The organism is Salegentibacter sp. BDJ18, from assembly GCF_017579965.1.
GTDB lineage: Bacteria > Bacteroidota > Bacteroidia > Flavobacteriales > Flavobacteriaceae > Salegentibacter.
Window position 1 is genome coordinate 173,015 of the sequence record NZ_JAFLQX010000002.1, and the last position, 57,141, is coordinate 230,155.

Annotated in this window: 63 protein-coding genes (1 of these 63 running past the window's edge); 12 read left to right on the forward strand and 51 right to left on the reverse strand. The window is 37.4% G+C overall.

Going from position 1 to position 57,141, the window contains the following annotated elements; genetic code table 11:
* On the forward strand, positions 1–268 hold the 3' portion of the coding sequence (locus J0871_RS01450; RefSeq protein ID WP_208222889.1) for a hypothetical protein. The gene continues 158 nt to the left of window position 1, outside the view; only the last 268 of its 426 coding nucleotides appear in the window; the start codon falls outside the window, past its left edge; it ends in the stop codon at positions 266–268.
* Between the two features lie 6 nt (positions 269–274).
* On the opposite strand, the gene J0871_RS01455 is transcribed toward J0871_RS01450, so the two are convergent.
* On the reverse strand, positions 275–478 hold the full coding sequence (locus J0871_RS01455) for a hypothetical protein (protein ID WP_208222890.1): 204 nt from the start codon (positions 476–478) through the stop codon (positions 275–277).
* A gap of 69 nt (positions 479–547) precedes the next feature.
* Between J0871_RS01455 and J0871_RS01460 the strand changes: the two genes are divergently transcribed.
* Both J0871_RS01460 and J0871_RS01465 read left to right on the forward strand, forming a co-directional pair.
* On the forward strand, positions 548–1,993 hold the full coding sequence (locus tag J0871_RS01460; RefSeq protein WP_208222891.1) for an SDR family oxidoreductase: 1,446 nt from the start codon (positions 548–550) through the stop codon (positions 1,991–1,993).
* A 72-nt stretch (positions 1,994–2,065) separates the two neighbouring features.
* A complete protein-coding gene (locus tag J0871_RS01465; protein WP_208222892.1) occupies positions 2,066–3,556 on the forward strand; it encodes a BCCT family transporter in 1,491 nt (496 codons plus the stop codon).
* Positions 3,557–3,683: 127 nt separating this feature from the next.
* Here J0871_RS01465 and J0871_RS01470 read toward each other — a convergent pair whose 3' ends face one another.
* The 38 genes from J0871_RS01470 to rpsL all read right to left on the reverse strand — a co-directional run bounded on the left by J0871_RS01470 (position 3,684) and on the right by rpsL (position 27,844).
* The gene (locus tag J0871_RS01470; RefSeq protein ID WP_208222893.1) at positions 3,684–4,610 is read right to left on the reverse strand and encodes an arginine deiminase-related protein; all 927 of its coding nucleotides are present in this window, start codon (positions 4,608–4,610) and stop codon (positions 3,684–3,686) included.
* A gap of 4 nt (positions 4,611–4,614) precedes the next feature.
* Positions 4,615–5,562 (reverse strand): arginine deiminase family protein, encoded by a 948-nt coding sequence (locus J0871_RS01475; RefSeq protein ID WP_208222894.1) that lies wholly within the window; start codon positions 5,560–5,562, stop codon positions 4,615–4,617.
* 47 nt (positions 5,563–5,609) lie between these two features.
* The gene (locus tag J0871_RS01480; RefSeq protein ID WP_208222895.1) at positions 5,610–6,893 is read right to left on the reverse strand and encodes a citrate synthase; all 1,284 of its coding nucleotides are present in this window, start codon (positions 6,891–6,893) and stop codon (positions 5,610–5,612) included.
* Positions 6,894–7,093: 200 nt separating this feature from the next.
* Entirely contained in the window at positions 7,094–8,380 is a 1,287-nt protein-coding gene (eno, locus tag J0871_RS01485) for a phosphopyruvate hydratase (protein WP_208222896.1), read from the reverse strand.
* 348 nt (positions 8,381–8,728) lie between these two features.
* Positions 8,729–9,265, reverse strand: a complete 537-nt coding sequence (locus J0871_RS01490; protein ID WP_208222897.1) for a DUF3575 domain-containing protein — start codon at positions 9,263–9,265, stop codon at positions 8,729–8,731.
* 114 nt (positions 9,266–9,379) lie between these two features.
* Entirely contained in the window at positions 9,380–10,492 is a 1,113-nt protein-coding gene (gene carA, locus J0871_RS01495) for a glutamine-hydrolyzing carbamoyl-phosphate synthase small subunit (protein ID WP_208222898.1), read from the reverse strand.
* A gap of 166 nt (positions 10,493–10,658) precedes the next feature.
* Positions 10,659–11,168: a 50S ribosomal protein L17 gene (gene rplQ, locus J0871_RS01500; protein WP_075324935.1), complete on the reverse strand. Its 510-nt coding sequence runs from the start codon at positions 11,166–11,168 to the stop codon at positions 10,659–10,661.
* A gap of 69 nt (positions 11,169–11,237) precedes the next feature.
* Positions 11,238–12,230, reverse strand: coding sequence for a DNA-directed RNA polymerase subunit alpha (locus J0871_RS01505; protein WP_075324936.1), 993 nt, complete (start codon positions 12,228–12,230; stop codon positions 11,238–11,240).
* Positions 12,231–12,250: 20 nt separating this feature from the next.
* Positions 12,251–12,856, reverse strand: coding sequence for a 30S ribosomal protein S4 (rpsD, locus tag J0871_RS01510; RefSeq protein WP_075324937.1), 606 nt, complete (start codon positions 12,854–12,856; stop codon positions 12,251–12,253).
* Positions 12,857–12,943: 87 nt separating this feature from the next.
* A complete protein-coding gene (gene rpsK / locus J0871_RS01515) occupies positions 12,944–13,330 on the reverse strand; it encodes a 30S ribosomal protein S11 (RefSeq protein WP_037319270.1) in 387 nt (128 codons plus the stop codon).
* Positions 13,331–13,338: 8 nt separating this feature from the next.
* The gene (rpsM, locus tag J0871_RS01520) at positions 13,339–13,713 is read right to left on the reverse strand and encodes a 30S ribosomal protein S13 (protein WP_057482220.1); all 375 of its coding nucleotides are present in this window, start codon (positions 13,711–13,713) and stop codon (positions 13,339–13,341) included.
* Between the two features lie 2 nt (positions 13,714–13,715).
* Entirely contained in the window at positions 13,716–13,832 is a 117-nt protein-coding gene (gene ykgO / locus J0871_RS01525) for a type B 50S ribosomal protein L36 (protein ID WP_013305171.1), read from the reverse strand.
* 118 nt (positions 13,833–13,950) lie between these two features.
* Complete coding sequence (gene infA, locus J0871_RS01530; RefSeq protein ID WP_013073244.1) at positions 13,951–14,166, reverse strand: translation initiation factor IF-1; 216 nt, start codon at positions 14,164–14,166, stop codon at positions 13,951–13,953.
* A gap of 2 nt (positions 14,167–14,168) precedes the next feature.
* Positions 14,169–15,506 (reverse strand): preprotein translocase subunit SecY, encoded by a 1,338-nt coding sequence (secY, locus tag J0871_RS01535; RefSeq protein WP_208222899.1) that lies wholly within the window; start codon positions 15,504–15,506, stop codon positions 14,169–14,171.
* Between the two features lie 11 nt (positions 15,507–15,517).
* The gene (gene rplO / locus J0871_RS01540; protein WP_075324940.1) at positions 15,518–15,970 is read right to left on the reverse strand and encodes a 50S ribosomal protein L15; all 453 of its coding nucleotides are present in this window, start codon (positions 15,968–15,970) and stop codon (positions 15,518–15,520) included.
* Positions 15,971–15,979: 9 nt separating this feature from the next.
* Positions 15,980–16,162, reverse strand: a complete 183-nt coding sequence (rpmD, locus tag J0871_RS01545) for a 50S ribosomal protein L30 (RefSeq protein WP_075324941.1) — start codon at positions 16,160–16,162, stop codon at positions 15,980–15,982.
* A 13-nt stretch (positions 16,163–16,175) separates the two neighbouring features.
* Positions 16,176–16,700, reverse strand: coding sequence for a 30S ribosomal protein S5 (rpsE, locus tag J0871_RS01550; RefSeq protein WP_075324942.1), 525 nt, complete (start codon positions 16,698–16,700; stop codon positions 16,176–16,178).
* Positions 16,701–16,706: 6 nt separating this feature from the next.
* A complete protein-coding gene (gene rplR, locus J0871_RS01555) occupies positions 16,707–17,060 on the reverse strand; it encodes a 50S ribosomal protein L18 (RefSeq protein ID WP_075324943.1) in 354 nt (117 codons plus the stop codon).
* Between the two features lie 12 nt (positions 17,061–17,072).
* The gene (gene rplF, locus J0871_RS01560; protein WP_208222901.1) at positions 17,073–17,615 is read right to left on the reverse strand and encodes a 50S ribosomal protein L6; all 543 of its coding nucleotides are present in this window, start codon (positions 17,613–17,615) and stop codon (positions 17,073–17,075) included.
* Positions 17,616–17,634: 19 nt separating this feature from the next.
* Positions 17,635–18,033, reverse strand: a complete 399-nt coding sequence (rpsH, locus tag J0871_RS01565; RefSeq protein ID WP_075324945.1) for a 30S ribosomal protein S8 — start codon at positions 18,031–18,033, stop codon at positions 17,635–17,637.
* Between the two features lie 66 nt (positions 18,034–18,099).
* Entirely contained in the window at positions 18,100–18,369 is a 270-nt protein-coding gene (rpsN, locus tag J0871_RS01570) for a 30S ribosomal protein S14 (RefSeq protein ID WP_057482226.1), read from the reverse strand.
* 2 nt (positions 18,370–18,371) lie between these two features.
* Entirely contained in the window at positions 18,372–18,923 is a 552-nt protein-coding gene (gene rplE / locus J0871_RS01575) for a 50S ribosomal protein L5 (RefSeq protein ID WP_075324946.1), read from the reverse strand.
* Positions 18,924–18,925: 2 nt separating this feature from the next.
* Positions 18,926–19,237 (reverse strand): 50S ribosomal protein L24, encoded by a 312-nt coding sequence (gene rplX, locus J0871_RS01580; protein WP_075324947.1) that lies wholly within the window; start codon positions 19,235–19,237, stop codon positions 18,926–18,928.
* A gap of 12 nt (positions 19,238–19,249) precedes the next feature.
* Complete coding sequence (gene rplN, locus J0871_RS01585; protein WP_075324948.1) at positions 19,250–19,618, reverse strand: 50S ribosomal protein L14; 369 nt, start codon at positions 19,616–19,618, stop codon at positions 19,250–19,252.
* Positions 19,618–19,875, reverse strand: a complete 258-nt coding sequence (rpsQ, locus tag J0871_RS01590) for a 30S ribosomal protein S17 (RefSeq protein ID WP_037319236.1) — start codon at positions 19,873–19,875, stop codon at positions 19,618–19,620. Before rpsQ ends, rplN begins: the two co-directional genes overlap by 1 nt.
* Before the next feature lie 18 nt (positions 19,876–19,893).
* A complete protein-coding gene (gene rpmC, locus J0871_RS01595) occupies positions 19,894–20,085 on the reverse strand; it encodes a 50S ribosomal protein L29 (RefSeq protein ID WP_037319233.1) in 192 nt (63 codons plus the stop codon).
* Positions 20,086–20,097: 12 nt separating this feature from the next.
* Complete coding sequence (gene rplP, locus J0871_RS01600) at positions 20,098–20,517, reverse strand: 50S ribosomal protein L16 (protein WP_057482229.1); 420 nt, start codon at positions 20,515–20,517, stop codon at positions 20,098–20,100.
* 19 nt (positions 20,518–20,536) lie between these two features.
* Positions 20,537–21,256: a 30S ribosomal protein S3 gene (gene rpsC / locus J0871_RS01605; RefSeq protein WP_075324949.1), complete on the reverse strand. Its 720-nt coding sequence runs from the start codon at positions 21,254–21,256 to the stop codon at positions 20,537–20,539.
* Between the two features lie 7 nt (positions 21,257–21,263).
* Positions 21,264–21,671 carry a 50S ribosomal protein L22 gene (gene rplV / locus J0871_RS01610; protein WP_075324950.1) on the reverse strand — a complete coding sequence of 136 codons (408 nt, stop codon included), beginning with the start codon at positions 21,669–21,671 and terminating at the stop codon, positions 21,264–21,266.
* A gap of 8 nt (positions 21,672–21,679) precedes the next feature.
* The gene (gene rpsS, locus J0871_RS01615) at positions 21,680–21,958 is read right to left on the reverse strand and encodes a 30S ribosomal protein S19 (RefSeq protein ID WP_057482232.1); all 279 of its coding nucleotides are present in this window, start codon (positions 21,956–21,958) and stop codon (positions 21,680–21,682) included.
* 6 nt (positions 21,959–21,964) lie between these two features.
* On the reverse strand, positions 21,965–22,792 hold the full coding sequence (rplB, locus tag J0871_RS01620) for a 50S ribosomal protein L2 (protein ID WP_208222903.1): 828 nt from the start codon (positions 22,790–22,792) through the stop codon (positions 21,965–21,967).
* Between the two features lie 9 nt (positions 22,793–22,801).
* Positions 22,802–23,092: a 50S ribosomal protein L23 gene (gene rplW, locus J0871_RS01625; protein ID WP_075324952.1), complete on the reverse strand. Its 291-nt coding sequence runs from the start codon at positions 23,090–23,092 to the stop codon at positions 22,802–22,804.
* Between the two features lie 5 nt (positions 23,093–23,097).
* A complete protein-coding gene (rplD, locus tag J0871_RS01630; protein ID WP_208222905.1) occupies positions 23,098–23,727 on the reverse strand; it encodes a 50S ribosomal protein L4 in 630 nt (209 codons plus the stop codon).
* The gene (gene rplC / locus J0871_RS01635; protein ID WP_208222907.1) at positions 23,727–24,338 is read right to left on the reverse strand and encodes a 50S ribosomal protein L3; all 612 of its coding nucleotides are present in this window, start codon (positions 24,336–24,338) and stop codon (positions 23,727–23,729) included. Before rplC ends, rplD begins: the two co-directional genes overlap by 1 nt.
* 200 nt (positions 24,339–24,538) lie before the next feature.
* The gene (rpsJ, locus tag J0871_RS01640) at positions 24,539–24,844 is read right to left on the reverse strand and encodes a 30S ribosomal protein S10 (RefSeq protein WP_037319211.1); all 306 of its coding nucleotides are present in this window, start codon (positions 24,842–24,844) and stop codon (positions 24,539–24,541) included.
* A 10-nt stretch (positions 24,845–24,854) separates the two neighbouring features.
* Positions 24,855–26,963, reverse strand: coding sequence for an elongation factor G (gene fusA, locus J0871_RS01645; protein ID WP_208222909.1), 2,109 nt, complete (start codon positions 26,961–26,963; stop codon positions 24,855–24,857).
* Positions 26,964–26,969: 6 nt separating this feature from the next.
* Entirely contained in the window at positions 26,970–27,446 is a 477-nt protein-coding gene (gene rpsG / locus J0871_RS01650) for a 30S ribosomal protein S7 (RefSeq protein WP_070053719.1), read from the reverse strand.
* A 23-nt stretch (positions 27,447–27,469) separates the two neighbouring features.
* Entirely contained in the window at positions 27,470–27,844 is a 375-nt protein-coding gene (rpsL, locus tag J0871_RS01655; RefSeq protein WP_037319203.1) for a 30S ribosomal protein S12, read from the reverse strand.
* A 429-nt stretch (positions 27,845–28,273) separates the two neighbouring features.
* Between rpsL and J0871_RS01660 the strand changes: the two genes are divergently transcribed.
* The 3 genes from J0871_RS01660 to rlmB all read left to right on the forward strand — a co-directional run bounded on the left by J0871_RS01660 (position 28,274) and on the right by rlmB (position 33,845).
* Positions 28,274–31,573, forward strand: a complete 3,300-nt coding sequence (locus J0871_RS01660) for a SusC/RagA family TonB-linked outer membrane protein (RefSeq protein ID WP_208222911.1) — start codon at positions 28,274–28,276, stop codon at positions 31,571–31,573.
* A gap of 11 nt (positions 31,574–31,584) precedes the next feature.
* Positions 31,585–33,006 (forward strand): SusD/RagB family nutrient-binding outer membrane lipoprotein, encoded by a 1,422-nt coding sequence (locus J0871_RS01665; RefSeq protein WP_208222913.1) that lies wholly within the window; start codon positions 31,585–31,587, stop codon positions 33,004–33,006.
* Between the two features lie 98 nt (positions 33,007–33,104).
* On the forward strand, positions 33,105–33,845 hold the full coding sequence (rlmB, locus tag J0871_RS01670) for a 23S rRNA (guanosine(2251)-2'-O)-methyltransferase RlmB (RefSeq protein WP_208223165.1): 741 nt from the start codon (positions 33,105–33,107) through the stop codon (positions 33,843–33,845).
* Between the two features lie 22 nt (positions 33,846–33,867).
* Here rlmB and J0871_RS01675 read toward each other — a convergent pair whose 3' ends face one another.
* On the reverse strand, positions 33,868–34,692 hold the full coding sequence (locus J0871_RS01675) for a rhomboid family intramembrane serine protease (RefSeq protein WP_208222915.1): 825 nt from the start codon (positions 34,690–34,692) through the stop codon (positions 33,868–33,870).
* Positions 34,693–34,777: 85 nt separating this feature from the next.
* Here J0871_RS01675 and J0871_RS01680 point away from each other — a divergent pair, with 85 nt between their 5' ends.
* Positions 34,778–36,052 carry a replication-associated recombination protein A gene (locus tag J0871_RS01680; RefSeq protein ID WP_208222917.1) on the forward strand — a complete coding sequence of 425 codons (1,275 nt, stop codon included), beginning with the start codon at positions 34,778–34,780 and terminating at the stop codon, positions 36,050–36,052.
* Here the strand turns inward: J0871_RS01680 and J0871_RS01685 are convergent.
* The 8 genes from J0871_RS01685 to J0871_RS01720 all read right to left on the reverse strand — a co-directional run bounded on the left by J0871_RS01685 (position 36,046) and on the right by J0871_RS01720 (position 43,993).
* Positions 36,046–36,912 carry a hypothetical protein gene (locus J0871_RS01685; protein ID WP_208222919.1) on the reverse strand — a complete coding sequence of 289 codons (867 nt, stop codon included), beginning with the start codon at positions 36,910–36,912 and terminating at the stop codon, positions 36,046–36,048. The two genes, J0871_RS01680 and J0871_RS01685, sit on opposite strands and share 7 nt — an antisense overlap.
* A gap of 10 nt (positions 36,913–36,922) precedes the next feature.
* Complete coding sequence (locus tag J0871_RS01690) at positions 36,923–38,326, reverse strand: DUF5723 family protein (protein WP_243870363.1); 1,404 nt, start codon at positions 38,324–38,326, stop codon at positions 36,923–36,925.
* Positions 38,327–38,328: 2 nt separating this feature from the next.
* Positions 38,329–38,883 (reverse strand): hypothetical protein, encoded by a 555-nt coding sequence (locus J0871_RS01695; RefSeq protein ID WP_208222923.1) that lies wholly within the window; start codon positions 38,881–38,883, stop codon positions 38,329–38,331.
* A 47-nt stretch (positions 38,884–38,930) separates the two neighbouring features.
* Entirely contained in the window at positions 38,931–39,620 is a 690-nt protein-coding gene (locus J0871_RS01700; protein ID WP_208222925.1) for a YjjG family noncanonical pyrimidine nucleotidase, read from the reverse strand.
* The gene (locus tag J0871_RS01705; protein WP_208222927.1) at positions 39,607–40,896 is read right to left on the reverse strand and encodes a polysaccharide deacetylase family protein; all 1,290 of its coding nucleotides are present in this window, start codon (positions 40,894–40,896) and stop codon (positions 39,607–39,609) included. Before J0871_RS01705 ends, J0871_RS01700 begins: the two co-directional genes overlap by 14 nt.
* A gap of 9 nt (positions 40,897–40,905) precedes the next feature.
* Complete coding sequence (radC, locus tag J0871_RS01710) at positions 40,906–41,607, reverse strand: DNA repair protein RadC (RefSeq protein WP_208222929.1); 702 nt, start codon at positions 41,605–41,607, stop codon at positions 40,906–40,908.
* A 65-nt stretch (positions 41,608–41,672) separates the two neighbouring features.
* Positions 41,673–43,025 carry a Mur ligase family protein gene (locus J0871_RS01715; RefSeq protein WP_208222931.1) on the reverse strand — a complete coding sequence of 451 codons (1,353 nt, stop codon included), beginning with the start codon at positions 43,023–43,025 and terminating at the stop codon, positions 41,673–41,675.
* Between the two features lie 89 nt (positions 43,026–43,114).
* Positions 43,115–43,993 carry a tetratricopeptide repeat protein gene (locus J0871_RS01720; protein WP_208222933.1) on the reverse strand — a complete coding sequence of 293 codons (879 nt, stop codon included), beginning with the start codon at positions 43,991–43,993 and terminating at the stop codon, positions 43,115–43,117.
* Between the two features lie 205 nt (positions 43,994–44,198).
* Here J0871_RS01720 and J0871_RS01725 point away from each other — a divergent pair, with 205 nt between their 5' ends.
* Genes J0871_RS01725 through J0871_RS01735 form a run of 3 tightly spaced genes read left to right on the forward strand, consistent with a single transcriptional unit; the run spans position 44,199 to position 52,141 of the window.
* Positions 44,199–49,541: a gliding motility-associated C-terminal domain-containing protein gene (locus J0871_RS01725; protein WP_208222935.1), complete on the forward strand. Its 5,343-nt coding sequence runs from the start codon at positions 44,199–44,201 to the stop codon at positions 49,539–49,541.
* Positions 49,542–49,567: 26 nt separating this feature from the next.
* The gene (locus J0871_RS01730; RefSeq protein WP_208222937.1) at positions 49,568–50,509 is read left to right on the forward strand and encodes a type IX secretion system membrane protein PorP/SprF; all 942 of its coding nucleotides are present in this window, start codon (positions 49,568–49,570) and stop codon (positions 50,507–50,509) included.
* 12 nt (positions 50,510–50,521) lie between these two features.
* A complete protein-coding gene (locus tag J0871_RS01735) occupies positions 50,522–52,141 on the forward strand; it encodes an OmpA family protein (protein WP_208222939.1) in 1,620 nt (539 codons plus the stop codon).
* Between the two features lie 117 nt (positions 52,142–52,258).
* Here J0871_RS01735 and J0871_RS01740 read toward each other — a convergent pair whose 3' ends face one another.
* From J0871_RS01740 to J0871_RS01750, 3 genes are all read right to left on the reverse strand, one after another.
* A complete protein-coding gene (locus tag J0871_RS01740) occupies positions 52,259–52,780 on the reverse strand; it encodes a DUF4136 domain-containing protein (RefSeq protein ID WP_208222941.1) in 522 nt (173 codons plus the stop codon).
* 139 nt (positions 52,781–52,919) lie between these two features.
* Positions 52,920–53,927, reverse strand: a complete 1,008-nt coding sequence (gene obgE / locus J0871_RS01745; RefSeq protein WP_208222943.1) for a GTPase ObgE — start codon at positions 53,925–53,927, stop codon at positions 52,920–52,922.
* Positions 53,928–53,999: 72 nt separating this feature from the next.
* Positions 54,000–55,112: an adenylate kinase gene (locus J0871_RS01750; RefSeq protein ID WP_208222945.1), complete on the reverse strand. Its 1,113-nt coding sequence runs from the start codon at positions 55,110–55,112 to the stop codon at positions 54,000–54,002.
* A gap of 118 nt (positions 55,113–55,230) precedes the next feature.
* Between J0871_RS01750 and J0871_RS01755 the strand changes: the two genes are divergently transcribed.
* The gene (locus J0871_RS01755) at positions 55,231–56,388 is read left to right on the forward strand and encodes a 5-(carboxyamino)imidazole ribonucleotide synthase (RefSeq protein ID WP_208222947.1); all 1,158 of its coding nucleotides are present in this window, start codon (positions 55,231–55,233) and stop codon (positions 56,386–56,388) included.
* Positions 56,389–56,419: 31 nt separating this feature from the next.
* The gene (gene purE, locus J0871_RS01760; RefSeq protein WP_037319155.1) at positions 56,420–56,905 is read left to right on the forward strand and encodes a 5-(carboxyamino)imidazole ribonucleotide mutase; all 486 of its coding nucleotides are present in this window, start codon (positions 56,420–56,422) and stop codon (positions 56,903–56,905) included.
* The last annotated feature ends 236 nt before the right edge of the window (positions 56,906–57,141 follow it).

Sequence of the window (57,141 nt, forward strand, 5' to 3'; positions counted from 1 at the left end):
GGTTCTGGATAATAATGCCAATACCTGTAATGTTGAAATGCGGCCCAACGGAATTATCGTCATGTTTAGGTCTTTACTGGAAACCTACGCGCTGGTTATTCCTTATTATAAACTTCATCTTTATAAGGGCAAAGCTGAAGAATATTCTATCTATAAAGATCATTCTAAAATTAAGGTAAAGGCCGATACGCCTGCGATACATAAATATTTTAAAAAGATTTTGGATTATAAAGCCGATAATGCACTTACCCAAATAGGTGATCTTTAGGTTTGTTTAGCGTTTCCCAAAAGCGAGGCCACCTATAAGGGCTAAAATACCAAAACCTATCATAGCGTAAGATTGCGTATTATCGCCGTGAGCTTCAATTTGGAGAGGTCCGGCATCGAGAGCAAATTCTGGTGTAATTAGCCGGTATAACCCATAAGCAATCATTCCAATACCAATTACTAAAAGTACTATTTTCAGGACGTTATTCATTTTATAAAGTTTTACTAATCAAAATGAAAAGTACTAATTTAATTGGTACTTTAAGCTTAAAATCTTTCTATGAGAATTCTTCTAACAGGTGCTAACGGTTATATTGGGATGCGTATGCTCCCTGAACTTCTTGAAAAGGGGCACGAAGTAATTTGTGCGGTTAGAAATAAAAACCGCTTTACCTCTAACGAGGAATTACTGGAAAAAGTAGAGATCGTAGAACTCGATTTTCTAAAAGATGAAGAAGCTCCTGAAAAAATAAAAAATATAGATGTAGCCTATTATCTTATTCATTCTATGAGTGGTTCTACAGATAATTTTGACACCCAGGAATCCCAGGCCGCAGAAAATTTTAATAAAATTATGGCCGGCACCTCGGTGAAGCAGGTAATTTATTTAAGCGGAATTATAAATGAAGAAGAACTATCCAAACATTTAAAATCAAGAAAAAAAGTAGAAGAAATTCTCTATAAAGGAGATTTTAATCTTACCGTTTTACGGGCAGCAATTATTGTAGGTTCAGGTAGCTCTTCGTTTGAAATTATAAGAGATTTATGTGAAAAATTACCGGTAATGATCACCCCAAGCTGGGTAGAAACTAAATGCCAGCCAATTTCTATTCGGGATATTATTAAATTCCTAACCGGCGTTATTGGAAAAGAAGAATGCTATAATGAATCTTTTGATGTTGGCGGTCCGGATGTGCTCACTTACAAGGAAATGATGTTGAAATATGCCGAAGTTAGAAAACTTAAATTATGGATTTTAAGTGTTCCGGTGATGTCACCAAAATTATCGTCCTACTGGCTTTATTTTGTAACCTCAACCTCTTACAAACTTGCACAAAACCTGGTAGATAGTATGCGAGTTGAAGTAATTACCAACGACACTCGTTTACAGGAAATACTCAATATTGAACCAATATCCTATACCGAAGCTATTGAACTGGCCTTCTATAAAATTGAACAAAACCAGGTTATTTCCAGTTGGAAAGACTCGTTAAGCAGCGGCCGTTTTCGTAAAGAATTAAATAAATACATACAGGTACCAAAATATGGATGTCTCCAGGATAAACAAGCCGCCAAAGTGGAAAATCCCGAAGAAGTGCTGGAACGTATTTGGGCTATTGGCGGACTAAATGGTTGGTATTACGGAAATTGGTTATGGAAATTTCGTGGTTATATAGACAAACTTTTTGGCGGGGTGGGTTTACGCCGCGGAAGAACACACCCTAATAAAATTGCCTCAGGCGATTCTTTAGATTTTTGGCGTGTACTTTTAGCCGATAAAGAGGAAAAAAGACTCTTACTTTTTGCCGAAATGAAAGTTCCCGGCGAGGCCTGGTTAGAGTTTTGTATCGATAAAGAAAATGTGCTGCACCAAACCGCCACATTTAGGCCTAAAGGTATTTGGGGCCGATTATATTGGTATGCAATGTATCCCTTTCATTATTTTATTTTTGAAGGAATGCTGAATAAAATTGCCAAAGGCGAACCCAAAAAACAAATAGCCTGATTCTTTCTGAAATGTTTAAATTTGAAAAACTGCCTGTTGAAGAACTAATTATAACCTGAAAAGCAATAAATTTTGAAGCAACTTTTTCGAGCTTTTCTAAGAAATCCACTGCTTTATATCACTTCGGCTATTCTGTTTTTCCTTGCTCTTTTTATCTTTTTCTTTACTGAATTTTTCTATGAATTAATAGAAATCGGATCCCTTTGGGTGCGGGAGTATTTCGGTAGATTTTATCTATGGCTGGGATTGTTGTGCGTATTCTTCCTCATTTTTATCGCTTTTTCAAGATTTGGAAAAATAAGATTGGGAAATTCCCCGCCGGAATTTGACCGACTATCCTGGATCGCTATGTTATATAGTGCAGGAATGGGTGCCGGTATTTTACTAAGAGCAGTGCAGGAACCGGTGTTTATGTTTTTAAATTCGCCTATAGAAACAAGTTCTTCTTCTCAAGTAATCGCATTAGAATATACATTCTATCAATGGGGTTTTACTGCCTGGGCGTTCTATGGAATTTTCGCATTACTCATCGCCTACGCTCTTTTTGTAAGAAAATCTGATATTCTTTTAGGCAGCAGCTTACCCCAGCTCAAAACGATAAAATATTTGCCGCAAGGTATAAACCTGCTCACTATTCTAACTACGGTTTTTGGCCTGGTAGCTGCAATTGGTTTAGGAACCACTCAAATTGAAGGTGGCATTAGTCATCTTACTTCAACACCCGCCGGAACCTTATGGATTACAATTCTGCTGGTTTTTATAGTTTGTCTCCTGGCCTTTATTTCGGCTTTCGCCGGAATTAAAAAAGGGATTAAACGAATTTCAAACTGGAATATTTATGTAACCGTTATTTTGATGTTTTTGGTGTTTTTCCAGGTAGATATATTAAATGTTTTCAGTCAGTTTTTTGAATCATTTTATAGCTACATTATAGATTTTGTTCCGCTTAGTTTAGCTCTGGGGAAATACAATCCAGGAAAAGAATTTCTAACCGACTGGACTTATTATTACTGGGCGTTTTGGCTAGCCTGGGCACCTTTCACCGGAATTTTTATTGCCAGAATTTCAAAAGGTAGAAGTATCAGAGAAATGATTTGGGGAGTTTTGCTAATTCCTTCTCTGGGAAGTTTTTTCTGGTTTAGCGTCTTTGGTTCTGCTTCTTTTGATCTTATTGGAAATATGGAGAGCTACAACGGTGAATTTGATAATGTATTTACTTCTTTATTTCGTTTTTTCGAAGCCTTTCCTTTATCTAATTTCACAAATATTGTAACGATAATTTTACTGATTAGTTTTCTGGTAACCTCTGTAGATTCGGCTATCTATGTTCTCAGTATGTTTAGCGATAAAGGAAAAGAACACCCGAGGAAAAAATTCCGGTTAACCTGGGCGGTTTTGATCCTTCTTTTTTCCGAAGCAATTATTCTGCTGGGAAATATAAAACCTAATAGCGATGTACTCACCGCCATGCAGAAGTTTTTAATTATAAGTTCCCTGCCCTTTGCTTTTTTTACTGCTGCAATTATGATTTTGTTTCTCAGGGATCTGTATAAGAAGTTTTAATTTGCCCTATCGTCATCCTGAACTTGTTTCAGGATCTAAGTTGTTTATACTCTCCATCAAGTTAGAAGCTGAAATAAATTCAGCTTGACGAAAATCTTTAATTATTTTGTCTGAAAAATATGTCAAACTAAGCTTTCGGTAAGAAAACTTCAGCCATCATACAACGAGCGCTGCCGCCACCGCAGGTTTCAATCACATCAAGATCACTGCTTAAAATCTCGCAATGCTTTTCAATTTTACTAATTTGATCTGGATTAAGACTTTTATGAGCACGAGCACTCATTACCAAATATTTTTTATCAAATGCACCCTGAACCTGTAACATATTTCCTGCAAACTCGTGCATTTGAGCTTCAGTAATTGTGATTACTTCCTTGCCGTCATTTTTTAAATGTTTCAGTACATTTTTGCGCTCTTTTACATCGTCTATGGTATCCAGGCAAATTACCGCAAAGTTTTCCGCAAGGCACATCATTACATTAGTGTGATAAATAGCTTTTCTTTTACCTCCAACACTTTGATTAGCGTTGAAAATCACGGGTGTAAATTCAAAATCTTCGCAAAATTCTATCAAAAGATCTTCGTCTGCCCGGGGTGATAGAGCACAATAAGCTTTTTGGTTTTGTCTATCTAACAAAAGGCTGCCGGTACCTTCAAGAAATAAATCGTGTTCTTCAGCCGAAGTGTAATCTACTAATTGGGTAATCTTAAAACCATTTTCTTCCAATTTCGCAAAATACTCCATTCGGCGCTCTTTCCTCCGGTTTTCAGCAAACATAGGGTACAGAGCGATGTGTCCATTTTCGTGAAAAGAAACCCAATTATTAGGAAAAATAGAATCGGGAGTATCATCTTCCTGTTTATCATCTACCACAATTACATTTACTCCAACTTTTTTAAGTTTTGAAGCAAATTCATCAAATTCTGCCTGGGCGCGTTCATTTACATTATCGGCAGTAAGATCTTTTTGAAAATAGTTGTTTACCGCGGTTTGCTCGTTCATTCTAAACGCCACCGGGCGCACCATTAAAATTGTATCTGTAATTTGTCTCATAATTCTATTTTCTGATTAACGGTAAAGTTGAACAACGCAAAAGTCCTTCCTGCTTAGAAATCTCAGCATAAGGCACTTCTTCTACAGTAATGCCCTGCTCTCTTAACCAGGCATTTAATCTTGTAAAATTCTTTTCTGAAATTACGACATCTTCATCAATAGAAAATATATTAGAATTCATATAATACATTTCATCCCGGGAAATTTCAAAAACATTTTCTTTTCCAAAGAGATTTACCAGCCAGTTATACTCTTCTTCTTCCAAAAAACCATTTCTATGAATTATAGCCTTGCCTTTTCCCACTGGCTGAAAGCAGCAATCTAAATGCAAAGCATTATCACGAGGTTCAGTATTAGATTTTTTTAAGTTGAAAGAAACCACTTTTTTATGCGGAAATAATTCTTGTAAAGCTTCTACCGCCTGCACGTTGGTACGCGCCGTGATATAATCTTTATAATCTGCACCGCGGTAGGTGCCCACCAGGATATAATCTCCCAACGGCATAACATCACCACCTTCTATATGCGCTTCCTCCGGCAACTGAAGTATTTTTGAAGGGTCTATTTGCTTAATTACGTGACTAATAGCTTCAATTTCCTGTTCGCGATCTGGTAAAATATTTGATTTTATAAATTTATCTTCTATTACAAAAGCAATATCGCGGGTAAAAATCTGGTTATAATCTTTTATAACTTTTGGTCTAAAAACCTGCACTTTGTACTTCTCCAGTATTTTGGCAACGGCTTCCATTTCCTCTACCATATCCTCTTCTTTGGGATAGGAACCCATCCTGATGAATTCGGCTGATTTTGGGTCGTATGCCTCTTCAAGAGATGGAACGGGACCATTACTTTCTGCTGTACCTAAAACCACCGCTTTAAGGCGGGAAGTTTCATTATTGATATTCAATTTCACAAGTAAAATTTTCACCAAATATAGAAAAAGCTTCATACGATGATGAAGCTTTTTCCGAATTTATTAATATATGTATGATATTCTTATCTTTTCTCAACCTCTTTAAATTCACGCAGGTTTGCACCGGTGTAAATTTGGCGTGGACGGCCAATTGGTTCTTTCATTAACCTCATTTCTCTCCACTGGGCAATCCATCCCGGAAGTCTACCAAGTGCAAACATTACAGTAAACATTTCTACCGGAATTCCCAATGCACGGTAAATAATTCCTGAATAGAAATCTACGTTTGGATATAGTTTTCTATCTACAAAATATTGATCTTCTAAAGCTTCTTTTTCAAGACCTTTGGCGATATCCAAAACAGGATCGTCTACACCCAGTTGGGCAAGAACTTCATCGGCAGATTTCTTGATAATCTTAGCTCGTGGATCAAAGTTTTTATAAACACGGTGACCAAAGCCCATTAGACGGAAAGGATCTTCCTTATCTTTAGCTTTTGCCATAAATTTCTTGGTATCGCCACCATCTTCTTTAATTCTTTCCAGCATTTCTATCACCGCCTGGTTTGCACCACCGTGAAGTGGCCCCCAAAGGGCAGAAATTCCTGCTGAAATTGAAGCAAAAAGCCCTGCGTGAGAAGAACCTACCATTCTTACCGTAGAGGTAGAACAGTTTTGTTCATGATCTGCGTGCAGAATTAATAATTTATCTAAGGCATCAATAACCTCTTTGTCTACTTTGTAACTCTTTCCAGGTTTTTCGAACATCATTTTATGAAGGTTCTCCACATACCCAAGAGAGTCGTCACCGTAATTTAGCGGAAGACTATTTTTCTTTCTAAGTGTCCAGGCCGCAAGAACCGGGAATTTACCAAGAATTTTTACTATAGCCTTATACATATCTTCTTCAGAATCTACATTTACTGAAGAAGGGTTAAATGCAATAAGAGCACTGGTTAAAGATGAAAGAACGCCCATTGGGTGAGCCGATTTTGGAAAACCATCAAGGATCTTCTTCATTTCTTCATCTACCGTAGACTCCTCCTTAATATCGGCATAAAACTTATCTAATTGGGTTTTAGTTGGTAACTCCCCAAAAATAAGAAGGTAAGCCACTTCAAGAAAATCGGCTTTTTCTGCCAGGGCTTCTATAGAGTAGCCGCGGTATCTTAAAATACCTTCTTCACCGTTAAGAAAAGTAATGGCACTCTCACAACTTCCTGTATTTTTATAACCACGATCTAGGGTAATAACACCTGCTTCAGCTCGCAGTTTCTTAATATCTATTCCCAGTTCGTTTTCAGTTCCTTCTACAACGGGAAATTCGTATTTTTTCCCATCTATTTCAATCGTCGCAACTTTTGACATATCTTAATTTTATATACTTGATTCAACTATTTTTTCGAGAGTTGCTAATTTAAGAAATCTACTGTTAATTTTGCGTTAAGCAGCGATAAGATTTTCACTGAAACAAGGGATTTTGAAAGGTTTTTTGCTGAATTATCTCAAAAAAAAATCCCTTTTGAAATTTCTTCAAAAGGGATTTGATTTTTATTAGAATCCTGTAATTAGATTTTAAAAGCTTTGCGCTTTGGAAAATAAGCTACTTCACCAAGTTCTTCTTCAATTCTAATTAACTGGTTGTATTTTGCCATACGGTCACTTCTTGAAGCTGAACCGGTTTTAATTTGGCCGGTATTTAAAGCTACGGCAAGATCGGCAATAGTATTATCTTCTGTCTCTCCAGAGCGGTGAGACATTACTGAAGTAAAGCCGGCGTTGTGCGCCATATTTACTGCTGCAATAGTTTCAGTTAGCGTACCAATTTGGTTTACTTTAATAAGGATTGAATTTGCAATTCCTTCTTCAATTCCTCTTGAAAGTCTTTCAACATTAGTAACAAAAAGATCGTCACCAACCAACTGAACTTTATCTCCAATCTTATCGGTTAAGGCTTTCCAACCATCCCAGTCGTTTTCATCCATTCCATCTTCAATAGAAATAATAGGATATTTAGAAGAAAGTTCGGCAAGATATTCTGCCTGCTCTTCGCTAGATCTTATTTTTCCGCCTTCACCTTCAAATTTCTTATAGTCGTATTTTCCATTTTCATAGAATTCGGCTGCGGCACAATCCAGAGCGATCATCACTTCGTCGCCACCTTTGTAACCCGCATTTTCTATGGCCTTAAGAATAGTATCTAAAGCATCCTCTGTCCCGTCTAAAGTTGGAGCAAATCCACCTTCATCACCAACAGCAGTACTTAAACCACGATCGTGTAGCACTTTTTTAAGATGGTGGAAGATCTCAGTTCCCATTTTTAGAGCGTGAGAAAAGCTTTCGGCCTTTACAGGCATAATCATAAATTCCTGAAAAGCGATAGGAGCGTCACTATGTGAACCACCATTAATAATATTCATCATTGGTACCGGAAGCGTATTTGCACTCACACCCCCAATGTAGCGGTACAACGGCAAACCAAGTTCGTTTGCTGCAGCTTTAGCTACGGCAAGAGAAACCCCTAAAATAGCATTTGCTCCCAGTTTTGCTTTATTTGGCGTTCCGTCTATTTCAATCATCGCCTTATCAATTAGGTTTTGTTCAAAAACAGAATAACCCAATAATTCTTCAGCAATTACATCATTTACATTTTCTACGGCTTTGGTTACCCCTTTGCCCATATAATCATCGCCACCATCACGAAGTTCTACAGCTTCGTGCTCACCGGTAGAAGCTCCAGAAGGCACTGCTGCTCTTCCTAAAATTCCATTCTCGGTTAAAACATCTACTTCTACGGTTGGATTTCCTCTTGAGTCAAAAATCTGACGGGCGTGAATATTTATTATTACACTCATAATCTTTTTTAATTAGTTAATTGATTTGAATGCAAGATACAAATTGAAGCCTAAAAAATCGAGGGAAACAGGTAGTTTTAAAGCATTTATAACATTATGGAAACACGAAATGGTTTTCTAAAAGAAAGTGTTTAAAAGAATCTCAGGAAATAGTATGATTTTTTATGAATTTACCGAAAACCGAAATAGAATAGCATTTTATAAAATTCAGAAGATTTTTAAATGCTGAAATTATTTAAAAACATAATTTTAGTCATTTTCTGAAGCAAAAGGATTGTAATAAAATCTAAATCCCAAACCTATGGTAGAAGTTGAAGCTGACTGCATAAATGCATCTTCTGAAGAAAATTAGTTTGAAAGAAGCCATCCAAGTCTAATTCCTATGATTGGCGAAAAATAGGAATCACCCAATTCATCAAAACCATATCCAGCTCCTAAATTTAGGTCTAATTTAAAACCGCTGCCATAGTAACGTTGCAAACCCCAAACCGGTCCTACAACTCCAAAATAATCTGCGGTATATTCAATATTCCCAATAATTGGTTTTCCCGATTGGAGGTTACCACTTAGTGCTATATAATTGGCGCTATTATTTTTTACTGTTTTATTCTTTTCAATTCTATTTTTAAAATTATAATAATAACGATACTGAGCAGAAAAGACCGGGAAAATACCAAAAAAATCTCCCGATGAACCGGTACCAAAAGCAATACCTGAGCCCGCACGTAAATCCAGAGTTGTTGAATTTGAAACTCCGAATTCGTATTCTAAACCGGGAGTTAAGATGTTTACTGATAAAAGTCCGTCTTCAACCGAAGCCTGGTTTTGTGCGTTGCTGGATAAAAATGAAAATAAACAAAAGCTGAGTAGTAATAATTTTTTCATTGATGAATTTTTGATGATTTTGAGGTCGCAATTTAGAATAAATTCACTTTTAAGAAAAGAAAAGCCCAAAATCTTTAAATTTTGGGCTTTTTCTTCAGATTTTATAAAATATATTTAAGTTTTCACTCTCTTTATTCGATCCATAAACTCATCAAATAAATAGCTGGCATCGTGCGGCCCAGGACTTGCCTCTGGGTGATATTGTACCGAGAAACAGTTTTTATTTTTCATTGCGATTCCACCAACAGTATCATCGTTTAAGCAAATATGAGTGATTTCAACTTCTTTATTTGCTTCAGTTTCTGCTTTATCTACAGAGAAACCGTGGTTTTGAGAAGTGATTTCTCCTTTTCCGGTTTTAAGATTTTTCACAGGATGGTTTATTCCGCGGTGCCCGTGATGCATCTTATAGGTTTTTATACCATTGGCAATTGCGATAATCTGGTGACCCAAACAAATTCCAAAAAGTGGATGATCTTTTTCTATAATGGTTTTTGTAAGGTTGATAGCACTATTTAAAGGCGCAGGATCTCCGGGACCGTTTGAGAGAAAGTAGCCGTCAGGATTCCATTCTTTCATCTCCTCGTAAGTAGCATTGTAAGGAAAAACCTTTACGTACACATCCCGCTTCTCAAAATTGCGAAGAATATTCTTTTTAATACCTACATCTAAAGCGGCTATTTTATAAGTCGCATTTTCATTTCCGAAATAATACGGCTCTTTGGTAGAAACCTTAGAAGCTAGTTCCAAACCATTCATATCTGGTACCTCTGCAAGCTCTTTTTTAAGACCTTGAATATTATCTACATCGGTAGAAATAATTGCATTCATTGCACCATTTTCCCGAATATAAGTTACCAGGGCACGTGTATCTACATCTGAAATTGCGAAAAGATTACTGTCGTCTAAAAATTCCTGCAGGGAAGAATCGGCGGCCGGGCGGGAATGGGTGTAACTGAAGTTCTTACAGATAAGTCCGGATATCTTAGCTTTATCAGATTCACTTTCTTCGGCTAAAGTTCCATAATTCCCAATGTGGGCATTCGTAGTAACCATAAGCTGGCCATAATAAGAAGGATCTGTAAAGATTTCCTGGTAGCCTGTCATACCGGTGTTAAAACAAACTTCACCAACGGCTTTACCATCTTTGTCTCCAACAGCCTTACCGTGAAAGATAGTACCGTCTTCCAGTAAGATAATCGCTTTTTTTCGGGTTTGATATTTCATTTTGCTTTATTTGTTGTGTTGCGGGGATTTCCGCAGCTACGGAATTTTTTTTTACTCTTTAGATTTCCGCCTTCGCGGAAATGACTATTTCACTTTAATATATAAAAAAAGGATAAACCCTGAGAGTTTATCCTTTTTAAAAATTAGAACTTTAAAAGATTCATTTCTATTCCTCTTTTTTGTCTTCTTTATTTTCTGAAGATTTCTCTTCTGTTTTTCCTTCTGCCTTTGGAGCATTTGGAGTAGCTTCAGTAGATTTCTTTCTACCCGCTCTACGTGTAGATTTCTTCTTCTCTGTTTTACCAAGTTTATAAGTTTCGTTGTAATCAACTAACTCGATAAGGGCCATATCGGCATTATCTCCAAGACGGTTACCTAATTTAATTACCCTTGTGTATCCACCCGGGCGGTCACCAACTTTAGGTGCTACCTCACGAAACAATTCGGCTACAGCTTCTTTTTGACGAAGTTTACTGAATACCAATCTACGATTGTGAGTAGTATCTTCTTTAGACTTAGTTACCAACGGCTCTACAAAAACTTTTAAAGCTTTTGCTTTAGCTACGGTGGTATTGATTCTCTTGTGCTCTATAAGAGAGCAGGCCATATTGGCTAGCATAGACTTCCTGTGAGCGGTCTTTCTACCTAAATGGTTTGTTTTCTTTCCGTGTCTCATTGTTTTGTTCTTAATTCATTTTCCCAAAGCGCGATCTTTTGCCGGCTTTTATGGAAAACTACTTATATATTAGTCCTTATCTAATTTGTATTTTGAAAGGTCCATACCAAAGTTAAGTCCTTTGTTACTTACCAGTTCTTCAAGCTCTGTCAAAGATTTCTTTCCGAAGTTTCTAAACTTCATCAAGTCGTTCTTATTGTAAGAAACAAGGTCTCCCAGGGTATCAACTTCAGCCGCTTTTAAGCAATTTAAAGCTCTTACTGAAAGATCCATATCTACCAACTTAGTTTTAAGCAACTGTCTCATGTGAAGAGATTCTTCATCATAAGTTTCAGTTTGTGCTATCTCATCAGCTTCAAGCGTGATACGCTCGTCAGAGAATAACATAAAGTGGTGGATAAGTGTTTTTGCAGCTTCAGTAAGTGCATCTTTTGGATGTATAGAACCATCGCTTACGATTTCAAAAACCAATTTCTCATAATCGGTTTTTTGCTCTACACGATAGTTTTCAATGCTATACTTTACGTTCTTTATTGGTGTATAAATAGAATCTGTAAAAATAGTTCCAAGAGGTGCGTTGGCTTTTTTGTTTTCTTCGGCCGGAACATAACCTCTACCTTTTTCTATGGTCATTTCCATATTCAGGTTTACTTTCTTATCTGCAGTACAAATAACCTGATCTGGGTTTAGTACCTGAAAGCCTGAAATGAATTTTTGAAAGTGACCGGCAGTAATTTGTTCTTCTCCAGATACAGAAATGGTAACGGCTTCGTTATCTATTTCATCAATTTGCCTTTTGAACCTAACTTGTTTAAGATTCAGGATAATTTCTGTTACGTCTTCAACAACTCCAGGAATAGCGGAGAATTCGTGATCTACGCCTTCTATACGAATTGAAGTGATTGCATAACCTTCTAACGAAGATAAAAGCACTCTCCTTAAAGCGTTACCAACGGTTAATCCATAGCCGGGTTCCAAAGGGCGAAATTCAAATTTCCCTTCGAAATCGGTTGAATCAATCATTATAACTTTATCGGGCTTCTGAAAATTTAGTATTGCCATATTACGACTTCTGTGAATTATTATTTCGAATATAATTCGACGATGAATTGTTCATTTATGTTTTCCGGAATCTGAATACGTCCGGGTACTGAAACAAAAGTTCCTTGTTTTGTTTCGTTATTCCAGGTAATCCATTCGTAAACACTGCTATTGTTAGCTAGTGAATCCTGGATAGCCTGTAAAGATTTTGATTTTTCACGAACACTTACTACATCACCAGGTTTCAATTGGTAAGAAGGTATATTCACCAACTCACCATTTACCGTAATGTGCCTGTGAGATACAAATTGTCTTGCTGCGCTTCTAGTTGGGGCAATACCCATTCTATAAACTACGTTATCAAGACGTGATTCACAAAGTTGAAGTAGAACTTCACCAGTAATTCCCTGTGCTCTAGTAGCTTTTTTAAACATATTGCTAAACTGACGCTCAAGGATCCCGTAAGTATACTTTGCTTTTTGCTTTTCCATTAACTGGATAGCATATTCAGATTTTTTTCCACGACGACGGTTGTTCCCGTGTTGTCCTGGAGGGTAATTTCTTTTTTCAAAAGATTTATCGTCTCCAAAAATAGCTTCACCGAATTTACGGGCTATTTTAGTCTTTGGACCAGTATATCTTGCCATTAATTTAAATTTTAGAAGAAAGGGATTATGAATTAAGGTCTCTGTCCTTCGATAATCTTAACTCCTCTCTTATTATTATACTATTTATTAAACTCTACGTCTCTTAGGAGGACGACATCCGTTGTGTGGTAATGGAGTAACATCAATAATTTCTGTTACCTCAATCCCGTTGTTATGAAGCGAACGAATAGCAGATTCTCTACCATTCCCCGGCCCTTTAACGTAAACTTTAACTTTGCGCAAACCAGCTTCGTGAGCTACTTTAGACGCGTCTTCTGCAGCTAATTGGGCAGCATAAGGAGTATTCTTTTTAGAACCTCTAAAACCCATTTTTCCTGCAGATGACCAAGCAATAACGTCACCCTTTTTATTAGTAAGGGAAACAATAATGTTATTGAAAGAAGCCGTAACGTGCGCTTGCCCTACGGACTCAACGGTTACTTTACGCTTTTTTTGAACTGTCTTCTTTGCCATATTAATTACTATTTAGTTGCTTTCTTCTTGTTAGCAACTGTTTTTCTTCTACCTTTTCTGGTTCTTGAGTTATTTTTGGTTCTCTGCCCTCTAAGTGGTAAACCACTTCTGTGACGAATACCTCTATAGCATCCAATATCCATTAGACGCTTAATACTCATTTGAACTTCTGTACGTAATTCTCCTTCGATTGTAAATTCACCAACAGCTTCACGAATACGACCAATTTCTTCATCGTCCCAATCTGAAACTTTTTTGCTTTCATCTACTTTGGCCTGGCTAAGGATCTTTTGAGCCCTGCTTTTACCAATTCCGAAGATATAGGTCAATGCTATAACTCCTCGCTTTTGTTTAGGTATATCTACCCCTGCAATTCTTGCCATAATTAGCCTTGTCTTTGTTTAAATCTAGGATTCTTTTTGTTAATTACGTAAAGGCGCCCTTTTCTGCGAACTATCTTACAGTCGGCACTTCTTTTCTTTACTGATGCTCTAACTTTCATCTCTTTAGTTTTTTACAATTCACTGATTTTGAAATATGCTCAAAATCAGGATTTCAGCATTCATATTTTTTTCAGGTTGCAAAAGTACTGAAAATTTTACAAATAGCTCAAATTACTTTTAGTATCTGTATGTTATACGAGCCTTACTTAGATCGTAAGGGCTCATTTCCAGTTTTACTTTATCTCCAGGTAACAATTTAATGTAGTGCATACGCATCTTCCCAGAGATATGAGCTGTCACAACGTGACCATTTTCCAATTCTACACGAAACATTGCATTAGATAATGCTTCTATAATTGTTCCGTCTTGTTCTATTGCCGGTTGTTTTGCCATAATTAAGCTACTGCTTTTCTGTTTTTACCTGTTTTCATTAATCCGTCGTAATGTCTATTCAGCAAGTAAGAATTTACTTGTTGCATAGTATCTATTGCAACTCCAACCATAATTAAAAGCGAGGTTCCTCCAAAAAACAATGCCCATCCTTGTTGCACACCTAAGAGTTGCACCACAATCGCTGGGAACACAGCAATAAGCGCAAGGAAAATAGATCCTGGCAAGGTAATTTGAGACATAATTCTATCTAAAAACTCAGCGGTTTCAGTTCCGGGACGAATGCCGGGAATAAATCCTCCACTTCGTTTTAGATCATCAGCCATTTTATTGGTAGGTACAGTAATCGCGGTATAGAAGTAAGTGAACACAATAATTAATAGTGCAAAAACTACATTATACCAAAACCCAAATATATCGCTAAAGGCAGCGGTAACCCCTTGTGCAGCATCAGAATCTAATAATCCTGCTACAGCAGCCGGGATAAACATAATTGCCTGGGCAAATATAATTGGCATTACACCTGAAGCATTAAGCTTAAGTGGAATGTACTGTCTTGATCCAAATACGTTTTTCTCGTAACCTCCAGAGGCGGTTCTTCTGGCATATTGCACCGGGATTTGGCGCACTGCCATCACCAACATTACCGAAGCAAGAATAATAGCAAACCATATTACCAATTCAATAAGAATCATAATAAGGCCTCCATTAGATTCAAATACCCTGGAAGCGAATTCCTGAATAAATGCTTGTGGTAAGGTAGCAATAATACCTACCATAATTAATAGCGAAATACCATTACCAATACCTTTGTCGGTTATCTTTTCACCCAGCCACATTGCGAAAATGGTACCTGTAGTAAGAATTACTACTGCAGAAGCTACAAACGTAACAGTATCACCTAATAAAAAGGCTTGCTGCGGAAGTGTAGCAAAAAGGTTATAGATATAACCGGGTCCCTGTACTAATGTAATTGCAATAGTTAACCAACGGGTGATCTGATTGATCTTACGTCTACCACTTTCACCTTCTTTTTGCAGTTTTTGCAGGTAAGGTATAGCAATACCCATTAGCTGCACTACAATAGAAGCCGAGATATATGGCATAATTCCCAATGCAAATACAGAAGCATTAGAAAAAGCTCCACCTGTAAATGCGTTTAAGAGGCCCAAAAGACCCCCATCTGTTTGGGATGCCAGGTTAGATAGCTGCGAAGCATCTATCCCGGGAAGCACAACTTGCGCTCCAAAACGATAAACTAATAACAGACCGAGGGTTACTAAAATTCTATTTTTTAGCTCCTCGATCTTCCAAATATTTTTAATAGTATTGATGAATTTCATTTGGCTATCTATTATAAAGTAACAACTTCACCTCCAGCAGCTTCTATAGCTTCTTTAGCTGTGGCTGTAAATTTATGAACAGATATTTTCAACTTTGCCTTTAATTCACCTCTACCTAATATCTTTACTGGTTTGTTTTTACTCACAAGACCGTTTTCGATCAAAGTATCAACATCTACAGTATCTTTAATTTTACCTTCATCAACCAAACGCTGTAAGGTATCAAGGTTAACACCCTGGTATGCTACACGATTTCTGTTAGTGAAACCAAATTTTGGAACACGACGTTGAAGTGGCATCTGCCCTCCTTCAAAACCAATCTTCTTGGAGTAACCAGAACGAGATTTAGCCCCTTTGTGACCACGGGTGGCAGTACCACCTTTACCTGATCCTTCTCCACGGCCAACACGCTTGTTGTTACTCTTAACTGAACCTTTTGCAGGTTTTAAGTTATTTAATTCCATGTGAATTTATTATTTTGTTTCCTCAATGGAAACTAAATGTTTAACTTTATTTACCATACCAAGGATGTTTGGCGTATCGTTGTGCTCTACCGTCTGGCCAATTTTCTTAAGACCAAGAGACTCTAAAACCAGTTTCTGGTTTTTAGATCGGTTAATTGCACTCTTTACTTTTGTAACTTTTATCTTTCCCATCTTTCTCCTTGATTTATCCTTTAAAAACCTTCTCTAATGAAATACCACGTTGTTTAGCAACAGTATCTGCACTTCTTAATTGAAGTAGCGCATCAAAAGTAGCTTTTACCACGTTGTGCGGGTTTGAAGAACCCTGGTTTTTAGAAAGTACGTCGTGTACACCAACAGCTTCCAGTACGGCACGAATTGCACCACCGGCTATAATCCCGGTACCAGTTGCAGCAGGTAGCAAAAGAACTCTTGCACCACCATACTTACCTTTTTGCTCGTGAGGAAGGCTTCCTTTATGTAAAGGAATACGCACTAAATTCTTCTTTGCATCTTCCACAGCTTTAGAGATAGCATCGGCAACTTCTTTAGATTTACCTAAACCTTGCCCTACAACACCATTCTCATCTCCTACTACAACAATAGCAGAAAATCCAAAAGCTCTACCACCTTTGGTTACTTTGGTCACACGTTGTACTCCTACCAAACGGTCTTTTAATTCAAGTCCGCCCGGTTTTACATGTTCTACGTTTTTATAATCTTGATACATAATTTTCTAGAATTTTAGTCCTCCTTCTCGAGCACCTTCTGCTAATGATTTAACTCTTCCGTGATACAGGTAACCACCTCTGTCAAAAGAAATGGTTTCTACACCGGCTTTCAAAGCTTTTTCAGCAAGGGCTTTACCAACCAATTCTGCTTGTTTGGATTTATCACCTTCTACTGACACGCCTTTATCTCTTGAAGAGGCTGCAGCTAGTGTTTTTCCTTCTACGTCATCTATAATTTGAGCATAAATTTCTTTATTACTTCTAAATACAGATAATCTTGGACGGCTAGCGGTACCCGTAATTGACTTACGAACACGCTTTCTTATCTTATTTCGTCTATCTTGTTTTGAAACTGCCATATCTAAACTTTATTAAGCTGATTTACCTGCTTTTCTACGTAATTGTTCTCCAACATACTTAATACCTTTACCTTTATAAGGCTCTGGTGCTCTAAAGGAGCGTATTTTAGCAGCTACCTGGCCCACAAGTTGTTTATCGTAAGAAGTTAATTTCACGATTGGGTTTTTACCTTTCTCTGAAATTGCCTCTACTTTAACTTCCGGTGCCAAATCTATTACAATATTATGGGAAAACCCAACGGCTAAATCTAATTTTTGTCCCTGATTAGAAGCTCTATATCCAACTCCAACCAATTCTAAAGATTTTGTATATCCGTTAGTTACTCCTTCAATCATATTGTTTATCAAAGCACGATAAAGACCGTGTTTTGCTTTCTGATCACTTTTCTCTGAAAAACGTTCAAAAGTAATTACGCCATCTTCAATTTTCACATCAATGTCGCTAACTTCCTGCTTAAGTTCTCCTAATTTTCCTTTTACCGTTACAACGCCATCTTTAAGGTCTACATTTACACCTTCTGGAATTGTAATTGGGCTTTTACCTATTCTTGACATTTCTTTAGTCTTTTAAGTATTAGTAAACGTAACACAATACTTCACCACCAACTTTCTCGGCTTTAGCCTGCTTCCCGGTCATTACACCGTGAGAAGTAGAAACTATAGCGATACCAAGACCGTTTAAGATACGTGGCAATTCGTTAGCGCCGGCATACTTACGTAAACCAGGTTTACTTATTCTCTGGATATCTTTAATTACAGGCTCTTTTGTGATCTTGTCGTACTTAAGGGCAATTTTAATTGTTCCCTGAGCACTAGCATCATCAAACTTGTAACTAAGAATATATCCCTGATCGAATAATATTTTTGTAATCTCCTTTTTAAGGTTAGAAGCTGGTATTTCTACCACCCTGTGGTTTGCAGCCACAGCGTTCCTAACTCTTGTCAAATAATCTGCAATAGGATCTGTATTCATCTATCTTAATTTGCGGATGTGGTTTTCGTCCCGTCACTCGGGAGAACCTGCAACCAATTTATAATTTTACCAACTAGCTTTTCTAACTCCAGGAATTAATCCCTTATTAGCCATTTCTCTAAACATTACACGAGAAAGACCAAACTGTCTCATATAACCTTTTGGCCTACCAGTTAGCTTACAACGGTTATGCAAACGTACAGGAGAAGAATTTTTTGGTAATTTTTGTAGTGCTTCCCAATCGCCAGCTTCTTTTAAAGCCTCGCGTTTTTCAGCATACTTTTTCACCATTTTTTGTCTCTTCACCTCACGGGCTTTCATTGATTCTTTAGCCATAATTAATTCTTTTTAAAAGGTAATCCTAGTTCGGTTAACAACGATTTTGCTTCCTTATCGGTTTTGGCAGTGGTCACGAAGGTAATATCCATACCATTAATTCGGTTTACTTTATCAATATCAATCTCCGGAAAGATGATTTGCTCAGTAATTCCTAAATTATAGTTTCCTCTACCATCAAAACCATTAGCCTTAATCCCGTTAAAGTCACGAACACGTGGAAGTGCTGATGTAATTAAACGATCTAAGAATTCGTACATTCTGTATCCTCGCAAAGTAACTTTTGCCCCAATTGGCATTCCTTTACGAAGTTTGAATGAAGCAACATCCTTTTTAGAAATGGTTTGCACCGCTTTTTGACCGGTAATTGTAGAAAGTTCATCTACAGCATGGTCAATAAGCTTTTTATCTGCTACAGCTGCACCAACGCCACGGCTCAAAACTATTTTTTCAAGTTTTGGGATCTCCATTACGTTAGCATAGCTAAATTCTTCTTTTAATGCAGGCTTTACTCGCTCTGCATATTCTGCTCTAAGTCTTGGTACGTATGCCATAACTAAATTACTTCATTAGATTTTTTGGAAAATCTTACTTTCTTTCCATCCTCTTCTTTATATCCAACTCTGGTAGTGTTACCATCTTTGTCTAACAAAGAAAGGTTAGAAATATGAATAGGAGCTTCTTTCTTTACAATACCACCTTGTGGGTTAGATGCACTTGGTTTCTCATGTTTTGAGATAGTGTTAACACCTTCCACGATGGCTTTATTCTTTTCTATGAGAACTTTTTGAACTTTACCTTCCTGACCTTTGTGGTCTCCAGCAATAACTCTTACAGTATCTCCAGTTTTTATTTTAAGCTTTCTCATCTTGTTAATGTATTAAAGCACTTCTGGTGCCAATGATACAATTTTCATGAATTGCTTATCACGAAGTTCTCTCGCAACCGGTCCAAATACACGAGTTCCGCGCATTTCTCCAGTTGGATTTAATAATACACAGGCATTATCATCAAAACGGATATAAGACCCGTCTGCTCTGCGTACTTCTTTCTTGGTACGAACAACAACTGCTGTTGAAACTGCACCTTTTTTGATATTTCCGTTAGGTGTAGCTTCTTTAACGCTGACAACTATTTTGTCCCCAACAGAAGCGTATCTTTTCTTTGTACCGCCCAATACACGTATGGTCAAAACTTCTTTTGCCCCGGTATTGTCTGCTACTCTTAGTCTAGACTCTTGTTGTACCATTACTTCGCTCTTTCAATTATTTCTACTAATCTCCAACATTTAGATTTACTTAAAGGTCTTGTTTCCATGATCCTTACAGTATCTCCTTCGTTGCAGTCGTTTGTTTCGTCGTGCGCTACATATTTTTTCGTTTTTAAAACGAATTTTCCATACATAGGGTGTTTTACTTTCTTAACTTCAGAAACCACGATAGATTTCTGCATTTTATTACTTGTAACAACGCCTATACGCTCTTTTCTTAAATTTCTTTTTTCCATCTTTCAGCAGAATAACACTTATTGTTGTTCTCTTTTAGTTAACTCTGTAGCAAGTCTCGCTATAGTTCTTCGTACAGCTCTAAGCTGTATTGGGTTCTCTAATGGCGAAACTGCGTGAGCCATTTTCAAATCTGAATATGCTTTTCTAGATTTCCCAAGCTCTTCTTGTAATTCTGCCACAGACAGTTCTTTTACTTCTGATTGTTTCATAACTTTATAATATTAAGCTTGATAATCTCTAGCTACAATAAATTTGGTTCTTACCGGAAGTTTCTGTGCCGCAAGCCTTAAAGCTTCTTTAGCAACATCCATTGGTACTCCACCAATTTCAAACATAATTCTTCCTGGTTTTACAACAGCAGCCCAATATTCTACAGCACCTTTACCTTTACCCATACGTACCTCTAGAGGTTTCTTAGTGATAGGCTTGTCTGGAAATATTTTAATCCAGATAGAACCTTCCCTTTTCATATATCGGGTAGCAGCAATCCGTGCAGCTTCTATTTGACGGGCAGTAATGAAACTAGAATCCATAGATTTAATTCCAAAGGTACCATTAGAGAGTCTATGCCCTCTTCCGGCGTTGCCTTTCATACGGCCCTTCTGCTGTTTACGGTATTTTGTTCTTTTAGGTTGTAACATTTTTCTTTACTTTAAAAAATTACTTTCTACGACGTGATTTGTTACCACCTCGCCCGGCTCCAGGTTTTCCTCCTTGTTTCTTGGACATTCCAACAAGTGGAGAAAGATCTCTTTTACCATAAACTTCGCCTTTCATGATCCATACTTTAACACCCAACCTACCATAAGTAGTATGAGCTTCAACTAAAGCATAGTCAATATCGGCCCTAAAAGTAGACAGAGGAATTCTACCATCTTTGTATGCTTCTGAACGTGCCATTTCTGCACCATTTAAACGTCCGGAAATCTGAATTTTGATTCCTTCAGCATTCATTCTCATAGCAGCCGCGATAGCCATTTTAATTGCACGACGGTAAGAAATACGATTTTCAATTTGTCTTGCAACACTAGATGCTACTAAATGCGCATCAAGTTCTGGCCTCTTAATCTCAAAGATGTTAATTTGAACTTCCTTGTCGGTAATTTTCTTAAGTTCTTCTTTAAGCTTGTCTACCTCCTGGCCGCCTTTACCAATAATAATACCTGGTCTGGCAGTGGTGATAGTAACGGTTACAAGCTTAAGCGTACGCTCAATAATTACCCTGGATACACTCGCTTTAGAAAGACGAGCATGGATGTACTTTCTAATCTTATCGTCTTCGGCTAATTTATCGCCGTAGTCATTTCCTCCGTACCAGTTGGATTCCCATCCTCTTACGATACCAAGGCGATTCCCGATTGGATTTGTTTTTTGTCCCATACTCTACTTAGCTTTGTGTATTATTGTTTTCTCCAAGCACCAAAGTAACGTGATTGGATCTCTTTCTAATTCTATGTGCGCGACCCTGTGGTGCAGGACGTAGCCTCTTAAGCATCGCTCCTCCATCTACACGGATTTCTTTTACAAACAATTCAGCATCTTCAATACTTGCATCTTCGTTTTTAGATTGCCAGTTGGCTATTGCAGAAAGCAATAATTTCTCTAAACGCCCAGAAGCTTCTTTTGAACTGAATTTTAATATTTGAAGCGCTTTTTCTACTTTCTCTCCTCTTACTAAATCCGCAACTAAGCGCATTTTTCTAGGCGAAGTAGGGCAGTTATTCAACTTTGCAAAAGCTACCTGTTTTTTGGCTTCTTTTATTTGCTCTGCTCTTTCTCTTTTACGAACTCCCATAGCTTCAATTATCTTTTACCTTTATTTTTTGCACCAGAATGCCCTCTAAAAGAACGTGTTGGTGAAAATTCTCCTAATTTATGCCCTACCATGTTCTCTGTTACATATACAGGTACAAATTGTTTCCCGTTATGAACAGCGATAGTTTGCCCTACGAAATCTGGAGTAATCATTGAAGCTCTAGACCAGGTTTTGATCACGGCTTTCTTACCAGACTCAACGTTTTGAGCAACCTTCTTATCTAACTTATAGTGAACGTAAGGTCCTTTTTTTAATGAACGTGCCATATCTTATTATTTCTTTCTACGTTCTACAATATATTTATTACTCGCTTTTGTTCTTGAACGGGTTTTGAAACCTTTAGCAGGTAAACCTTTTCTAGAACGTGGGTGACCACCGGAAGCTCTTCCTTCTCCACCACCCATTGGGTGATCTACAGGGTTCATCGCTACTGGTCTTGTTCTTGGTCTAATACCCAACCAACGTTTTCTACCAGCTTTACCAGAAACCTGAAGTTGGTGATCACTATTTGATACAGCTCCAATTGTAGCCATACAAGTAGACAACACTCTTCTAATTTCTCCTGAAGGTAGTTTTACAGTTGCATATTTTCCTTCTCTTGCCAATAATTGAGCAAAAGCTCCAGCACTTCTTGCCATTACAGCACCCTGACCGGCTCTTAACTCTATACAAGAAACTACAGTACCAAGCGGAATACTAGATAACGGCATTGCATTTCCAATTTCTGGAGCAGCCGAATCTGTGCTTGATACAATATTTTGACCTACCTGCAACCCATTTTGAGCAATAACGTATCGTTTTTCACCATCCTGGTAATTCAACAATGCGATAAAGGCAGTTCTGTTTGGATCGTATTCTATACTCGCAACAGTAGCAGGAACACCATGCTTGTCACGTTTAAAGTCTACAATTCTGTAACGTCTTTTATGACCTCCACCTTTGTAGCGGATAGTCATTTTTCCCTGACTGTTTCTCCCACCTGACTTTTTAATCGGAGCCAAAAGGCTTTTTTCCGGCTTATCAGTAGTCACGGCGTCATACCCGTTTACTACTCTAAAACGCTGGCCAGGGGTGATTGGTTTTAATTTTCTAACTGACATTTTTTAATCTTAAAGATTACTGTATAAATCAATAGTTTCACCTTCCGTCACCTGTACCAATGCTTTTTTGAAAGCTTTGGTTTTACCAGTGATCATACCAGATTTTGTATATCTGGTTTTGCGATCTGGACGAACATTTATAGTACGAACTTTTTCAACTGAAACTCCGTAAGCAGCTTCTACTGCATTCTTAATTTCAATCTTATTCGCCTTATTGTCTACCACAAAAGAAAAACGGTTATTCAACTCGCTATCTCCGGTGGCTTTTTCTGTAATAATTGGTTTTATCAAGATACTCATAAGGCTTATTTACTTAAATTCGACTCAATTCCTTCTAAAGAACCTTCAAGCAACACGATATTCTTAGCATTAAGAATCCCGTAAGTACTTAATTCTGAGGAGTTTACAACCTCAAGTCCTTTTAAATTACGTGACGACAAATATACGTTTTTATTTGAGTCACCCAACACTATAAGCGATTTTTTGTCCTGAATACCAAGGGCTTTCAAAACATCTATCATACTTTTTGTCTTCGGCGCATCAAAAGAAAAGTCTTCAACTACAAAAATTGATTCTCCTTTTGCTTTTATTGATAAAGCCGATTTTCTTGCCAAACGTTTTAAATTTTTGTTCAATTTAAAACCATAGTTTCTTGGTCTTGGTCCAAAAACACGTCCACCACCTTTAAAAATTGGCGACTTAATACTACCTGCACGTGCAGTACCGGTACCTTTTTGTTTTTTGATCTTACGGGTACTCCCAGCAATCTCAGCTCTTTCTTTAGCTTTGTGGGTTCCCTGGCGCTGATTAGCTAAATATTGTTTAACATCTAGATAAACTGCGTGATCGTTTGGCTCTATAGCGAAAACAGCGTCAGAAAGCTTTGCTTTTCTGCCTGTTTCTTTTCCTTTTATATCTAAAACTGCTACTTCCATTACTTGCTAATGATTACGTATGAGTTTTTGTGACCTGGCACACATCCTTTTACTACTAAAAGGTTTTTATCTACCACCACTTTTAAAACTCTCAGGTTTTCTACTTTTACTCTCTCTCCACCCATTCTACCGGCCATTTTCATTCCTTTGAAAACCCGTGCAGGGTAAGACGCTGCACCAATAGAACCAGGAGCTCTTAATCGGTTATGCTGACCGTGAGTCGCCTGACCCACACCACCAAAGTTGTGTCTTTTTACAACACCCTGAAAGCCTTTACCTTTAGAAGTACCTGCAATATCTACAAATTCCCCCTCGTTAAAGTGCTCTACCGTGATAGCATCACCTAATTTATAATCTGCTTCATAGCCCTGGAATTCAACGACTTTACGTTTTGCAACGCTTCCTGCTTTTTTAGCGTGCCCTTCGGCAGCTTTATTTGCAGTCTTTTTGTCATCGAAACCAACTTGAAGTGCCTCATACCCGTCAACCTCTTTGGTTCTGACTTGGGTAACTACGCATGGACCTGCTTCTATTACGGTACAGGGAATGTTTTTCCCGTTCTCGTCGAAAATACTGGTCATGCCTATTTTTTTTCCTATTAACCCAGACATAATTAATTATTGATTATTACTTATTTATTTAAAAAAATTCAGGGCAGAAAAATACTTCCGCCCTGAATGTATCTTTCTTCCGTTTTTCCCTCGCCAACTGCTCGGGACATGTAAACTTGAGTTTCACTCAAGAGATCCCGAAACAAGTTCGGGATGTATTCAACTAAGGTTTACCGGAAAAACCGGAAAACCAAGTTTCATCACACCTTAATCTCTACTTCAACTCCACTAGGCAGCTCCAATTTCATTAACGCATCAATGGTTTTTGAAGAAGAACTGTAGATATCAAGAAGCCTTTTGTAAGAGCTTAATTGAAATTGCTCTCTTGCTTTCTTGTTTACGTGAGGAGAACGTAAAACAGTAAAAAGTTTTTTGTGAGTAGGCAAAGGAATTGGTCCTGTTACCACCGCACCTGTAGTTTTTACAGTCTTCACGATCTTCTCTGCAGATTTATCTACCAGGTTATGATCGTAGGATTTTAGTTTTATTCTTATTTTCTGACTCATTTTCCTAATATTATTCGTTTGTACCCTTTGCTGCTTTAATAACTTCTTCTGAAATATTAGAAGGAGTTTCAGCATAGTGAGAAAATTCCATAGTTGAAGTTGCTCTACCAGAAGATAATGTTCTTAATGTTGTTACATATCCAAACATTTCAGCTAAAGGCACTTCTGCTTTAATAATCTTAGCACCAGACCTGTCTGACATGCTGCTTACCTGACCTCTTCTACGGTTCAAGTCACCAACAATATCACCCATGTTTTCTTCTGGAGTTACTACTTCTATTTTCATAATTGGCTCAAGAACTACAGCACCGGCTTTTTTAGCAGCGGCTTTGTAACCCATTTTCGCAGCCAATTCGAAAGAAAGTTGATCGGAATCTACAGGGTGGAAAGATCCATCCTTAAGGATTACTTTTAAGGTATCCATTTGGAAACCAGCCATTGGCCCGTTTTTCATGGCTTCCTTAAATCCTTTTTCTACCGAAGGAACAAATTCTTTAGGAATACGCCCACCTTTAATTTGGTCTACAAACTGAAGCCCTTTTCCTTCAAAGTCTTCGTCTACAGGTCCCATTTCAAAAACAATATCAGCAAATTTACCACGACCACCAGATTGCTTTTTATAAACCTCTCTGTGCTCTGCAGTTTTAGTTACTGTTTCTTTATACTCAACCTGTGGCTGACCTTCGTTAACTTCAACTTTAAATTCTCTCTTTAAACGATCTACAAGAATTTCAATATGAAGCTCTCCCATTCCAGAGATAATAGTTTGTCCTGAAATTTCATCAGTCTTAACCTGGAAAGTTGGATCTTCTTCAGCTAGTTTAGCTAAAGCCATACCCATTTTATCAACATCGGCTTTCGTCTTAGGCTCTACCGCGATACCAATTACTGGCTCTGGGAAAGTCATAGACTCAAGAACGATTGGGTGTTTCTCATCAGTTAGTGTATCACCGGTTTTAATATCTTTAAAACCAACAGCTGCACCAATATCACCAGCTTCAATTCTATTAATAGGTTCTTGCTTATTAGAGTGCATCTGGTAAATACGAGAAATACGTTCTTTTTTACCTGATCTATTGTTCAATACATAAGATCCTGCATCTAAGGCTCCCGAGTAAACACGGAAGAATGCTAAACGACCAACAAAAGGATCGGTAGCAATTTTAAATGCCAATGCAGAGAAAGGAGAGTCAACGTGTGGCTTTCTGCTTTCATCTTCATTAGTATCAGGATTTGTTCCTACAATGGCTTCTACATCTACTGGAGAAGGCATATACCTCATTACTGCATCAAGCATTGCCTGCACACCTTTATTTTTAAAGGCAGAACCACACATCATAGGTATAATAGACATATCTATGGTTGCAGCTCTAAGGGCAGCAATAATTTCGTCTTCAGTAATTGAATCTTCATCTTCAAAGAACTTTTCCATTAATGCTTCATCATACTCGGCCACAGCTTCTACAAGCTCAGTTCGGTATTTATTCACATCATCCATAAGTTCTTCAGGAATATCTATAGTTTCATAGGTCATCCCGTGATCCTCATCATTCCAAATAATTGCTTTTTTGGAAATAAGATCAACAACTCCTTTAAAGTCTATTTCGTCACCAATTGGAACTTGTAATGGCACTGGGTTTCCACCTAGCATTTCCCTAACCTGCTTACACACATTAAAGAAGTCAGCTCCCTGACGGTCCATTTTATTTACAAATCCTAAACGTGGTACTTTATATTTATCAGCCTGTCTCCAAACGGTTTCAGATTGCGGCTCAACACCATCTACAGCACTGAACAATGCAACCACACCATCAAGAACACGTAAAGAACGCTCTACCTCTACGGTAAAATCAACGTGACCAGGAGTATCGATAATATTTACCGTAAATTCCTGATCTCTATACATCCACTTACAATGCGTAGCAGCAGAAGTAATTGTAATACCTCTTTCCTGCTCCTGTTCCATCCAGTCCATAGTAGCGGCACCATCATGCACCTCTCCTATTTTGTGGCTTATTCCTGTATAATAAAGGATACGCTCTGTTGTTGTAGTTTTACCTGCATCAATATGAGCTGCAATTCCAATATTTCTAGTAAATTTTAAATCTCTTTGTGCCATTTTATTTTAGAATCTAAAGTGAGAGAATGCTTTATTAGCTTCAGCCATTTTATGAGTATCAACTCTTTTCTTAACTGCAGCACCTTCTTCTTTAGCAGCAGCAAGAACTTCAGAAGCTAATTTCTGCGCCATAGTTTTCTCATTTCTCTTTCGCGCAAATGAAATTAACCATTTCATAGCGGTTGCTACTTTTCTATCTGGTCTTATTTGCATTGGGATTTGAAATGTTGCACCTCCAACTCGTCTACTTCTAACTTCAACGTGAGGCATAACATTAGAAAGAGCATCTTTCCAAATTTCCAAACCGGTTTTTTCTTCGTCTTGTTTCTTCTCTTCTATAATTGCGATAGAATCATAGAAAATTTTAAAGGCTACCGATTTCTTACCATCCCACATCATCATGTTCACAAAACGTGTAACAAGTTGATCGTTAAATTTTGGATCTGGTAAAAGCGGTCTTTTTTTGGCCTGTCTTCTTCTCATTTCTTTACATTAAAAGTTTTTAATTACTTCTTAGGGCGTTTTGCTCCGTATTTAGATCTACGTTGGCTTCTTCCTTCAACACCCGCAGTATCTAATGCACCGCGAACAATGTGATATCTAACACCTGGCAAATCTTTTACCCTTCCACCTCTAACCAATACTATCGAGTGCTCTTGTAGATTGTGACCCTCACCTGGAATATAAGCGTTAACTTCTTTTCCGTTTGTCAACCTCACCCTTGCTACTTTACGCATAGCCGAGTTTGGTTTCTTAGGTGTAGTAGTATACACACGTGTGCACACTCCTCTTCTTTGAGGACACGAATCTAAAGCAGCCGATTTACTCTTCTTGGTTATCTGGGCTCTTCCTTTTCGTACTAATTGTGAAATTGTTGGCATAATTTCTTTTACCTAATTATTAATAAATTTAATCCCCTGTTTTTTAGGGTTTGCAAATGTAGAAATAAAAACAAATTAATCAAACTATAATGAATTAATTTTCAGAAGGATAATCTGGAAGACAGAATTCACCTTTTAACAACATATATAATAATAGGTATAGATCAATAAAAATAAGCTGATTAAAAAACAAGCTCATCTTACTCAAAAAGGAATATTTTAGATTTTAACTACATTTTAATAACAAAACTCAATAATATTCTAACATTTTAACATTTCACCAATTCCACTTTAACGCCTGACTCTAACCAATCTATATACAATTATTAACATTTATTTAAATAACTACCTGATATTTAAAATTAAAAGTTTGTTTTATTAACCATTTATTAGCACTTTTGGCCTTGGCTAATTCAAACAAATTTAAAAATGAGAACAAAGTTTAGTAGTATTCTAACACTATTATTAGTGTTAGCTGTGCAAATTACTTTTGCACAAGAACGAACGATTACCGGTACGGTAGTCGATGAAGACGGGCTACCCCTTCCAGGTGTAACCGTTTTAATCAAGGGAACCAACACAGGTACCCAAACCGATTTTGACGGAAATTATTCCATTCCTGCCACACAAGGAGATGTTTTGGTTTATTCTTTCGTTGGAATGGAAACCGCAGAATATACTGTAGCAAACAATGACACTATAGATGTGACATTAAGCACAGATTCTGCCCAGTTAGATGAAGTTGTGGTAACTGCATTAGGTATCGAAAGAGAAAAGAAATCTTTAGGTTATGCAACTCAGGAAGTTGATGGGGCTGAAGTTTCTGATGTACCAACACAAAACTTCGTTAACTCACTTTCTGGTAAAGTAGCAGGTCTTAAAGTTTCATCTTCAGGTACTTTAGGTGGATCTTCTAACGTAGTGATTCGTGGCAACTCCTCTTTAACAGGAAATAACCAAGCACTTTTTGTTATTGATGGTACTCCGGTGAGTAACGCTAACACAAACAGATCCGGTCAAAATGCAGGTAGAGGTGGTTACGATTATGGTAACGCAGCGTCTGACATTAACCCAAACGACATTGCCTCTATTAACGTACTTAAAGGTGCTGCAGCAACTGCACTTTATGGAGCTAGAGCTGCCAACGGTGCAATTATTATAGAGACTAAAAAAGGTAGCAAAAGCAAAGGAATTGGTGTTTCAGTAAATTCTACGCTTATGACTACTCACGTAGATGACGAAACACTTCCAAAATACCAGGATCAATATGGTGCAGGTTACGGTAGATATTACGGACCTGATGGAGATGCTTATTTCAACCTATATGATGTTGATGGTGATGGTAACCTTGATGAAGTAACTCCATTTACTGAGGATGCCTCTTTTGGTGCTGCTTTTGACGGAAGACCTATTTACCAATGGAATTCTATTTATCCACAATTGGATACCTACCAACAGGCTACCCCATGGCAAGCTGCAGAAAACACTCCAAATGACATTTGGCAAACCGGTTATACCGCAATTAACTCTGTAGCCTTAGATGGTGGTAACGAAACAAGTTCTTTTAGAGTTAGTGCAACTAACCTAAATCAACAAGGTAACTTACCAAACAGTAGAATTAAAAGAAATACAATTAAGTTTAGTGGTTCGCACGATTTTACTGACAAGTTTACCGCGCAAACAAATATAACTTTCACCAAAACTGACGGTAAAGGTAGATATGGAACTGGGTATAGTTCTTTAAATATTATGCAATCTTTCAGACAGTGGTTTCAAACCAACGTAGATATTTATGAGCAAAGAGATGCTTATTTTTCTACTGGAGAAAACATTTCATGGAACCCAAATAGTCCAGATAATCTAGCTCCTATTTATATGGACAACCCATACTGGACACTTTACGAAAATTTCCAAACCGATACTCGTAACAGGTATTTTGGTAACATCAACCTAAACTATGAAATTAGTGATGTATTTAGTGTTCTAGGACGTTTTTCTTTTGATACCTATGATGAATTACAGGAAGAAAGAAGAAATGTTGGAAGTAACGGGGTTTCTGGATATAGTAGATTTAACAACCGAGGTGCTGAATATAACTACGATCTTATCCTGAACTTTAATAAAGACATAACTTCAGATCTTAACCTTGATGGTAACCTTGGGGTTAACCTTCGTAGAAATGAAAGAAACAGTATTCTTGCAAGTACTAATGGTGGCTTAAATGCTCCAGACTTCTATGCTTTAACTAACAGTGCCAGCCCATTAAACCCTCCACAGGAGTACGAAATGGTAAGAATGCTTGATGGTGTTTATGCCAGAGCTGGAGTTGGATATTTAGATACTTATTATTTAGAAGGTACAATAAGAAGAGACCGTTCTTCTACCCTACCAATGGAAAATAATACATTCTGGTACCCATCACTTTCTACCAGTATTTTGCTTTCTAACGTAATTGAAGTTGATTGGTTAAACTTTGCTAAATTAAGAGCTAACTATGCAGAGGTAGGTAATGATACTAGTCCTTACAGAGTATTTAACACCTATACTATTTCATCTCCTTTTGCAGGAGCTGGTGTTGCGAGTAACAACTCTTCATTAAATAATCCAAACTTAGATCCAGAGCGTATGAAGTCATATGAAGTTGGTCTTGAAGCTAACTTCTTTGACAGAAGAATTGGATTTGATGTTTCTTATTATAACTCTCAAACCGAAAACCAGATTACTCCGGTACCGGTTTCGACTGCAACAGGTTTTACATCAAAACTATTAAACGCAGGTACAATTGAAAATAAAGGTGTTGAACTATCTTTAACCTTAAATCCAATTAGAACAGAAGACTTTAATTGGAATATAAACGTTAACTGGGCTAGAAACCGTAGTGAAGTACTAGAGTTAACTGAGGGAATTGATAACCTTCAGCTAGCCAGTGTCCAGGGTGGTATTAGTATCAACGCAGCACCAGGAGAACCTTATGGAGCTATTAGAGGTACAGATTATATCTATGACGATAATGGAAACAGAGTAATTAATTCTGGAGGTTATTATGCAAGAACTCCTAACTCAAACTACATTATTGGTAATATCCAGCCAGATTGGACAGGTGGTGTTTCTAACACTTTCCAATACAAGAATGTTTCTTTAAACTTCTTAATTGATGTTCAAAAAGGTGGAGATATTTTCTCTCTTGATACCTGGTATGGTTTTGCAACTGGAATCTATGACCAGAGTGTAGGCACCAACGAGCTTGGTAATCCAATTAGAAATCCATTATATAATCCAGACCTTGCACCAGGAGATCCTGGCTACGTTACTGAAGCAGAACAAGGTGGTGTGATATTAGATGGTGTACAGGGAGATGTTTCCTTTAATCCTGATGGTACTTATGAAGTAACAAATACTTCAGAAAATAATACCAGAGCAAGAACAGACTATTTTGGTAACCCATTTGGTTACGGTAGAGATGCAAATGCTGGACACGTGTACGATGCTTCTTTTGTGAAGTTGAGAGAGGTTAACCTTTCTTATAATTTTGGAGACAAAATTCTTGATGCAATTCCATTTACAAGAGCTTCAATCTCTGTTATAGGTAGAAACCTTTGGATAATTCACAAGAACCTACCTTACTCTGATCCAGAAGCGGGTCTTAGTTCAGGGAATGTTCAAGGTTACCAATCTGGAGCTTATCCAGCTGTGAAAGAAATTGGTGCAAGCCTTAAATTTAACTTTTAATAAAATTAATCATGAAGAAATATATTGTAGCTATAACAGCACTCGTAACATTATGGTCTTGTCAGACCGACGAGCAATATGAGGACCTAAACAGGGATCCTAAGAACCCTACGCAGGTAGCTTCTGAATTTTTATTCACAGCGGCTACCGTAAGCCTGGCAGATAATATGGCCAGTCCTAATGTGAATGATGCACTTTACAGATTTTTAGCCCAGTACTGGACAACTACTACGTATTTAGATGAACCTAACTACAATTTGCAGTCTAGAAATAATCCAGACAATGTATGGTCTGAAATCTATAGAGATGTTATCTTCGATTTACAGGACGCCAAGCGTATTTTAAACGAAAACACTGAACTTTCTCAAGCTCAAAAAGATGCGAGAATGGGCCAGATAGAAGTTATTGAAGTATATGCGTGGCATGTACTTGTAGATACTTTTGGAGACATTCCTTACTCTCAAGCCGTTCAGGCAGAGGAATTCCCTCTACCTGCTTATGATGACGATATGGTAATCTATGAAGACCTTATTTCACGTTTAACTGCAGCAAACACCATGTTAGGTGCAGGCCAGGGTTATGCAGGTTCAGACCCCGTATACGGTGGAGATATGAACAAATGGATGTTATTCGCTAATTCGTTGAAATTACGTTTAGGAATGAGAATTTCTGACGCCAACCCAGGTTTATCACAATCTACTGTTGAGTCAGCTGCTACGGCAGGTCTTATTCTATCTAACGAAGACAATGCTACTTTGCAATACCAGTCTAACGATCCTAACACAAACCCTTTATGGGTAGATCTTATTCAAAGTGGACGTGCTGATTTTCTTGCATCTGCAACTATTGTAGATTACATGAATGAATTAGATGATCCTAGAAGAATGTTCTACTTTAAGGATAACCTTGCCGATGGTTACGACGGTGGTGTATATGGAGGAAGTAATAATTTCAGTGCATTCACTCAAATTGGAGAACTTCTTGAAGATCCAACAAGGGAAGGCATCTTTATAGATCATGCTGAAGTTCGTTTCAACCTTTCTATGGCTGCCCAACTAGGTTATGAAGTTCCAGGTGATGCTGAAACTCATTACAATGAAGCAATTACAGCTTCTATTACTTATTGGGGTGGATCTGCAGAAGACGCTGCCGCTTATTTAAGTCAGGCTGATGTTGCTTATGACGGTTCTACCGAGCAGTACGCAAAACAATACTGGATCGCGATGTTTGACAATCCTTTCCAGGGATGGTCAGTTTGGAGAAAATATGATGCTCCTGAACTAGCTATTCCGGCAGAGTTTGAAACTCCGGTACCATTAAGGTTCACTTATCCAATTGATGAACAAAACCTTAACAACGCTAATTATATTGACGCATCAGATGCCATTGGCGGTGATGATCAACAAACTCCAGTTTTCTGGGATGTTGAATAATTAAGAATTCAATTAATATTATGAAGCCACCCAAATTGGGTGGCTTTTTTTATGCTTTAACTTTATTTAAATTTCCTAACAAAGCATACCTTTGCCCTATGGAAGAAACTACACGTATTTTTGGAATTAGGGCTGTTATAGAATCTATCCAGGGAGGAAAAAGCATTGATAAGGTTTATATTCAAAAAGGCCTCTCAGGTCCTTTATTTCAGGAATTGAATCACCTTCTTCAAAAGGGCAGCTATAATATTTCATTTGTTCCAGAAGAAAAACTTTATAAGCTTTCCAAAGGAAATCATCAGGGTGTGGTAGCGACTATCTCCCCAATTAAATTTGGGAACCTTGAGGAAACGATTGAAAAAATTCTTGAAGAAAAAACCACTCCCCTATTTCTATTATTAGACCAAATTACCGATGTGCGTAATTTTGGGGCAATTATTAGAACCGCAGAATGCACAGGAGTTGATGCTATAATTATTCCTGAAAAAGGAGGTGCGCCTTTAAATGCAGATACCGTTAAAACTTCAGCCGGCGGGGTATTCAACCTTCCTATTGTAAAAGTGAATCACATTAAAGATGCTGTTTTCTATTTACAATCTTCAGGTGTGCAATTGGTAGCTGCTACCGAAAAAACAGAAGACACAATTTACGATGTAGACTTCACGCAGGCCTCAGGAATTATTATGGGGAATGAAGCTAAAGGAGTTTCAAATTCAATTTTAAAAAGTGTAGATAAAAAGGCAAAACTGCCTATGTTCGGTAAAATTGAATCATTGAATGTATCCGTTGCCTGTGGTGTATTTTTATATGAAGCGATTCGACAAAGAGAACTTTCTTAGGATTTAAAAAAAAATTTCATCCTTACTCTTTTTTGGATTCTGATTTCTTATAAAAATAACGATAAGTAATTTCTGAATCATCATTTTCCTCGTGATTAAACTGAATATTACACTCCTCCTTTGGAGCCTGTCCCGAATTTAATTCGGGAGGCTGGGGGACCTCTTCCTCTTCCTTCGTTTCAAAGCGCCGTTCAATGAAATTCCCATTTTCATCAAAATGCTGCATAAATAGATCTTCCTTCTCGCTGTATTCAGGTTTTTCCCATTCGTATTTAGGACTTTTAATAGTATTCTTCCTATAAAATACCGCTAACACAAAACCCGAAATTAATCCCGATAGATGCCCTTCCCAGGAAATTTCAGGATCTATAGGAGTAACATACCAAAGCATTCCGCCATAAAGGAAAACTACGATTAGAGAAAGCGCCACTAAGCGGTAATATTTTGAAAAAATACCTTTGAAAAATAAAAAAGCGGCAAGCATATATATTATTCCACTCGCCCCAATATGGTTCGCGGGTCGCCCAATGCTCCAGGTAAGAATTCCGGTAAGCAGCAAACCAATAATTAGCACCGGCCAGCTTATTTTCCTATAGAAATAGAATAGCGACATGGAAAGCACAAAAAGCGGGATGGTATTATTGAAAAGGTGCTTTATATCTCCATGAATAAATGGTGAAAATAAAATTCCACGTAAACCTTTAATTTCTCCTGGACGAACCCCAAAATTATTAAAACTAATACCGAAGCGAATCTCAAACCAGAAAACTATCCAAATTAGCAGCACGAAAAGGATAGGGTATCCCAAAACGCCGGTAGTAAAAACAAATGGACTGGACTGTTTCAAAAGAATTAGTTTCTTTTAATATTACAAAAAAGAATCCATTTGTTAATAGATGACAAAGTGTTATTCAAATTACTAATTTTGTCAGATGAGTAAACCATTAGCAGAAAGATTACGCCCACAAACTTTAGACGACTATTTAAGTCAGCAGCATCTAATTGGGCCAAAAGGAGCATTGAGGCAACAAATTCAACAAGGTATAATTCCTTCCATGATTTTCTGGGGGCCACCGGGCGTTGGCAAAACCACTTTAGCCAATATTATCGCCACCACTTCAGACAGGCCTTTCTTTACACTGAGCGCAATTAGCAGTGGCGTGAAAGATGTTCGGGAGGTAATAGAAAAAGCCAAAAAAAGCGATGGTTTATTTACCACAAAAAATCCTATTCTATTTATAGACGAAATTCATCGTTTTAGCAAATCACAACAGGATTCTCTTTTAGGCGCGGTCGAAAAAGGTTGGGTTACTTTAATTGGTGCCACTACCGAAAATCCAAGTTTCGAGGTGATCTCTGCCCTACTTTCCCGTTGCCAGGTTTATATTTTAAAACCTTTTAGCAAAGAAGATCTGGTAGCACTTTTGGAAAGAGCGATGCGGGAAGATAAAATTATTGCGGCCAAAAATATAAAATTAAAGGAAACCGAAGCTTTACTTAGGTTAAGTGGCGGTGATGCCCGGAAATTGCTGAATATTTTTGAACTTCTCGTTACATCTTCCGAAGGAAACCTGGAAATTACCAACGATATGGTTTTTAATAGGGTTCAGCAAAACACAGTGCTTTACGATAAAACCGGTGAACAGCATTACGACATTATTTCGGCATTTATTAAATCTATTCGCGGGAGCGATCCCAACGCGGCTGTTTACTGGCTCGCCAGGATGATTGAAGGCGGTGAAGATGTAAAATTTATTGCCCGCAGATTACTAATTTTAGCCAGTGAAGATATCGGAAATGCCAATCCTACCGCCCTGGTTATAGCTAATAACACGTTTCAGGCGGTAACTACCATTGGTTTTCCCGAAGCCCGAATTGTATTGAGCCAATGCGTTACCTACCTGGCAACTTCCTCCAAAAGTAACGCGGCCTATATGGCAATTAACCAGGCACAAAGTGCAGTTAAAAAAACAGGAAATTTATCAGTTCCGCTTTCTATTAGGAACGCTCCAACTAAACTAATGAAAGATATTGGCTATGGAAAAGACTATAAATATGCCCACAACCACGAGAATAATTTTGTGGAAGCAGAGTTTTTACCCGATGAAATAAAAAACACAAAGTTTTATGATCCCGGGAACAATCCGCGGGAAAATGCGCAAAGAGAATTTCTTAAGAAGCGCTGGAAAACCAAGTATAATTATTGATTGGCTGAAGCTTTATAAACAAGCTTAACCGATTTATTTTCGGCGTTTAAATATTCTACTATCAAGTCACCTCCCTCGTCAAAATAGGCTACACCCTGCCGGGTGAGGGATTTGTAGATAAAGCTATTTTTCTCCCCAGATTTAGCTAAAACGGCAAAAGGTTCCTGGGAATTTTCCTGAAAAAATGAATACCCTGAATCTGATTTTTCAAGAAAATAAGAAATATTATCCTTTTCAAATTCCAATTCCTTTGCTGAATCATTATCTATCATAGGATTTTCAACCACTACTTCGGCGGAAGCTGTTGCAGGTGTTTGAGCGTCTTCAGGAGCTTCGGGAGCTCTGGTTTCAGGCTTGCTTTGTGCTACTTCAGCTTTTTCGGCGGCTTTTGGCTTCTTATCATTAGCAGGTGCAGCAGCTGCAACTTCCCCCTGATTATAGCTGTAATTTAATGCTTCAATATCACTAAAAGCATCCCGCAAAGCTTCGTGATGGGCTGTTTTATAATCTTTTTCCCTGCTTCGTCCCTCTTTGGTTTCAAAAACAATATTACCTCTACAATCTTCTAACTGGATCACCAGTTTAGTCACAAATAAACCCGAATTATCTTTTACTTTGGTATTGAGCCCCAGGCAATAATTCTCCTGAAGATCGGCTGGTTTTTCTTCACTTTTCATCAATGTTTCAAATCCATATTTTTCAAAGAGAAATTTAGTGAGTGCGTTTAATTGAAATTGATTTTTTTCTTTAGAAAACTCAAACTCCTCGGGAACTATCACATATTTATATTGATCAAGATCTTGCGCAAGCATTGGAATAGAACCGATAAAAAAAGTGAGTATAAAAATTATTCTTTTCATTTAAATATTATTAATCATTAAAAATAAGTTGCATTCCCAGTTGCACGGAAGCACTGTGAGCTTTGGCCAAATTAGGGAAAGCCAGCAAATTATTGGCAGCCAGATAAACATTAAATTTATTAAAAGTTCTTGTATACATCAAGCCAATATTAGTTAAAGAATAATCGTCTAAAGAATAAGACACTTTTAAGCGCTGGTTTTCATTAATTTTTCTATCCCAATAAGTAGTAAAAGCGTAGACAAAACCTTTTGGCCTTTTCACACCGCTTAGCTGCATTCCCAGCAAATTCATATACCTCACTTTTTTCACACTTAGATAATGACAGGGTAAAAAAGCGGGGCCAAAACCATATTCCATAGCAAAGTTTGCTTTTATAGGTCGCCAGGTAGTATAAGATTGGTTGGTAGTTTCATCTCTAAGATTTCTATCTACTTCATCTTCAAAATCGTCCCAATATGGTAATGCTTCATCATTTGCATCTAACTCAGGGAAAAGTGGTTCTATCCCGCTGGTTTCATAAGATCCAAAATACCTGTAATTTTCTACGTCTTTACGCTGAAAAACAGCACCAAGATCCTGTACAGAACCGGACAGGATAAATTGTTCATGCAAAATATAGGAAAGACCCAAATCTAACCCGAAACCCACGTTGCCTCCAAAAAAAGACCGACTTAGCAATTCGGCGGTAGCTTGTTCTACGGTCATTCCTTCTTCCTCCTTTAAGGGAGCAAAACCTGAGGTATTAATTAAAACGTTCATATCTACCACTTCGTGATTGTAGACATTTCTACCATCGGGAGTGGTATAGGTGGTAAATCTGCCTGTATTCCCGGTACTTTCGGCATTAAAAATACTGGAATATAATTTTGCCCTCGCACCTACTGTGAGTCGGTTATCAAATTTATGGTTAATTCCCAGGTGATACACCGTCATTATTTCTCCCGTAAAAGAAACATCGTCAAAATAGAAAGGTTCGTTTAAATAATCGTTATTGCCTTCGTTGGCCAGAATCGCAGGGTCTTTTGGAAAATAAGAAAATACATCCATTTCCTGGTAAATACCGGTAGACAGATAATTTTTTTTATCTATTTTCCAACCCATAGAAAATATTTCCAATTGCTGATTTATGGAAAAATAATCCCTGGAATCCATATTGCGCATGGTTTCCTGAATACGGGTATTAATATTTGTACCATCATTGGCAAAAATATCATAAAGATCGGCTCCCGTAGAACCTGCAGAAAGATGGATTTGTGAAAAAAACGGAATCCCAATATGGCCAGTAAAGTTAATTTGAGCCCCGGGATTACTCATTAAAGTTTGTGGCAAATCGTCTACATTAAACAGTAGCGGTTTGTTTTGGGCTACAACCGTTCCTGAAATAATTAAAAACAATCCTATTAGTCTCCACATCATTAAAATTCAAACGAAAAGAGGCCTTTGGAAGCGAAATCTAATTCCCCTTCAAATTTTGATGATCCCGGTTGAACCTCTAATTCAACAACCATTTTTATTGTTCTACGAACTAAATGTATACGATCTTCTTCAATAAATTCAAACTGCTCTGTTGTTACGGGATTACCAGCAGTACCGGGTTTTATAACATAGTTTACCGCAAATTGCTCCTGGTTAGCATCAGACAAAAATCTAATTTCACTATTAATTTCGCGAGGAAAAGTATTAATATGCCTGAAATAGAATTCTACCGAAGCAAGATCTTTCTGAATATAATCATCGTCCAGAAACTCTAACCTCACGGTATCACTTATATGAGTTTTAATATTTCCGGTAGAAGGATCTTTAAATTGAGATTGGTCTATATCGTAGATAAGAAGATCTATTTGCACATCGGGGCTTAAGCTAATTTCCTCTTTTTGGTTAAGATCTACATCTTTTACGCAACCGCATAACACAACACCAATAAGCACTAGGCCAATACTTCTTACAAGAAAGTTGGAAAGTAATTTCATTAGGCACGGCATTAGGTTGTACTAACGAAATTAACAAAAGAATATTACTACAAATAAGTCTTTAGTTCATTTAACGTTTTTATATGCATTACACCGATGTTTTCTTTATTTCCATAGTAGTCGAAAAAGATGGGTTTTATACCACAATTTTGAGCTCCAGTACAATCGGCTTCATAATTATCCCCAATCATAATACTATTTTCAGGAGTAGCTGAAGATTTTTTGAGTGCGGCTTCGAAAATTAATTTATTCGGTTTTTTCACACCTGCTTCTTCAGAAGTAGTGATTGTAGTAAAATACTTACTTATGCCGGAATTAGAAAGTTTTTTATGTTGCACTTCTTCAAAGCCATTTGTAATAATATGCAATTCATAACTTTTGTGAAGATAATCCAGCACTTCTTTACTACCCTCCAAAAGATAATTATGGTCGGGTAAATATTCTATATAATCTATAGCTATATTATTTATTAAATCTTGATCGGCTTCAAATTTTAAAAGATCAAAACTATCTTTAAGCCGCCCATACCGTAAAGCTTCTTTTGTAACTTCGTCATTTCTATAACGCTCCCAATATTTAAAATTCACCGGCATATAGATCTCGAGAAAATCTTTTATCTCTAACGGAATATTTCTGAATTTAAAAACCCGCTCAAAAGCAAGGGCAGAATTTCGATCAAAATCCCATAGAGTATGGTCTAAATCGAAAAATATATGATTGATATTACTTAATTTCATAAATCTGTTTTAGTAATGCGTAATAAGCCTGAAAGTTAGAATATTCAGAAAAATCCTGATTTTTAAATACAGCTTTAAAACTTCCACCTACTTTTTTTACTTCAGCAATCATTTTGCCAATATCGCCGGTTAATTGTCCAAAATCTGTATGTTCTACGATATTTGAATTGAAAACATAAGGATGAATTTTTAAAGCAAGGGTAGATTCAGTATTAATGTCATAAAACAAAAAAGGACTACAGGTTCCCGCTCTAAAACCGGCAGTTTCAGGATATCCCATAGAATAATCCTGCGGAATTTCAAGCTCTGAGAGGAAATTATAAAATTCAGGAATATTCAAATTATATTTCACATTAATCACGCTATCTAAAGGAGTATGTACGGTATTTTCCATACGCAACTTTTCCTTCCGAAGGGTTTTAAAATCTTCCATTGCAAAATAACCGGGCATTAAACCCACTTTAGCATAATCTCCCACATATTTTATAATAGAGCGATATGGGTTTCGGTTGTAATTAATGTTACGATCGTAAATAGAAAAATCACTAAGCTGAAACATAAACAGTAAAGGAACTTTGTATTCCTTTATAAATGCAATTAGATCTTCAAAAATATTTATAGGATCTTTTTTAATCCGCATCACTACCTGTATACGATCTAAAACTTTATTAAACTGGAGTTTTATAATATCTAAATGCATTCCTGCTAAACTGCGCAAAAACCCTTTATTCTGAAAATTAAAAACGTGCTCTACTGCTATTATGGCCCTGGTATGAAATTCCCTGTTGGCAAGTGAAATTTCCGGGAATCTTTCCAGCAGAATTTCCTTAAATTTATAAGCCCAGATATCTACTACGGGAGTTTTTAAAAATCCTTCCTGAAACCCTACACTTTCTGAAGCAGGGAAACGCCCTAAATCATCTTTTACGTGCGGTAAATATTCTTCGTACCTACTCAGCAAAAAGAAAGAAGCTGCAAAAATATCAAAAGGTAAAGCACTGTTTTCTGACACTGGGAAAAAGCAATAATTATCGCCCCAGGGCTGTACTTTTATTTCTACCTCGCTTAAACCCTGTTCTAGTAAAAGATCTACTTTTTGCACAAACAATTCGTTTCCCAGGGCTTGTTTTCCGTAAGAAAGTTTCATCCCCTCGTGGGCGATAAATTCTTCAATTTTTGTAGTAAATTTTATGGAAATCCCCAGAACATTGGTGCAAATATGTTTAAAAATGTAAACTATTCGCGGGGTGATCTTCTGGGTATAAATTAGTAGCATCTAATCAATTTAAAGTACGCCTTCGTCTGCAAAGCTAAAGTATGATTTTTCGGTTACAATAAGATGGTCCAGCACCTTTATATCTAAACTTTGCGCCGCTGTTTTGAGCTTCTGGGTAAGTTGTTTATCGGCTTCACTTGGCTTTAAAGTTCCCGAGGGATGGTTATGCGCCAAAATAATAGAAGTTGCACCAACTTCAAGTGCTTTTCTTAGGGTGATGCGAACATCTACAAGGGTACCAGTAATACCGCCTTTGCTAAGTTGTAATTGCTCAATAACTTTGTTGGAATTATTGAGATAAATAATCCAGAATTCTTCGTGATAAAGTTCGCCAATTATAGGCTGCATCAGCTCAAAAACCGAAGCACTGGAAGTAATTTTCTTCTTCTCTAAGGCTTCTTCTGTTCTTCGGCGCCGACCCAGTTCCATCGCAGCTACAATACTTATAGCTTTTGCCGGACCAATTCCTTTAAATTCACAGAGCTTTTTTACTGAAAGTTTTCCGAGATCGCTAAGTTGATTTCCTGTAGAAGCTAGAATGCGTTTGCTTAATTGCACTGCAGATTCATTGCGGCTTCCTGAACCAATTAATATTGCGATAAGTTCAGCGTCGCTTAGACTGAGTTTACCTTTATGAAGCAGTTTTTCCCTGGGCCGATCGTCTTCTGCCCAGGATTTAATTCCAAAACCAACCTGATTTTCCTGCCCCATAGTTTTATAAAGATAAAAAATGATTTCTTATATACAGCGGGACAATTTAAAATGAGGTATTTAACTTAAAACAAAGTTTTCATCTCTTCAAGATCTAAACTTCCAAAAGTCCCGCTACTCATTAAAAGTAAAACCGAATTTTTTAAATCTTTAGATTCCAGTATTTTTTTAAATGCTGAAGTTTCAGAAACCACTTCCAGATTTGGTTCATTGAAGGCATTTTTTATTTCCTCAGGAGAAACAGCTTGCATTTGTTTTTGCGAAATTGCCTCTGGAGAATAAAATACCACAGCTTCATCAGCTTTATCTAAAGTATCTTTATACTGCTGAATAAATTCTGAATTAAGACTGCTAAAAGTGTGTAATTCTAAACAGGCAATAAGTTTCTTATTGGGGTATTGTTCTTTCACCGCCTCTGTGCTGGCTTTCACTTTAGATGGGCTGTGTGCAAAATCTTTAAAAATAATTCCGTTCTCATTTTCATAAATCTTTTCTAACCTACGGCTGGCACCTTCAAATTCCATCATAGCTTCATAGAAATCGTCTTCATCAATTCCCATATGCTGGCAAATCCATTTTGCACCTGCAAGGTTATTCATATTATGTCTTCCAAAGATTTCTAAAGGCATATCCCCTTCAGAAGTTTCCAGGATTGTTTCTCCATCTTCTACGTGGTATTCAGGAGTAGAATAAGGATGTTTTCTTATTTGATTTTCGGTATTTTCAGCTAAATTTTTTAAAGTTTCATCTTCTTCGTTATAAACGAGGATTCCGCCTTTTACAATAGATTTTATAAAAATTTGAAACTGCTCTACATAGTTTTCAAAAGTAGGAAAGACGTTAATGTGATCCCAGGCAATCCCACTAAGTAAGGCTATATTTGGTTGATAAAGATGGAATTTTGGACGAAGATCTATAGCTGAAGCCGGGTATTCGTCACCTTCAATGAGCATAAAGTCATTCTCATCGCTTAGATTAATAGTATTTTCAATTCCGCGAACCGGGGCACCAAGCATATAGTCAATTTCCTTACCGTGATAATGCATTACGTGCAATATCATAGCCGTAATCGTAGTTTTTCCGTGAGATCCACCAATTACCACGCGTGTTTTCTCTTTAGAAAGTTCAAAAAGGAATTCAGGATACGAATAAATTTTCAAGCCTAATTCTTCAGCTTTCTTCAACTCGGGATTATCTTCCCTGGCGTGCATACCCAATACCACGGCATCCAATTCCCGTGTTAATTTCTCAGGAAACCACCCAAATTCTTCCGGAAGCAAACCTTTGTTTTGTAAAGCAGATTTTGAGGGTTCGTAGATAGCATCATCGCTTCCGGTAATAATATTTCCTTTTGTGTGAAGTGCAAGGGCAAGACTATGCATAGCACTACCGCCAATTGCTATAAAATGAAGTTTCATTAGATTCTTTTTCGCGCCAGTAATTATGGCAATTTTAACTCTGTTAACTGGCTGCAAATATAGTTAAGACTTTAGGAAAAGCCTTTAGCCTACATCTCTAATATTTGTTGTTTGAGTTTTTCGGCTTCAGGAAAATTAAACTTTGATGCCAGGGCTTTATTTATATGAGTCAAAGCTTGATCCTGATTATTCTTTGAAGCCTGAATTTTAGCAATATGAAAATGGGCCCAGGCCGGCGATTTTAAATCTTTATAATTATAATTTTTTATATACTTTTCAAGAAAATCAACTGCCATTTCAGGTTTTAGATTTAGTAAAGCTGCTCTTTCGCCTAATTCATAATTCAGGTAATTACGCGCTACCAGGCTTTTATCTTTATTGGCCGCTTCAAAGGCTTTATTCACTGCTATTTTCATTGCTTCCCGGTCTTCTTCTATTTTATGAATATAAGCTTGGGCCAGGTAAGCATCCACTTTATTAATTGACTGAAGTTCTTTTACATACTGCTGTGCAAGTTCTTTGCTACCCCCAATAATAGTTGGCAATTGCATATAAAGTTCCACCAGGGCCCTACGGACTTCTGCATGGTTTTTATCTAAATCGGCAGCTTTATTTAAATACGTTTTAATATCGCCCAGCATTAAAGCCGCTTTAAATTTAGAAGCTTCCATAGCTTTCATTCCCATTGCTCCACCAAGTTTGAAGTTATAGGCCGAAGAGTTAGGCTGGTCTTCCACCAGTTTTGCATAATAATCTATTGCTTCATCCCATTTTTTCTCAAAACTGGCAATATCACCAAGATATTCCATAGCCTTTAAATTCTCATTGTGCTCTTCAAAAACCTTCTTTGCCTGGTTAATTTGGTTTTCATTAAGATATTTCTCCCCGGTTCCTATAGAAGACTGCGCTAAAACAGGCGTTAAAATTGAATAGAGAATTATACTGAATATTAAGAATTTGTTAGTCATCCTATTAATTTTTTCATAAATTTATCGCGAATTTCGACCTAAAGCATCAAGTAACGTTTAACAAAAAAATATAGAACCAAAATAAATGGTAAAATTTGTTAAAGTACTGCTTAGTTTAACTCACAATGTTAAAAATTATTTTAATATTTGTGCTGCTAAAATTATTTAAACCTAATACTAATAATTGAATTTTAACACCTAGCCTATGCAAAATTTTACTTTTGGGAGGAAGGGAACAAATTGGTTCCTTTTCGCCTTTGTATTGTTAATTGGAACCTTGCCTTCATTTGGGCAAGACTGCCCTATCGTCGGAGACGACGATACTAGTGAAACTGGAAATCAGCAAATTTTCTGCGATTCTCAAGAAGCTGAAATAAGCGACCTAAGTGCTACTCCAGCTAACGGTAACGATGTCGTTTGGTACGAAACTGCAGATTCATCAGATCCAATCCCTGAAACCCAACTTTTAGTTGACGGAAACACCTATTATGCAGGAAATTCTGATGACACCTGTAACTCCAGGGAATCTGTAACAGTAACTATCATCAATGAACCAGAAATCCTGGGAATAGATTCCTCGAGAATGCAAACTAACAAACAATCTTTAGGAGGACTTACTATTTGTGTTGATGACATAAATAATCCGGAAACAACCGTTGGAGATCTTAGAACTGATGCAGATGATATTCCTAACCTGACCGTTAATTGGTATTATAATAGAACAGATTCTGATCCAATTGATCCTTCAACTCCACTACAAGACAACACTGACTACTATGCTAGTGTAACCAACGATTTCACAGGATGTGAAACTAACCGTGCTAGAACTAGGGTGAACCTGGAAACGGAACCAGCTCCAACAGGTGATGAAGAGCAAATATTTTGTGCTTCAAACAACCCTACGTTGGGTGATATTGTAGCTAGCGGAGAAAATAGATATTTTCCTACTCAGAACAGTGTAGTAGAACTAAGTCAAAACACACCTCTGGAAGACGGTGAAACTTACTACTTAACTACGGTTGGTGAATTTTGCGAAAGCGTTGATAGACTTGAAGTTACAGTAGAAATAATAGAATTTGATGCTGGAGCAGATGTCTCAACCACACTTTGTTTAGCTGAAGTTCAAGAGAGATTGGCTGCTGGTGAAGCACCTCAAAACCTATTCCTAACTTTAGTGGAAGATCGCAATCTTCCTTCCGATGTTTCTTTTAATCCTAGCATTCAAAGTATTGCAGGAGACTTTAACGACGATCCTACACAAACCTTTACTACTGAAGCTACTTTTACTACTGAAGAAGGATGTGAAGATATTGTAGAACTTGAAATCATAGTAGAAGAAGATTTCGAGGCTGGTGAGAATAACACTGAAGGCAATGAGGTTTGTCTTTCGACTGATGTAACAGAACAAGAAGTTGAAGACTATCTAACATCATTGCTAAGTGAAGATGTAGATGAAGGGACTTTCTCCAATATTACACAAATCACAGTAGATATTCAGAACGGATTAGAAGGACCTTTTAATTCTATTTATACCGCTGGTTCGGGTGAATGTGCGGACACAGCTGAATTTGAATTCACTGTATTAGAAAGTCCAAACCTAGAAGCTCTTTTAGAACCTGTTGCCGATTTATGTAACGACGATATTCCTGCACTGGTTAATGAAATTCCGGAAGATGTTGAAGCATTATTCTTAGAAAACTTCGGAGAAAACATTCCTGAAGGAGATTTTGAAGAAGGCGATATTCAGGCTGTAATCAATCAATACAACCAGAATAACATCGATACATTTACTGCTACCTTCATTGCAAATGTTGAAAATGGCTGTTCAGAGGAAATTGAACTTACCCGTACTGTTATCGAAGGAGAAACGGCTAACGCAGGAAATTTAGTTTATAACGAAGATGTTTGCACAAGTGACCAGCCAATAGATCTAACTTCATTAACTGAAGCTGATTCTTTTGAAGGCACGGTAGGCGGAACTTTCTCAGGAGAAGGAGTATCCAACAATGTTTTTGATCCTTCAACAGTAGAACCAGACACTTATACAATTACTTACAGAGTAGACGAATCTTTAAATTGTGTAAGCGGTAGTGAGGAAACTACTTTTACCATTGATGTAATCCAAGGACCTGATGCAGGCCAAGATATTTCTGGATCACTATGTTTAAGTGAATTAGAGGAAATTGTATTACCTAATCTTCAGAATCCAGAAAACATAATACCAGCTCTTTTTAATAGATTTAATTTCAATGGAGAAACTGGCGGAACGGTCGAAAGTAATTTAGGAAATGATTTTGAGGAGATAGGGCAATCTCTATTTACATATTACAGTAATCCAAATCGAGATCCTAGCATTACCATAGAAGGCACATACACCGTTGGTGATGAAGCTGATGAATGTGGTACTGATGAATCTACTTTTGCTATTACAATCATTGATGGTGAATTGGTAGATGCTGGGCAACCTAACAGCACAGAAATCTGTAATATAACGATCGAAAACGGAAGGTTCCCTTCAATTAGTTCGGTTAGAAATTACTATCTAGATCTTCTTGATGAAGGTGTAAGTAGAAACGGAACTTTCGAACCTACTATTAACGAAATCGTAAACTGGTACAACAACGAGGCTGAGATTGGCATCTTTTCCACAACTTATACTGTTGGATCTGGAGAATGTCAAGATTCTGTAGAACTTTCTGTAGAAGTACTTGCTCCCGAACAAGCTATTGTGGAAGTTAATGATGAAAATCCGATTATTTGTATCACCGAGAATGAATTTAATTTAAATACCTTATTAAGTGAAAACACACTTGAAGGGGGAATTTTCACAGGTTCAGAATTCATTGACGCTAATATATTTGATGCCACAACCGCTGGAATTGGAGAATTCGAAATCACTTATTCTATTAGTGAAGAAACTTCAGAATGTGTTCTTGGAGAAGCATCGAAAAGCTTCACAATAAATGTGATAGATGCACAAGAAGCAACTGCAGAAGCAACTAATCAGGAAATCGATGTTTGCGTTAGCGAAACTTCTTTTGATTTAACCACCGCATTAACAGCCGGTACTACTCCAGGAGGTTCATTTACATTAGAGGAAGAAGCTTTTGAAGGAACTTCTTTTGACGTGACACAAGAAGGAACGTATAATTTCACTTACAATATAAGCTCAGAGAATGCTGAATGTATTCAGGGAAATGCTAATGCGTCTTTTACCATAAACGTAACTACAGAAAGTTTTGATGCTGGGCAACCTAACAGCACAGAAATCTGTAATATAACGATCGAAAACGGAAGGTTCCCTTCAATTAGTTCGGTTAGAAATTACTATCTAGATCTTCTTGATGAAGGTGTAAGTAGAAACGGAACTTTCGAACCTACTATTAACGAAATCGTAAACTGGTACAACAACGAGGCTGAGATTGGCATCTTTTCCACAACTTATACTGTTGGATCTGGAGAATGTCAAGATTCTGTAGAACTTTCTGTAGAAGTACTTGCTCCCGAACAAGCTATTGTGGAAGTTAATGATGAAAATCCGATTATTTGTATCACCGAGAATGAATTTAATTTAAATACCTTATTAAGTGAAAACACACTTGAAGGGGGAATTTTCACAGGTTCAGAATTCATTGACGCTAATATATTTGATGCCACAACCGCTGGAATTGGAGAATTCGAAATCACTTATTCTATTAGTGAAGAAACTTCAGAATGTGTTCTTGGAGAAGCATCGAAAAGCTTCACAATAAATGTGATAGATGCACAAGAAGCAACTGCAGAAGCAACTAATCAGGAAATCGATGTTTGTTCTAGTGAAACTTCTTATAACTTAAACGATGCTCTTTCAGATGATAGCACCCCAGGTGGTACTTTCTTTCTTGATGGAGAAGAGTTCAATGGAAACACTTTTGACGCAACTTCAGTAGAAACTGGTGAATATTCGTTCACTTATACTGTGAGCTCAGAAGATTCAGAGTGTATTGAAGGAAGTGCTACAACTGATTTTACAATCAATGTTACTTCAGAAACTTTTGATGCAGGTGACGATGTTACTTTTACCGTTTGTTCGGTTGGGTTAGACCCTACACCAACACTTACTGAAGTTAGGAATTACTTTCTAAACTTACTTGAAAACGGTATTCCTCAAAACGGAACTTTCTCTCCTAGAATGGAAGAAATTCGTGAAGTTTATACTGCCGAACAAATTGGAACTTTCACCTCAACCTATACTGTAGGAAATGGAACCTGTGCAGATTCTGTTGAACTAACAGTAGTAGTTACTGATGCAATCGAAGCCGAAGTTGGCGAAATAGCACCTCAAACAGTTTGTTCAAGTGATGAAGATATAGACCTTTTCACTTACTTAACAGATGATACTACTACAGGTGGTACTTTCGAAGGTTATGAAGACGGAATCTTTAGCCCTTCTATGATGGGTGCTGGAAGTTACGATGTAACCTATACCGTAAACGAAGATGCCCCTTGTGTTGAAGGAGAAGCTAGTACTACCTTTACTATTACAGTAGAACAAGGTGCTAACGCCGGTGAAGATATGGCTGTAACAGTTTGCAGTAACGATGGTCAACAAGATCTTTACGATTTAATTTCTGCAGACGCCGATATGGACGGAGAGTTCACTTTAGAAGGTGATGTTATTACCGGCGGAATTATGGATCCTTCCGCTTTTGAAGCTGGAACGTATGAAGTAATATACACAGTAACAGCTGAAGGTGATGAGTGTGGTGGAGACGATATGTCTACAATCATTATTACTCTTAGTGAAGCTCCTGACGCTCCAACAACTGGTGAAGCGATTGCATTCTGTGCAATAGATGGTGAAACTGCGGCAAGACTTGAGGCAGATGGAACTAACCTAACCTGGTATTCTGATGCAGACCTAACTATGATGGTTAGCGAAGAAGACCTGTTGGTAGATGGAGATTACTATGTAACCCAATCATCAGATGAAGGATGCGAATCTGAAGCGGCAGTACTTACTGTTAATATTGTAGATTCTCCTGCTCCTACTATTAGTTCAAATTATGAACTATGTGAGTTTGACAATCCTACAATTGCAGCCCTTACCGCAGAAATCAATGAAAGTGGAGAAGTAACCTGGTATGATTCAGCAGATAGTATGACTGCTTTAAGCAACAATGCTACTTTAACTGATGGAACTACTTACTATGCTACTCTTATTTCCGATAATGGTTGTGAAAGTTCAGAAAGATTAGCTGTTACAGTTACCTTAGAACAGTGTGCTATTATTCCAGAAGCGATCACACCAAACGATGATAATAAAAATGACACATTTTCTATAGGTTTCCTAGAGAATGATTATCCTAACTTTAATGTAACAATATTTAATAGATGGGGTAATGCAGTATATAAAGGAAACGCTTCTACTCCTGAATGGGATGGAACTTCTAACCAATCTGGTAGTCTTGGAGACGATGTATTGCCTGTTGGTGTATATTTCTATGTGATAGACTTTAACGACGGAAGCACAGAGCCTCGTCAGGGTAAAGTATACTTGAACAGATAATATAAAAGGATAAACATTAGAAAGAAATGAAAAAAACAATCACAAAATATTTAATATTCGCAGTCGTTATCCTTTTCTCAGTAAAGGGTATGGCTCAGCAAGACCCGCTGTTCACTCAGTATATGTATAATATGAGTGTAATAAACCCGGCCTACGCTACCGATGATCCTGGTATGCTTAACCTGGGGGGTATATACAGATCTCAATGGCAGAATGTTGACGGTGCACCAAGCACCGCCAACTTCTTTGCCCACACTCCAATTAGTGAAAGAGTAGAACTTGGTTTAACCGTAGTTCACGATGAAATTGGTGGTATTGTAAAAGAAAACAATATTACCGCCGATTTCGCTTACGTAATCCCAACTGGTGGAGAAAGCAAAATCTCTTTTGGTCTTAAAGGTGGTCTTACCACTTTTGATGCAAACCTTTCAGGATTGCAAGTAAATCAACCGGGAGATCCTGCTTTGGAAAATGTAAACGAAGTTTTCCCGGTATTTGGACTTGGTGCTTTTTGGTTTGGAGATAACTACTACTTAGGTGCTTCTGCTCCTAACGTGTTTACTTCAAAATACATTGAGAACGAACAGGAGATCGCAGCTTTAGGAGAAGAAGCAATTCACTACTATTTAACTGGTGGATATGTTTTTCAACTAAACCCAGATCTTAAATTGAAGCCTGCTTTTATGGCAAGAGGTGTTCAAGGTGCGCCGTTGGCAGTAGATGTTACTGCAAACGTTTTGTTATACGATAGGTTAGAAGCCGGTGTTGGTTACAGGTTTAATGAAACCATCACAGGACTTGTAAACTTCAAGATCACTCCTTCACTACGTGTAGGGTATGCTTACGATCACTTTACTTCAGAATTCGCTAATTACAATTTAGGTGGAACTCACGAGGTAATGTTGTTGTTTGATCTTGACCTGTTTGGCCTTACCAAAGGATATGACAAATCACCTAGATTCTTCTAAAAAACGAATAATATGAAAAATTTATATAGTACCCTTTTTATTCTTTTTATAGGCCTTGCCGCTTTTGGGCAAAACGCCGAAATAAAGAAAGCAGATAAATTGTTTGCTCAAAGAGCCTACATTGATGCTGCAGAAGCTTATGAAAAAGTTGTAGATAAAAATCAGGAGGTGCTACAAAACCTTGGAGATGCTTATTTCTACACAAACCAAATGGAAAGTGCTGCGGAAGTTTACCGCACACTTTTCCTTAGACATGAAGATATCACTGAACCTGAGTACAAATTCCGATTTGCACATTCTTTACGTGCTATTGGAGAACAGGAGGAAGCCGATAAGAATATGAGTGATTATACCGGTGAGGATATAAGCTACGAGGAATTTTCGCGTGAATTAGACACCATTGCTCCTCACGTTTATACTACGAACCAAATTATGAACAATAGTGCTTCAGCTGACTTTGGTATTGCGTTTTATGGAGACCGAATTACTTTTGCTTCCACAAGAAATCAGGAGCGTCCGGTTTATCCCTGGAACAAGAAACCAACCTTAGATCTATATTCTGCTGAAATGTCTGAAGACGGTGAACTAAGTGACATCGTTTTATTTTCTGATGAAATTAATACCGATGAGCACGAAAGTTCTGCTACTTTCAGTGAAGATGGTCAGGTAATGTACTTTGATCGTAACAGTGAGAAAAGAGTTAAGAATGAAGACGGAATTAGAGTTGGACACATTAAAATCTTCCGTGCAGAAATGGTAGATGGTGAATGGGACAATATTGAGGCTCTTCCTTTTACAAGTGACGCATACTCTACTGAGCATCCAAGCTTAAGCGCAGATGGCAGCAAACTTTATTTTGCCAGCGATATGCCAGGTACTGAAGGTTCTTTTGACATTTATGTTGTAGATGTAAATGAAGATGGTACTTACGGTGAACCAGAAAATCTTGGTACTGGGGTTAACACGCCACACCGTGAGCAATTTCCTTACATTAGTGAAGAGGGAGTACTTTACTTCGCTTCAGATGGTCACCAGGGATTTGGTAACTTAGATGTTTTTAGAGCTGAAGGAGATTTTTCTGAAGTTCAAAATCTTGGTAACACGGTAAACAGTGGTCACGACGATTTCGCATTCATTATAAATGAAGAAAAACAAAAAGGATATCTTGCTTCTAACAGAAGAGGATCAGATAACCTTTATGTATTCACCAGAGAAGATTATGTTCCTCCTGTAGTTGATTACGATGATAGAGAAACAAACCTTGAAACAGGAAGACAGCAATTAAGAGATGTTGGAAATATTTATTTCGATTTTGATAAAGCAACTATAAAAGCTGAGTCTAAACCAACTTTAGATAAGGTGGTAAGTATTATGAATAAATATCCTGAGCTTAAAATTGAAATTGGTTCTCACGCTGATGCAAGAGGATCTGATAAATATAACATGGGCTTATCTGAAAGACGTGCAGCCTCTACTTTAGAGTATCTTGTTGAAAAAGGCATAGACCGCAGCAGATTAACTTCTAAAGGTTATGGAGAAAGTATGCCGCTTAACGATTGTACTGAACCAACAGGATGTACAAACGAGCAGTATGCTAAAAACCGTCGTAGTGAATTCACTATTATGAATTAAATACTGACGAAAGTTTGTAGTTAACTACTAACTAACCAACCAGATGTGAAAAGCCCCGGAAAATTCCGGGGCTTTTTTATTGATCAAAATTCAGGAAATTGTTTTAACAAATAACGCTTAATCTTTCGGAGGATAACCTTCTAAAGCCTTATCCACGATCTTATCAAACATCGCCCTGCGTTGCTCTGGAGAAGCATTTGCATTGAATTTAGATTCTACAACAGCCTGCCAAATTAAGGAATCTTCAGTTACATCTATAAAGTCTACAGTGACTTCAAGAATCATAGTATTATTTTTTATAGGAATTCCTCCTGAAACTCCTACTCCCCCGCTTCTACCACCTCCACCAATACCAACGCCAATACTGCTTCGGTTCCGGTCAATAAATTCCCGGGAATAAGCATTTACATATATGCCAGGTTCTTCAGAAGTTGAAAAACCCTTCTCTTCAATCTTGTTTTTTAAACTGTTAATTAACCTGGACTCGTCCAATTGCGAAAGTCCAGACTGAAAATCGGGGAAAAGCTGATAGGTTTTGTAATTATTAAAACTTACCGTGTCATCATAATCATAAACCGCCTTTGGAGTATTACAGGATGAAACAAAGGCACAAACAAATAGTAACTTTATAAATTTCATAAGAATCAATTTTTGACTTTTTTACAAAAAAATGCAGCGTAGAAATTAATCCACGCTGCTTAAATTTAATCAAAAACCGTTCAGAAGATCTAAAGATTAACACAAATCCAAGATATCTCTACGTGTTTAATCTTATAATTTAGGAAGTTTCTTTATTTAGCATTTCCCATAACCTGTCCTTTAGCTCAGTTAATCCTTGTTGGGCTACCGAAGAAATAAACAAATAAGGCGCACCTAAATTCTTATCTAATTCGTGCTTCATCTCCAGTTTTAATTCGGCATCCAGCATATCACTTTTTGAAATTGCAATAAGGCGATCTTTATCCAACATCTCTGGGTTATACCTTCGCAATTCATCTAAGAGAATTTCATATTGTTCAGAAATATTGGGAGCATCTGCCGGGATTAAAAATAAGAGCGTAGAATTTCGCTCTATATGCCTTAGAAATCTATGGCCAATTCCTTTTCCTTCCGCAGCACCTTCAATAATCCCCGGAATATCAGCAACTACAAAAGTTTTAAAATCACGATATTCTACAATACCCAAATTAGGTTTTAATGTAGTAAACTCGTAATCGGCTATCTTAGGTTTTGCAGCGGTAATTACAGAAAGTAAAGTAGATTTTCCTGCATTTGGAAATCCAACCAATCCAACATCGGCAAGAATTTTTAACTCTAGCGTAATATCCACCTCTGTACCATCAATTCCCGGCTGAGAATAGCGCGGCGTTTGGTTCGTAGAACTTTTAAAATGCCAGTTTCCACGGCCACCCATACCACCTTCGGCAACCAGATATTCTTTACCGTCTTCTGTAATTTCGTGAATAATTTTTTGGGTTTCGGTGTCGCGAATTACAGTTCCTAAAGGCACTTCAATGTACTCATCGGCTCCTTCTGCCCCGGTGCTGCGTTGTTTACTACCATTGCTACCGTGTTCGGCACGAATATGCCTTTTAAACTTTAGATGATAAAGCGTCCAAAGGTTTTTGTTTCCCTTCACAATCACATGGCCACCACGGCCACCATCACCACCATCGGGTCCCCCTTTCGCAACGTATTTTTCGCGGTGCAAGTGTGAAGATCCGCTACCTCCTTTTCCGGAAGCTACATGAATCTTTACATAATCAACAAAATTCCCTTCAGTCATAGTTTAAAAATTAAATCAAAAACCTCTAGAAAAGCCCAGAAAGTTTAAATCGTAACAAACCTCAAAGAGGTATTAAGCTTGTAGCTTATCAATTACAGAGCTAAGACGTTCAGTGATTTCTTCAATAGAACCAACTCCGTCCACTCCATAATATTTGTCCTGTTTTTTATAGTATTCTTTCAGGATTGCAGTTTCATCATAGTAAACCTTAATCCTATTTCTTATCACAGATTCATCGGCATCATCTTTTCTTCCCGAAGTTTTTCCTCGTTCCAATAGTCTATTAACCAAAACCTCATCATCTACCTCTAAGGCAATCATCGCGGTTACTTCGGTATTTTTCAACTTCAGCAATTCAGCTAAAGCATCAGCCTGAGCTGCAGTTCTTGGAAAACCGTCAAAGATAAATCCGTTAGCACCTTCATTTTTATCAACTTCAGCATTCAACATCTTTATAGTAACCTCATCTGGTACTAATTGACCTTTATCCATAAAAGATTTAGCGTGCAAGCCTAATTCGGTTTCGCCTTTAATATTATGTCTAAAAACATCTCCCGTAGAAATGTGAATTAGTTTATATTTTTCCTTTAGAATGTCTGCCTGTGTTCCTTTGCCGGCGCCGGGAGGGCCAAACAAAACTAAATTTGTCATGTTATTTTCTTTAAGTTTATAGATTTGAGTAAGATTTCTACCTAAACCGTCATAGTCCAGGCCATAACCTACAATAAATTTATTGGGAATTTCAATTCCCCTGTATTTAATATTGAATTCCTTTTTATAAGCTTCAGGCTTGTAAAATAAGGTTGCCACCTCATAGTTGGCCACTTCTTCTTTTAAAAGAATTTTATTGATTTCTTCTAACGTATTACCGGTATCTACAATATCTTCCAGTAAAATTACATGCCGGTCTTTTAAAGATTGGTTTAATCCCAGGAGCGTTTTTACATTTCCGGTTGTTTTGGTGCCCTCGTAAGAACCAAGTTTTACAAAACTAACCTCGCAATCTGCATTAAATCTCTTTATAACTTCACTTGCAAACATAAAGGAACCGTTAAGTACTCCTAAGAATATGGGATTGGCATCCCTATAATCTTCATTAAGCTTATCGGCCACTTTATCTATAGCGGCATTGATTTCTTCTTCTGAAATATAAGGCTCAAACTCTAAATCGTGCAGTTTTATCAAATCTCAAAAATTTTAAAGGGCAAAGATAAGGATTCTTAACAACCCAAACTGCCAGATTTCCATAAGAATAATAGCACAGCTTGCCCTAAAAAATTATTTTTGCTGAAACTTTTAAGGTATGATCAATTATTTTTCTTCAGATTTTAAACTGGGAATTCTCGGTGGGGGCCAGTTGGGTAAAATGATGCTTTACGAAACCCGAAAATATGATATCCAAACCAACGTTGTAGACCCAAATCCTGAAGCACCCTGTAAAATTGCCTGTGATTATTTTGAAACCGGCGATCTTATGGATTTTGATACCGTGATTAATTTTGGAAGAAAAGTTGACGTGCTCACGTTTGAAATTGAAGGCGTAAATGTTGAAGCTTTAAAACAATTGCAAAAAGAAGGTGTGAAAACCTATCCTTCAGCTGAAACTTTAGAGAAAATACAGAATAAAGGAATTCAGAAGAATTTCTATAAAAAACATCAAATCCCAACCGCTGATTTTGAAGTTTTTTCAAATAAAAAAGAATTAATTTCTGCGCTTGAAAACAGTAAAATTAATCTTCCATTTGTTTGGAAAAGTACTACCGGCGGCTATGATGGCAAAGGAGTTTCGGTTATAAAAAATAAAGAAGCTTTAAACGAGCTTCCCGATGCTGAATGTATTGCCGAAACACTGGTTCCTTTTAAAAATGAATTGGCAGTAATCGTCGCAAGATCTGCTTCAGGTGAAGTAAAAACGTATCCCGTAGTAGAAATGGAATTTCATCCTACCGCAAACCAGGTGGAGTATGTGATTTGCCCGGCTAGAATTGAAGAATCCGTAGCGCAAAAAGCCAGGGAACTCGCAGTTAAGGTTTCCGAAGCTTTTGAACATGTGGGTTTACTTGCTGTAGAAATGTTCCAGACCGAAAATGATGAGATTTTAGTAAACGAAGTCGCTCCAAGACCCCACAATAGCGGACATTACAGTATTGAAGCCAGTTACACCAATCAGTTTGAACAACATATTCGAGCTATTTTAGATTTACCTTTAGGAAACACCGATAGTAAAGTGGGCGGAATTATGGTAAATTTAGTGGGCGATGCCAATCACGAAGGGGAAGTGGTTTATGAGAATATTGAGAAGATAATGAAAATGCCGGGCGTGACGCCTCATATTTACGGTAAGAAAATAACCCGTCCTTTTAGAAAAATGGGCCACGTAACTATTGTAAATAAAGACCTGGCCGAAGCAAGAAAAATAGCCGAACAGGTTAAGAATTCAATTAAAGTTATTTCCAAATAATAAACTTTTCGAAGTTTTTGAACATAAAATTATGAGCAAAGTAGCAGTAATAATGGGAAGTACCAGCGATTTACCGGTAATGCAAGATGCAATAGACATCCTGGAAGGTTTTGACCTGGAAGTAGAAGTAGATATCGTTTCCGCCCATCGCACCCCAGAAAAATTATTCGAATACGGAAAAACCGCACATGAACGCGGCATAAAAGTAATTATAGCCGGTGCCGGAGGCGCAGCTCACCTGCCGGGAATGATAGCATCGCTCTCCCCCCTTCCAGTAATTGGTGTGCCGGTAAAATCCAGCAATTCTATAGATGGGTGGGATTCGGTTTTATCTATTTTACAAATGCCAGGCGGAGTTCCGGTTGCCACCGTAGCATTAAACGGAGCAAAAAACGCAGGAATCCTTGCCGCTCAAATTATTGGAACTTCAGATAAATGTACTTTAGACAAGATATTAGTCTATAAAGAAGGACTCAAAGAGAAAGTAATTGAAGGCGCCAAAAAGGTGAAAAAATAACAAAAGCCACGTCTTGCGACGTGGCTTTCTTTGTAGTAAACTCACCTAAATCTGTACAAATTATTTATTAACCATTCTAAATATTTAAACCAGAAAAAACTTTAAAAGCTACTACAATTTTAAAACGTTCAATATTTTAAAGCCGAAATATACAGTTTTTTAAAGAAAAACAACGTTTTGTGTTAAAAAAAGTTACTAAAAACGTCAAATTTAGGTTAAGTACATTACCTGTATAG

What these genes read in the sequence shown, in the direction of transcription:
- J0871_RS01455 (WP_208222890.1), bottom strand. Translation starts at nt 478, where the DNA reads ATGAATAACGTCCTGAAAATAGTACTTTTAGTAATTGGTATTGGAATG.
- J0871_RS01460 (WP_208222891.1), top strand. Translation starts at nt 548, where the DNA reads ATGAGAATTCTTCTAACAGGTGCTAACGGTTATATTGGGATGCGTATG.
- J0871_RS01470 (WP_208222893.1), bottom strand. Translation starts at nt 4,610, where the DNA reads ATGAGACAAATTACAGATACAATTTTAATGGTGCGCCCGGTGGCGTTT.
- J0871_RS01475 (WP_208222894.1), bottom strand. Translation starts at nt 5,562, where the DNA reads ATGAAGCTTTTTCTATATTTGGTGAAAATTTTACTTGTGAAATTGAAT.
- J0871_RS01480 (WP_208222895.1), bottom strand. Translation starts at nt 6,893, where the DNA reads ATGTCAAAAGTTGCGACGATTGAAATAGATGGGAAAAAATACGAATTT.
- eno (WP_208222896.1), bottom strand. Translation starts at nt 8,380, where the DNA reads ATGAGTGTAATAATAAATATTCACGCCCGTCAGATTTTTGACTCAAGA.
- J0871_RS01490 (WP_208222897.1), bottom strand. Translation starts at nt 9,265, where the DNA reads ATGAAAAAATTATTACTACTCAGCTTTTGTTTATTTTCATTTTTATCC.
- carA (WP_208222898.1), bottom strand. Translation starts at nt 10,492, where the DNA reads ATGAAATATCAAACCCGAAAAAAAGCGATTATCTTACTGGAAGACGGT.
- rplQ (WP_075324935.1), bottom strand. Translation starts at nt 11,168, where the DNA reads ATGAGACACGGAAAGAAAACAAACCATTTAGGTAGAAAGACCGCTCAC.
- J0871_RS01505 (WP_075324936.1), bottom strand. Translation starts at nt 12,230, where the DNA reads ATGGCAATACTAAATTTTCAGAAGCCCGATAAAGTTATAATGATTGAT.
- rpsD (WP_075324937.1), bottom strand. Translation starts at nt 12,856, where the DNA reads ATGGCAAGATATACTGGTCCAAAGACTAAAATAGCCCGTAAATTCGGT.
- rpsK (WP_037319270.1), bottom strand. Translation starts at nt 13,330, where the DNA reads ATGGCAAAGAAGACAGTTCAAAAAAAGCGTAAAGTAACCGTTGAGTCC.
- rpsM (WP_057482220.1), bottom strand. Translation starts at nt 13,713, where the DNA reads ATGGCAAGAATTGCAGGGGTAGATATACCTAAACAAAAGCGAGGAGTT.
- ykgO (WP_013305171.1), bottom strand. Translation starts at nt 13,832, where the DNA reads ATGAAAGTTAGAGCATCAGTAAAGAAAAGAAGTGCCGACTGTAAGATA.
- infA (WP_013073244.1), bottom strand. Translation starts at nt 14,166, where the DNA reads ATGGCAAAACAACCGGCAATAGAACAAGACGGAACAATTATAGAAGCA.
- secY (WP_208222899.1), bottom strand. Translation starts at nt 15,506, where the DNA reads ATGAAATTCATCAATACTATTAAAAATATTTGGAAGATCGAGGAGCTA.
- rplO (WP_075324940.1), bottom strand. Translation starts at nt 15,970, where the DNA reads ATGGAATTAAATAACTTAAAACCTGCAAAAGGTTCAGTTAAGAGTAAC.
- rpmD (WP_075324941.1), bottom strand. Translation starts at nt 16,162, where the DNA reads ATGGGAAAGATAAAAGTTACAAAAGTAAAGAGTGCAATTAACCGATCT.
- rpsE (WP_075324942.1), bottom strand. Translation starts at nt 16,700, where the DNA reads ATGTATCAAGATTATAAAAACGTAGAACATGTAAAACCGGGCGGACTT.
- rplR (WP_075324943.1), bottom strand. Translation starts at nt 17,060, where the DNA reads ATGGCAGTTTCAAAACAAGATAGACGAAATAAGATAAGAAAGCGTGTT.
- rplF (WP_208222901.1), bottom strand. Translation starts at nt 17,615, where the DNA reads ATGTCAAGAATAGGTAAAAGCCCAATTACAATTCCAGAAGGTGTAAAT.
- rpsH (WP_075324945.1), bottom strand. Translation starts at nt 18,033, where the DNA reads ATGAATACAGATCCTATTGCAGATTATTTGACAAGAGTTAGGAACGCT.
- rpsN (WP_057482226.1), bottom strand. Translation starts at nt 18,369, where the DNA reads ATGGCTAAAGAATCAATGAAAGCCCGTGAGGTGAAGAGACAAAAAATG.
- rplE (WP_075324946.1), bottom strand. Translation starts at nt 18,923, where the DNA reads ATGGCATACGTACCAAGACTTAGAGCAGAATATGCAGAGCGAGTAAAG.
- rplX (WP_075324947.1), bottom strand. Translation starts at nt 19,237, where the DNA reads ATGAGAAAGCTTAAAATAAAAACTGGAGATACTGTAAGAGTTATTGCT.
- rplN (WP_075324948.1), bottom strand. Translation starts at nt 19,618, where the DNA reads ATGGTACAACAAGAGTCTAGACTAAGAGTAGCAGACAATACCGGGGCA.
- rpsQ (WP_037319236.1), bottom strand. Translation starts at nt 19,875, where the DNA reads ATGGAAAAAAGAAATTTAAGAAAAGAGCGTATAGGCGTTGTTACAAGT.
- rpmC (WP_037319233.1), bottom strand. Translation starts at nt 20,085, where the DNA reads ATGAAACAATCAGAAGTAAAAGAACTGTCTGTGGCAGAATTACAAGAA.
- rplP (WP_057482229.1), bottom strand. Translation starts at nt 20,517, where the DNA reads ATGTTACAACCTAAAAGAACAAAATACCGTAAACAGCAGAAGGGCCGT.
- rpsC (WP_075324949.1), bottom strand. Translation starts at nt 21,256, where the DNA reads ATGGGACAAAAAACAAATCCAATCGGGAATCGCCTTGGTATCGTAAGA.
- rplV (WP_075324950.1), bottom strand. Translation starts at nt 21,671, where the DNA reads ATGGGAGTTCGTAAAAGAGAAAGAGCAGAGCAAATAAAAGAAGCCAAA.
- rpsS (WP_057482232.1), bottom strand. Translation starts at nt 21,958, where the DNA reads ATGGCACGTTCATTAAAAAAAGGACCTTACGTTCACTATAAGTTAGAT.
- rplB (WP_208222903.1), bottom strand. Translation starts at nt 22,792, where the DNA reads ATGTCAGTTAGAAAATTAAAACCAATCACCCCTGGCCAGCGTTTTAGA.
- rplW (WP_075324952.1), bottom strand. Translation starts at nt 23,092, where the DNA reads ATGAGTATCTTGATAAAACCAATTATTACAGAAAAAGCCACCGGAGAT.
- rplD (WP_208222905.1), bottom strand. Translation starts at nt 23,727, where the DNA reads ATGGAAGTAGCAGTTTTAGATATAAAAGGAAAAGAAACAGGCAGAAAA.
- rplC (WP_208222907.1), bottom strand. Translation starts at nt 24,338, where the DNA reads ATGTCTGGGTTAATAGGAAAAAAAATAGGCATGACCAGTATTTTCGAC.
- rpsJ (WP_037319211.1), bottom strand. Translation starts at nt 24,844, where the DNA reads ATGAGTCAGAAAATAAGAATAAAACTAAAATCCTACGATCATAACCTG.
- fusA (WP_208222909.1), bottom strand. Translation starts at nt 26,963, where the DNA reads ATGGCACAAAGAGATTTAAAATTTACTAGAAATATTGGAATTGCAGCT.
- rpsG (WP_070053719.1), bottom strand. Translation starts at nt 27,446, where the DNA reads ATGAGAAGAAGACAGGCCAAAAAAAGACCGCTTTTACCAGATCCAAAA.
- rpsL (WP_037319203.1), bottom strand. Translation starts at nt 27,844, where the DNA reads ATGCCAACAATTTCACAATTAGTACGAAAAGGAAGAGCCCAGATAACC.
- J0871_RS01660 (WP_208222911.1), top strand. Translation starts at nt 28,274, where the DNA reads ATGAGAACAAAGTTTAGTAGTATTCTAACACTATTATTAGTGTTAGCT.
- J0871_RS01665 (WP_208222913.1), top strand. Translation starts at nt 31,585, where the DNA reads ATGAAGAAATATATTGTAGCTATAACAGCACTCGTAACATTATGGTCT.
- rlmB (WP_208223165.1), top strand. Translation starts at nt 33,105, where the DNA reads ATGGAAGAAACTACACGTATTTTTGGAATTAGGGCTGTTATAGAATCT.
- J0871_RS01680 (WP_208222917.1), top strand. Translation starts at nt 34,778, where the DNA reads ATGAGTAAACCATTAGCAGAAAGATTACGCCCACAAACTTTAGACGAC.
- J0871_RS01685 (WP_208222919.1), bottom strand. Translation starts at nt 36,912, where the DNA reads ATGAAAAGAATAATTTTTATACTCACTTTTTTTATCGGTTCTATTCCA.
- J0871_RS01690 (WP_243870363.1), bottom strand. Translation starts at nt 38,326, where the DNA reads ATGTGGAGACTAATAGGATTGTTTTTAATTATTTCAGGAACGGTTGTA.
- J0871_RS01695 (WP_208222923.1), bottom strand. Translation starts at nt 38,883, where the DNA reads ATGAAATTACTTTCCAACTTTCTTGTAAGAAGTATTGGCCTAGTGCTT.
- J0871_RS01700 (WP_208222925.1), bottom strand. Translation starts at nt 39,620, where the DNA reads ATGAAATTAAGTAATATCAATCATATATTTTTCGATTTAGACCATACT.
- J0871_RS01705 (WP_208222927.1), bottom strand. Translation starts at nt 40,896, where the DNA reads ATGCTACTAATTTATACCCAGAAGATCACCCCGCGAATAGTTTACATT.
- radC (WP_208222929.1), bottom strand. Translation starts at nt 41,607, where the DNA reads ATGGGGCAGGAAAATCAGGTTGGTTTTGGAATTAAATCCTGGGCAGAA.
- J0871_RS01715 (WP_208222931.1), bottom strand. Translation starts at nt 43,025, where the DNA reads ATGAAACTTCATTTTATAGCAATTGGCGGTAGTGCTATGCATAGTCTT.
- J0871_RS01720 (WP_208222933.1), bottom strand. Translation starts at nt 43,993, where the DNA reads ATGACTAACAAATTCTTAATATTCAGTATAATTCTCTATTCAATTTTA.
- J0871_RS01725 (WP_208222935.1), top strand. Translation starts at nt 44,199, where the DNA reads ATGCAAAATTTTACTTTTGGGAGGAAGGGAACAAATTGGTTCCTTTTC.
- J0871_RS01730 (WP_208222937.1), top strand. Translation starts at nt 49,568, where the DNA reads ATGAAAAAAACAATCACAAAATATTTAATATTCGCAGTCGTTATCCTT.
- J0871_RS01735 (WP_208222939.1), top strand. Translation starts at nt 50,522, where the DNA reads ATGAAAAATTTATATAGTACCCTTTTTATTCTTTTTATAGGCCTTGCC.
- J0871_RS01740 (WP_208222941.1), bottom strand. Translation starts at nt 52,780, where the DNA reads ATGAAATTTATAAAGTTACTATTTGTTTGTGCCTTTGTTTCATCCTGT.
- obgE (WP_208222943.1), bottom strand. Translation starts at nt 53,927, where the DNA reads ATGACTGAAGGGAATTTTGTTGATTATGTAAAGATTCATGTAGCTTCC.
- J0871_RS01755 (WP_208222947.1), top strand. Translation starts at nt 55,231, where the DNA reads ATGATCAATTATTTTTCTTCAGATTTTAAACTGGGAATTCTCGGTGGG.
- purE (WP_037319155.1), top strand. Translation starts at nt 56,420, where the DNA reads ATGAGCAAAGTAGCAGTAATAATGGGAAGTACCAGCGATTTACCGGTA.